Source organism: Yersinia rochesterensis (assembly GCF_003600645.1).
GTDB lineage: Bacteria > Pseudomonadota > Gammaproteobacteria > Enterobacterales > Enterobacteriaceae > Yersinia > Yersinia rochesterensis.
In genome coordinates, this window is sequence record NZ_CP032482.1 from 3,283,779 (window position 1) to 3,341,449 (window position 57,671).

Here is a 57,671-nt window from a genome sequence, read left to right on the forward strand (position 1 = left end):
GGTGCCAATGGCGTGATGGTTGATTCTCCGGCCAAATTTAAGAAGATAATCCACGACAATAAATAATTACACCCGCCATACTTCAAGCTGTATGTATGTTGGTTTACTGCAACTCAAATTATTTAAGATATATAAAACAAAAATCCCCGCTCAACTCCATATTGAACGGGGATTTTTATATACAGAAAGACAAATCATATGTCCGTTAGAGAATGCGATATTGCTCCAATGCTTTCTGGCGCGCAGCCTCTTTAGCTAACCGTTTTTTGCGTGAATCACAAGGCTCGGGGCAATCACACACTTTTTCCATTCCCAAAGCCCCAATACCTCCGCAACTGCCCTGCAAGGTTTTACGTTTTACGATATAACCCAGTGACAATCCCGCGATGGCTAAGAGAAAAAAAACAAAAGACGCGATAAAAACAGTCAACATAATCTTCTCCTATCAAAGCCGCTTTTGTAGATACGGTTTGAATGACTCAGAAGAGTGTTCCTCAAAGCCTTCATCAGTTTTGACTATCATAAACACCGGAATACCCAGCAAATTAGCCAATGCCATCCCGCGTTCTGGCCCAAGGACACCTAACCCCGTCGAGAGCCCGTCGGCCGTCATACAACTCGGATCTAAAACCGTAATTGAGACTAAACGATGGTTAATTGGCCGACCTGTTTTGGGATCAATGGTATGTGAGTAACGCACACCATTTTGCTCAAAATAATTACGATAATCACCAGAGGTGGCTACCGCCATGCGACCAGGTTCGATAACCTCTTGAGTACTTTGTGAGGAGCCGGCAACAGGTTTTTCAATTGCGATGCGCCAAGGTTTATTTTCCCCATTATTACCCCGGGTCCGGACTTCCCCGCCAATATCGACCATATAGTTATCGATATTCTTCGCTTCCAAATATTCAGCAACCACATCTACGCCATACCCTTTAGCTATAGCAGAAAGATCGACATACAGCTCGGGAATGCGTTTTACCAAGGCACCATTTTCTACTGCCAAATTATCAATGCCAACCCATTCCTGGCGTTTAGCAATTTCAGCATCTGTCGGCACCACATTTGGCCGCCCTTCAGGGCCAAAGCCCCATAGATTAACCAATGGCCCGACCGTCACATCCAGCGCCCCATCAGTCAAACGGTTAATACGGATAGCCTCCCGTACCACTTTGGCTGTCGCGGCTGAAACAGGAAATGCCGTATTCACTTTCTGACTTTTGTTGAAACGGCTCAATTCAGAGTTTGGCCGGTACGTCGACATTTGATCATTAACCTGTTCCAGCTTGCGGTCTATTTCCTGCTGTAGCTGCTCCGGGCTGAGAGTTTTTGAGTCACTCATATACTTAATTGAATATGAGGTGCCCATGGTTTTACCTTCGAGATTGATTTGCTCAGGGCCACAACCCGTTAGCAGCAAAACGCCCACCGCAGCCATCAACCAATGCATTATATGTCTTCGCGCTATATGTCTTCGCACAATATCCCCAATTGCAGTCAAAACCCGAGTGGCGGCAAATCAGCCACCGAAGTCGTCGAGCATAATGTTTTCATCTTCCACACCAAGGTCTTTTAACATCTTGATGACTGCCGCATTCATCATTGGCGGGCCACACATATAGAATTCACAATCTTCAGGTGCCGGATGATTTTTAAGATAATTTTCTAATAACACGTTATGAATGAAGCCGGTATAGCCCGTCCAATTGTCTTCTGGTTGCGGGTCAGACAAAGCAACATGCCAACGGAAATTATCATTTTCAGCCTGTAACTGATCAAAATCTTCTTCATAGAACATCTCGCGCCGTGAGCGCGCGCCATACCAGAAGCTAATCTTGCGCTTAGAATGCAGCCGTTTAAGCTGATCAAAGATATGCGAACGCATAGGCGCCATACCCGCACCACCGCCAATAAAGACCATTTCGGCATCAGTATCTTTGGCAAAAAACTCACCAAATGGCCCAGAAATAACGACTTTATCACCCGGTTTCAGTGACCAGATGTAGGAAGACATGATCCCCGGAGGAGCATCCGGAACTGACGGTGGCGGCGTGGCGATACGCACGTTCAGCATGATAATACCGCGTTCTTCTGGGTAGTTTGCCATGGAATAAGCCCGCACGGTCGGCTCGGTAACTACTGACTCAAACCGGAACAAATTGAATTTATCCCAGTCGCCGCGATATTCCGCTGGTACATCAAAATCAGCGTATTTTACTGTATGAGGCTCGGCCTCAATTTGAATAAAGCCCCCAGCACGGAATGGTACAACCTCACCATCAGGAATTTTAAGTTTCAACTCTTTGATAAATGTCGCTTTATTATCATTAGAGATAACTTCACATTCCCACTTTTTCACCCCAAAGATTTCTTCCGGCAATTCAATTTTCAGGTTTTGCTTCACACTAACCTGACATGCTAACCGGCAACCTTCTTTTGCTTCCCGCTTGGAGATATGAGAAAGCTCGGTCGGCAAAATATCCCCGCCGCCTTCTTTGATGGTTACCCGGCACTGCCCACAAGAACCGCCACCGCCACACGCAGAGGAAACGAAAATGCCATGGCTGGAAAGCATGTTGAGCAGCTTATCCCCTGCCGGAGCAGTAAAACTTTTATCCGCATCTTCATTAATATCAACTGTGATATCACCGGTATTCACCAACTTTGACTTGGCAAATAAAATCATCACCGTCAATGCTAGTACAATGAGGGTGAACATGACTACGCCCAGAATTATTTCCATGAATTATTCCTACCTTTATAGGTTTACGCCAGAGAAAGACATAAACCCTAAGGCCATCAATCCGGTGGTGATAAAGGTGATCCCTAAGCCCTGTAAACCTGCGGGCACATTGGCATATTTCATCTTTTCGCGAATACCCGCTAACGCGACAATCGCCAGCATCCAACCGATACCAGAGCCAAAGCCATACACAATGGATTCAGGGAAGTTGTAATCACGCTGGGCCATAAATGACACACCGCCGAAAATGGCGCAGTTCACCGTAATCAGTGGCAGGAAAATACCCAGAGCGTTGTACAGTGCGGGGAAATAGCGATCAAGAATCATCTCCAAAACCTGTACAATGGCAGCAATTACGCCAATAAAAGTGATGAAATTCAGGAAGCTGAGATCAACACCTTCAACCAATGCGCCATCTCGCAGAACCAGGTTATAAACCAGATTGTTAGCAGGTACGGAGATGCCCAACACCACTGTTACTGCAATGCCCAGGCCAAAAGCAGTCGAGACTTTCTTGGAAACCGCGAGGAAAGTACACATCCCCAAGAAGAACGCTAACGCCATATTCTCGACAAACACTGCGCGGACGAACAGACTGATGTAATGTTCCATCGTCAATTACTCCTTCTCAATCTGCGCAGGTTTCAGGGTTCGTAAGCCCCAAATCAGCAAACCAATGATAAAGAATGCGCTAGGTGCCAGCAGGAACAATCCATTAGGCTGATACCAACCACCATTCTGGACAGTTTCTAACACTGTTACGCCAAATAATTTACCCGAGCCAATCAACTCGCGGACAAAGCCTACCAGCACTAGCACTACGCCATAGCCCAAGCCATTGCCGATGCCATCCATAAAGCTTTCGATTGGCGGGGATTTCATTGCATAAGCTTCGGCACGCCCCATCACAATACAGTTAGTGATAATCAGGCCAACAAATACTGAGAGCTGTTTAGATATCTCATAGGCATAGGCCCGTAGGATCTGATCCACCACAATCACTAGCGAAGCAATAATCACCATTTGAACAATGATGCGCACACTGTTTGGAATATGGTTGCGAATCAGTGAGATGAAGAAGCTGGAGAACGCCGTAACCAAGGTGACCGCCAGTGTCATCACTAAAGCGGTTTCCAGTTTGGTGGTGACGGCCAGTGCTGAACACACGCCCAGAATTTGCAGCGCAATTGGGTTGTTATCAAATAACGGCCCCAATAAAACCCGTTTAATTTCTTTGCTATCAGCCATTTTTTAACGCCCCTTCGCGTACTTTTTTCAGGAACGGGCCAAAGCCGTTTTCACCGAGCCAAAAATCAAAGCTGTTTTGTACACCATTGGAGGTCAGCGTTGCGCCGGACAAACCATCTATGGCATGAGGATCGTTAGCAGGCGCTCGCCCTTTAACAATACGAATAGCCGGTTGCCCTTGATCATCAAATAACCGCTTACCAATCCATTGGTTACGCCAGATAGGGTTCTCAATTTCTCCCCCTAGCCCCGGTGTTTCGCCTTGATCGTAATAGGTAATACCGCGGACTGTTTTACCGTCAGTATCAATGGCAATAAAGGCATACATCATTGACCACAAACCAGAGCCGTAAATCGGTAACACGATTTTGTTTATCTGCCCGCTGTCATTGCGTACCAGATAAATTTCAACCACATTAGCCCGGCGGCGGATACCCGCAATATCCTGTGCTGGTGTCAGCGCAATGCTCATTTGGTTATCGCGTAGTGCCTGCGCGCGATCAAATGTCGCAGGATCTTGTTGAATAAACTCACCACTTTGCAAATCGAGCAGGCGCGGTTCAATCCGCTGTGCAAACTCACTCTGCACTTTTTCTGCTGGCATTCTCGGTTGCAGTAAACCGGCCACCGCCAGAATATTACGTTGCTTATCCAACAAGCGCTGTTCTTGTTGCTTGGCTTTCAAACCTACCGCCGCGCCAGCCACGATGACTGAACACACCAAACACAGCACAATCACCACCAGCAGTGTTTTGCCAATGCTGTCATTGTTTCTTGGTTTATCATTCGCCACGGGCTTTCCTCCGCTTGATATTGGCCTGAACAACCACATAATCGAACAGTGGTGCAAACAGGTTAGCGAACAGAATCGCCAACATCATTCCCTCCGGATACGCCGGATTAGCCACGCGGATCAAAACACACATCGCGCCAATCAAGCCGCCATACCACCACTTGCCTTTATTGGTAAAGGAAGCGGACACCGGATCGGTCGCCATAAAAATCATGCCGAAAGCAAAACCGCCGAGCACCAAATGCCAATACCACGGCATAGCGAATAATGGGTTGGTAGTTGAGCCGACCCAGTTAAACAGGTAGGCCGTCGCCACCATGCCAATCATCACCCCGGCCACAATTCGCCAAGATGCCACGCGCCCGAAGAGGATAATGGCACCGCCAATCAAGATCATTAACGTGGAGACTTCACCAATAGAACCAGGAATATTGCCGAGGAAAGCATCCATCCAAGTGATAGGTTGGCCGCTAATCGTATTGACCAAACTGTGGCTACCATTAACACTCCATTGCGATAAAGGCGTCGCACCAGAAAAACCATCGGCGGCAGTCCAGACCAAGTCACCGGATATTTGTGCTGGATAAGCAAAGAACAAGAAAGCGCGCCCCGCCAGCGCCGGGTTGAGGAAGTTGCGCCCTGTCCCGCCGAAGATCTCTTTACCAATTACAACCCCAAATGAGATCCCCAGCGCCGCCTGCCATAGTGGCAATGTCGGCGGAACTATCAGGGAAAACAGAATCGAGGTCACAAAGAAACCTTCATTGATTTCATGCTTGCGAATGATAGAGAACACCACTTCCCAGAAGCCGCCCACCACAAACACGACGGCATAAATAGGCAGGAAGTAGACCGCCCCCAGCACCATTTTACTTACCCAACCAGCATCTGATGCCAATGAAGCGCCCAGCATTTGTGCCAGCCGGTAATGCCAATCGCTGGCAATAATCTGTTGCAGCTCCGCGCCATGGTAGAGTTGGTTCAAGGCCGGAATCGCCTGCCCACCGACGTTATACATCCCCCAGAACATTGCTGGGAATACCGCCAGCCATACCAAAATCATCATTCGTTTCAGATCAATAGCATCGCGAACGTGAGAGGCACCCGGTGTCACTTTACCTTGCGTATAAAAAATAGTGGCAGCAGCTTCATACAGCGGGTAATACTTCTCGAGCTTCCCACCGACTTCAAAATGGTGCTCTATTTTTTCAAGAAAACTTTTCAGGCCCATCGGTTATCCTTCCTGCTCAATCTTGGTCAGTATGTCGCGCAATACCGGCCCATATTCATATTTACCGGGACAGACAAATGTACACAGAGCCAAATCTTCTTCATCCAATTCCAGACACCCCAGAGCTGCCGCGCTGTCGGTATCGCCAGATAACAGGTCACGTAGTAAATGAGTGGCCAGAATATCCAGTGGCATAACGCGCTCATAGTTACCAATCGGCACCATAGCGCGCTCCCCACCGTGCATATCAGTGGAGAAAGCAAACAATTTACGCTTGAAGAAATGGCCCAATGTGGTGCGAGTAATGGAATATTTATCACGCCCAGGCATCACCCAGCCGAATAGTTCTTTCTCTCGCCCTTCGCGGATGACGGACACTTGCTGATGGAAACGCCCCAGATAACCATGAGTGGCAGAGAAAGCGGTGCCGCTGAGCACCGAACCGGAGATAATGCGGTTATCCCCCTCTTTCAGCCGACTGGCGGTCAATTCAGATAAACTGGCCCCGAGACGAGTGCGCAGCAAAACTGGCTGATTTACTTGTGGGCCTGCGACAGCGACGATACGGTCAGTCCACAGCTCACCACGGGTAAATAGTTTGCCAATGGCAATGACATCCTGATAACCCACATGCCAGACAATCTTGTTCAGACTGACCGGTTCAAGGAAGTGGATGTGAGTCCCGACCAGACCGGCGGGATGCGGGCCGGAGAACTCATTGTAAGTCACCTGCGCATTGGGATGACTGGCCACTATTTGCCCCGGCGCATGACAAACATGCACTTTGCCCTCCGTCAGACGGGCTAATACTGTTAAGCCTTGATTGAAAGCATCAGACTCGGTGGCAATAATCACTTGCGGATCAGCAGCCAGCGGTTGGGTATCCATGGCGCTAACAAAAATAGCCCGTGGACGGCTATCAAGGGCCGGAGTTTTGCTGAAAGGCCGGGTCCGCAATGCTGTCCATAAGCCGGATACCTGCAAAAGCCGCTGCACTTGTTCTGCACTCAGTTGGCTGAGAGATAATTCATCATAATGCTCGAACGGGATTTGCTCATCGCCGTCAATGTCAATCACAACAGATTGTAAAACCCGGCGCTCACCGCGGTTGATGGCGCTCACTTTGCCACTAGCAGGGGCGGTGAATATCACGCCTGGATTTTTTTTATCTTCAAATAGCGCCTGGCCTTTCTTAACCCAATCACCTTCCTCGACCAACATTGAGGGGCGCATTCCCACGTATTCTTCACCGAGCAAGGCCACATGATGAATTGTTGGCCCCTCTTCTATGATCTGTGCGGGTGCTCCAGCGATGGGAAGATCTAGTCCTTTCTTTATTTTAATCATAGAGTTGAACTACTTTATTAGTTATATCAAATGCTGCACTTAGCCCAGAATGTACAGCCACACAAAGGGAAGATTCTTTCATAGTTCAGTTAAATGGCACTTTAATACTGAGTCAATTAGACAAACATGAATATCGACTGAAAGAGCCTCAGAAATTAATGCTGACACCCATACAAGGTGTTAATGAATAGAAAATAACCATTAATTGAACAGGTCATCAGCAGTGGGCAATTTTAGCATTTCCCTTTGGCACTGTCTGACAAATGCAGTGACCTGAGTCAAGCAAATACAAATAATTTACTGCAAATTTGTATATGTATTCGGTAAAATCGTATTGTCAATTCACCTTTACCGACTTTGTATTTATTTTATACAAAACATATATTGCTAAAAAATTTCTGACTGATAATCTGCGCCTATAAATCAAAGAATGCAGTGGCATAATTTACATAATATAAGTAGGAATAATAAATGGGCAAAATCGCGCCGTTATTTACGACGAGAATGTTTGCGATGAGACTCTTTGCAACCATAACGTTTGCAGCGATAATTTGTTTGCCTGCGGTATCTTTCACCAGCTCAGCCAGCGAGCCGGTGGCGGTATCCAAAGAGCTAAAACAGCAATTACTCGGATCCTCAGTCTATATTCAAATCTTCAAAGAAGAACGTACCCTGGAATTATATGCCCGGTTACAAGGTGAATATCGTTTGGTACAAAGCTACCGTATCTGTGAATTCTCAGGTGGACTTGGCCCAAAGCGCCGTGAAGGGGATTTTAAAAGCCCGGAAGGTTTTTACACTATTGATATGCGTCATTTGAAACCTGACAGTAAGTTTTATCGGGCAATCAATATTGGCTTCCCAAATGATTATGATAAGTCGCAAGGTTATTCAGGCAAATATCTGATGATTCATGGCGCTTGCAAATCAATCGGCTGTTATGCAATGACCGACGCCTATATGGACGAGATATTTAACTACGTGCAAACGGCATTTATCTTTGGTCAGGAAAAAGTAGATATCAATATCTACCCTTTCCGCATGACTGAGCAAAATATGCAACGTCACCGTAACTCTTCGGATTATAACTTCTGGCGTCAATTGCAGCCGGGTTACGAATATTTTGCCAAAAACCGCATGCCGCCGTCAGTTTCTGTGGTCAACGGGCAGTATGTGCTTAGCCGCCCGCCAACCTCCAGTGCGCCAGAGTCGCAATACGCCCTGATAAAATCAGATGCTCTGACCAAAACCAATGCGCTCACCAAAACAGAATAATGCAAACTCACCTGGTGCAATTTTGTGCCAGGTTTCATTACCGGTTAAGGGCTGCGTAGCAATCACCGTGACCACATCGTTGGGTGTGGTCTGGCGCTGAAAATCGATTTCAACATCTTGATCCAGTAAAGTCGCTTTACCGAAAGGGGCGCGGCGCGTTATCCAATATAAATTGGTCGAACAGAACGCCATGACAAAACGCCCATCCGAAAGCAACATATTAAACACCCCTTTAGCACGCAATTGCTCACACAAGGTGCCAATATAGCGAAATACCGCGGGCCAGTTACTCGGCGTGCGGGGGTAGCGTTTTGCCAGTTGATTCAGTAGCCAGCAGAAAGCATATTCACTGTCTGTTTGGCCAATAGGCCGGAAAGTTCCGGTATCCCATTGGCGATAGCCTCTAAGTTGGCCATTATGAGCATAAGTCCAGTTTCGCCCCCACATTTCGCGGGTAAAAGGATGAGTATTTTCTAATGCCACTTCACCCCGATTTGCCTGACGGATATGGGAAACCACCGCACAGGATTTGATGGGATAATCTTGCACCAACCGAGCAATGGGCGAATTAAAGCTGGGTTGGGGATCTTTAAACGTGCGGCAGCCATTACCTTCATAGAAAGTAATTCCCCAGCCATCTTTATGTGGGCCAGTTCCCCCACCCCGCTGCACCAGACCGGTAAAGCTAAAGCAAATATCCGTCGGAACATTTGCGCTCATTCCGAGCAATTCGCACATATATTCCTCCGCGCACCGAATAGGGCTTCAAGCGCCGTATTGTTCACTCAGCCACAAGGTGATCAACTGACCGTTGATCACCCCAGAAAATCAGGCTTTTACCATCTCTTTTTCAATCAACTGAATCAAGATGTGAATCACTTTAATATGAATTTCCTGAATACGATCTGCATAGCCAAAATGAGGAACACGAATTTCGATATCCGCAGAACCCGCCATTTTGCCGCCATCTTTACCTGTCAGGGTAATGACTTTCATGCCTTTAGCACGCGCAGCTTCAATTGCTTTAATGATATTACCGGAATTCCCTGAAGTGGAAATACCGAGCAGCACGTCGCCTTCACGGCCTACAGCTTCAACATAGCGAGAGAAAACATAGTCATAGCCAAAATCGTTACTGACACAAGAGATATGGCTGACATCTGAAATCGCAATCGCCGGATAACCAGGGCGGTTTTCTCGGTAACGGCCGGTCAGTTCTTCGGCAAAATGCATGGCGTCACAATGGGAGCCACCATTACCGCATGACAATACTTTACCGCCAGCTTTAAAAGAATCAGCCAATAATACGGCTGCGCGCTGGATGGCACCGATATTGGCATCATCTTTCAGAAAGTTTGCCAGTGTGTCTGCGGCTTCGTTCAGTTCACTGCGGATTAAATCCTGGTACATGGGAGCCTCTTTATCGTTCTATACCTAAATATTCGTCCGCCATCAGTGTACCGGATAGCATAAACTGCGAGAAGCACTGTAATGAACTTGCCAGTAGAGTTTTGAACTAACCCATATAGTTTTGAACTAACCCATGGAGTTTTGAATTAGCCAGTACAGTTTTAGCGGTTAGCGCTGCCAATTTGTGAGGTGAGTTGTAAATAATATGTAATGGTATTGATAAAAACAATGAGATGAACTACAACAAATGTATCACTCAACAGGTCAGACCTCCTACATCTCAGGAGCTTCATTATGATGGTTCTTAGCATTGTTGCCTTGCTGGTTCTTATTGGTGTGCTGTTTTATCACCGGGTGAACCTGTACCTCAGTAGTTTGGTTTTGGTGGTTTACACCGCCGCTATGGGTGCTGCGCAGTTATGGTCATACTGGGTATTATTGCCGCTGGTGATTGTTCTGCTACCTCTGACCCTCACGCCACTGCGCCAATCCCTATTTTCAGCACGTGCATTGCGCATGTTCCGTAAAGTCATGCCGGCCATGTCTCGCACTGAAAAAGAAGCGATTGATGCGGGTACCACTTGGTGGGAAGGGGATTTGTTCCAGGGCCAGCCGGACTGGAAGAAGCTGCACAATTATCCCAAACCGCAATTGACCGCAGAAGAACAAGCTTTTATCGATGGGCCGGTTGAAGAAGCCTGTCGGATGGCGAATGACTTCCAGATTACCCATGAATTAGCAGATTTACCGCCAGAACTGTGGGCTTATTTGAAGGAAAATCGCTTCTTTGCGATGATCATTAAGAAAGAGTACGGCGGCCTTGATTTCTCGGCCTATGCTCAAGCCCGGGTACTGCAAAAACTGTCTGGCGTGTCGGGTATTTTGGCCATCACCGTCGGCGTACCTAACTCCCTTGGCCCCGGTGAATTACTGCAACACTATGGGACTGAAGAGCAAAAAAATCATTATTTACCGGGTTTGGCCCGTGGCGACGAAATTCCTTGTTTCGCCCTGACCAGTCCGGAAGCAGGTTCAGATGCCGGTGCCATCCCAGATACCGGGATAGTTTGTATGGGGGAATGGCAAGGTAAACAGGTGCTGGGCATGCGCCTGACCTGGAACAAACGCTATATTACCCTCGCGCCTATCGCCACTGTACTTGGGCTGGCATTCAAATTATCTGACCCTGAGCATTTACTGGGTGAAACCGTTGATTTGGGGATTACCTGCGCGCTTATCCCGACCAATACTCCAGGGGTAGAAATTGGTCATCGCCACTTCCCGCTGAATGTGCCATTCCAAAATGGCCCAACTCGCGGTAATGATATCTTTGTGCCCATTGACTACATTATTGGCGGGCCTCAAATGGCCGGTCAGGGCTGGCGGATGCTAGTAGAATGTCTGTCAGTCGGGCGCGGAATTACATTGCCGTCCAACGCCACAGGTAGCTTGAAAAGTGTGGCGATGGGGATTGGCGCTTATTCCTATATCCGCCGTCAGTTCAAAGTCTCAATCGGTAAAATGGAAGGGATTGAAGAGCCATTGGCGCGCATTGCCGGTAACACTTATGTGATGGATGCTGCCGCCACCTTAATTACCAGCGGCATTATGTTGGGCGAAAAACCAGCGGTATTATCCGCCATCGTCAAATACCATTGTACTCATCGTGGCCAACGCGCGGTCATGGATGCGATGGATATTGCTGGCGGTAAAGGTATCTGTCTTGGCCCGGCCAACTTTATTGCCCGCGGTTATCAGGGCGCACCTATCGGTATCACCGTGGAGGGCGCTAACATACTGACTCGCAGCATGATTATCTTCGGTCAGGGCGCTATCCGTTGCCATCCATTCGTGCTTGATGAAATGGCAGCAGCACAATCTAACGATGTGGCCGCCTTTGATAAAGCGCTGTTTGGTCATCTGGGCCATGTGGGTAGCAGCAAAATCCGCAGCTTCTGGCTGGGGCTGACCAGTGGCCGCACCAGTGCCACGCCAACCAAAGACAGCACTCGCCGCTATTATCAACATCTCAACCGGCTGAGCGCCAATCTGGCATTGTTATCTGATGTCTCGATGGGGGTACTGGGTGGCAGTCTGAAGCGTCGCGAACGTATTTCTGCCCGCTTGGGGGATATTCTTAGTCAAATGTATCTGGCGTCGGCTACCTTGAAACGCTATGAAGACGAAGGTCGTCAGAAAGAAGATTTGCCGCTGGTACACTGGGGTGTGCAAGATGCCCTGAATCAGGCGGAACAAGCGTTGGATGATTTACTGCGTAACTTCCCGAATGGCTTTATTGCCGGGGTAATGCGGTTGGTTGTCTTCCCATTGGGTCGTGTACATAAAGCACCATCAGACCGTCTGGATCACCAGTTGGCGCAACTGCTGCAAGTGCCGTCGGCCACCCGCAGCCGCATTGGTCGTGGTCAATATCTGACACCGAGTGAGTTTAACCCGGTGGGTTTACTGGAGGCGGCATTGCTGGATGTCATTGCAGCAGAGCCGATTCATAAGCGTCTGAGTAAAGAAGCGGGTAAGAGCCTGCCATTTACCCAACTGGATAAACTGGCTAAACGCGCATTGGCTGAAGGGAAAATTAATGCTGAGGAAGCTGCAATACTGACCAAAGCAGAAGCTAGCCGCCTGCGCTCTATTAATGTCGATGAATTCGAGGCTGATGAGCTGGCCGCCAAGCCGTTGGTAAAGCAGCCCACGAAACAACGGCAGACTGAGGCCGCATAGTGGTATTAACCTTATTGATGTGAGTGTCTAACTCTTAACATAAAGCTCTGCATTATTATGCAGGGCTTTATTTTGTGACAATGATTATCTATCGCGCCGAGGTACGCAATTTCATTACCCATTTTGCCGAATGCGGGCAATAAACTCATCAATACTATCAATGTGCGATGCGGCCAATATCAAAGTACGCCCCAAACTCAAAACCTGGCGTTGGCATGCCCTGCGCATCTCATTATCAACAATGCTATCAAGATCAGCCACATGGGCCAGTCCAATGGTGCGGCGGATCAATTCACTGCCACAATATCCCACGGCATCTTGCCAAACCTGCTGCAAAAATAGCTGCGCATAACCAGCAGTTGCCAAAGCTGTATCCTGCGTTTTTTCCTCACTTAAGGCCAGAAAACGGCTGGCGAAGGTATTCCACAGAATATGAATATCTTTCAACCGCTGTTCACGACCGGCCGCCGCATCACGCGGGCCAGCTAATCCCGGTAAGCCACAGTAATTAAGCAATAAATTTCCCAGAGCTGTACCGACATCAAAACCTATTGGGCCATAGAAACCAAACTCGGCATCAATGGCTTTTAGCCGCCCCTCAGCAACAAAAATGGAGCCGCTGTGAATATCGCCATGCAGCAATGCCTCGGCCTTGCTCAGGAAACGGTGCTTTAGTGAAGCCACCGCTAGCTTGAGTGCATTATCCTGACGTAAAACCAACACATCGGCCAATAGCGCCGGATCGAAATTATTACGCTCATGGTCAATATAGGGGTCAGTAAAGAATAAATCTTCGGTGATTTGGCACAACTCCGGGTTGGTATAGCGGCTCACTGCGGCCTTTTTAGCTTGGGCCGACTGATAAAAATCGGAGGTATAAAATAGGGTTTGCGCTAAATACTCAGCCAATTGCCCCGCAGCCTGCGGATAGTATTTTCCCTTAACCAATTCATTGCGCCAAATTTGATGGTCAGATAAATCTTCCTGCACCATCACTGCCAGTTCTGCATCGTGGTGCAGGACATTAACCGTATGTTGTGGGCAGAATTGGCGGTGGGTTAGCAGAGTTTCGGCTTCAATTCTGGCGCGATCCAAGGTCAGCGGCCAGGATTCCCCCACACAACGCACGTAAGGCAGCGCCTGTTTCACAATCACCCGGCTGATTCCGGCAGCATCGCGAATTTTAAACACCAGATTGAGATTCCCATCCCCAATTTCATCCGCTGACACCAAAGCCTGTGGATCGGCCATCTGACCAAATTGACGAGCATATTCAACGGCATCCGTAGCAGTAAATGTGTGGTAGCGCGACATCTTCAACCTCATTATTCTTTATCTGATTCTGATTCTGATTCACTCACCGCCAACCATTTGCTTAGCCGTGAAATTATTCCCTGTTCGAGCAAAAAAATCCGTATTTAGGCGTAAAACCATATAGACGTCTACACATCCGTAATATATGTTGGCAGAATAAGAAACCAGATGCAATAACGCAACATGGATTTAACTGACAATGCAGACGCTTAACACGATCGATTTACAAACCACCAGCTTAAAAATTATCGATAATCAGCTTTGGATACTCGACCAACAGGCTTTGCCACAGCGCCAGGAATGGCTATCCGCCGATAGCGTGGAATTACTGATTGAGCATATTCAAGCGCTGCGGGTGCGTGGTGCGCCATTGATCGGTTTATCAGCCAGCTTACTGTTGGCTTTGTTGGCCGATCGCGGTTTACCGCAAGCTCAGCTTGAGCAAGCGCTGATTGCGCTGCGGGAATCACGCCCAACCGCAGTGAATTTAATGAATAATCTGGCGCGGATGCAGCAAGCGCTATTGCAAGCCAATTGGGTTGAAGCCATGGCTCAAGAGGCACGGCGTCTGGTCGAAGAAGACCGCGAGTTATGTGAACGCATTGCCCAGCACGGCGCACAATTAGTTAAACCCGGCAGCAACTTGCTCACTCACTGCAACACCGGCGGCCTCGCCACTGCGGGCATTGGTACGGCTATCGGCGTATTACTGCGCGCTCATCAGCAAGGCAAAATCCGCCAGGTGTGGGTCGATGAAACCCGACCTTTGCTGCAAGGTGGGCGCTTAACCGCCTGGGAACTGGGCGAGTTGGGTATTCCATATCAATTAATTTGTGATTCAATGGCGGCCAGCCTGATGGCTCAGGGCAAAGTAGATGCTATCTGGGTTGGCGCTGACCGCATTGCTGCCAACGGCGATGTCGCGAATAAAATTGGCACCTACAGTTTGGCGGTATTGGCGCATTATCACCGCATTCCATTCTATGTGGCGGCCCCACATACCACTCATGACCCCGCCTGCCCGAATGGTGCGGCAATCCCCATTGAGCAACGTGATGCCAGCGAAGTCAAAGGGGTTTCTGGGGGTTTTGGTCATTGCCAATGGGCACCTGAGAATGCACCGGTGTACAACCCAGCATTTGATGTCACCCCAGCCGCATTAATCAGCGGTTGGGTATTAGACAGCGGCGTTATCACGCCAGAGCAAGTCGCAGCGGGCTTCTTCCAGCCGAAGAATTAAGCAGTATTTGAAATTTTATCCCCAAAGTCATTGGAGTCGCAGGTAGGCGAGCGCAGCTAACGCCCCTGCGGCTTTAAGGACTAAGGGGATTAATTCAGACGTGGGTAGGCATCGGCAATCTTATCGCCGGTAAAACGCGCTATCCAACCCTCGGGATTATCAAATACTCGAATAGCCGTGAAATTCGGTGCTGACCCCATATCAAACCAATGGCGAGTATCTGCTGGCACTGATAGCAAGTCATTCTTTTCACACAAAATTTGATAAATCTTGCCATTCAGATGCAAGCAAAATAACCCGCTCCCCTCGACGAAGAAACGCACTTCATCTTCACCGTGGGTGTGTTCTGATAAAAATTTCTCGCGCAATACTTCGCGCTGCTCATTATCAGGGCGCATGCTGATCACATCCCAACTCTGATAGCCTTTTTCCGCCACCAGCCAGTCAATTTCATGCTGATAAGCTGCAATCACCGCTTCCGGTTGTGGGTTTTCGCCCAGTTCGCGATCCGCCTGCCAGCGCTCAAACCGCACACCAATAGCGGTCAATTGCTGTTGAATTTCCTCAGCATTGCGGCTTTGCCACAGCGGCTGTTCTGGCTGCTCATCACTAAAAATGGTTAATCCGCTCATGCTGTAAAACCCTCTATGTCTATCTCATCAAAACGGCTGACTTGGGGATGACGGCTTTCGCTGTCGGGAAGATCTCGAATTAACTGACAAGTTTGCCAACCGGCAAGCTGTGCGGCGTCCAGTTCCTGGCGAATATCAGATAAAAACAGTAATGCTTGCGGGGCAATGGCCAACTGATTGGCAATATTCTGGTAAGCGCTCACTTCGCGCTTCGCCCCAACATGGGTGTCAAAATAACCATTGAATAATGGCTGTAAATCCCCCGCATCACTGTAACCAAACAATAATTTCTGCGCAGCAACCGAACCGGATGAATAAACATACAGTTTCAGCCCTTGCTGCTGCCAGTCCGCCAGTTGCGGGGCAACATCTGAATACAAGTGACCGCGAAAATCCCCTTGCAGATAACCGCTGCGCCAAATAATGCCCTGAATGGCTTTTAGCGCGGTGGATTTGCGGTCTTCATCCATAAAACCATGCAACGTGGTGGTCAGCGTTGCAATATCGGCATCCGGCTGTTCAATCTCGTGCCGTAAACTGGCCAATGCGGCGGCAACCTCTGCATCCTGTTGATGTTGTTGCAAAAAAGACGTCAGCCGCTCGCGGGCATAAGGGAAAAGCACTTGGTGGACAAAACGGATGTCGGTGGTGGTGCCTTCAATATCGGTCACTATTGCCTGAATCATTTTGCCTCCGCTTTATAATTTGTGTCCAACAGGCGGCGTTGCAGTTCACACTGGAACAAAAACTCCAGCCCTTCCAAATGGCGGCGGGCTTCAGACACGCTATTGCCCCAGCAATACAAACCGTGCCCGCGCACCAAAAAGCCGTAACGCAATGGATTATTATCCGCCAGCGCAGCAACCCGCTGTGCCAATGCAGGAATATCCTGATCATTATCAAAAATGGGGATCACCACGCTGTCCAGGTGGCTGCGCTGCCCCGCGAGAGATTTCTGCATCTCATAGCCGTGCAATACCAACTCATGGCTGCGCTCGACCCGTGATAGCACCGTGGCATTCACCGAGTGAGTATGCAAGACCGCATTGATTTCTGGATACAGACGATAAAGCAAAGTATGCAGGCCAGTTTCCGCCGACGGGGTGCGCCCGCCAGGGACATGGTTAGTCGCCGTCTCCACCAGCAAAAAATCATCGGCGGTCAAACTCCCTTTATCTTTGCCCGACTCCGTCACCAAACATTGGGCTGAATCCAATCGCAGGGACATATTGCCGCCAGTCGCCGGGCACCAGCCCTTCTCACCAATCCAGTGGCAGGCGGCTAACAGCGCGCCAAGTTGTACATTTTCGGTCATTGCATATCCCTGTAGTGGTTTTGGCTGTAGTGATGTTGGCTGTAGTGGTGTTGGCTGTAGTGATATTGATATCAGAACATATTCCCATGGCAAGCGGCCTGACGATTACCCTTAGCACAAATTTATCTATACTTAGTCAATTAAGTCATTTAGCCGTTTAAACATCCAAACGTCTTGATTGCCAAATATTAACATCGTGATATATTTACGGCAACATACAGCGCCAGGAGTATTCACCTGCCATGAGCTCTTTATCTTTTATTCCAGACAGTAAATTACCCACACAGGGCACCACAATATTTACGCAAATGAGTGCCTTAGCACAAAAGCATCAAGCTATTAACCTGTCGCAGGGCTTCCCGGATTTCGATGGCCCAGATTATTTAAAGCAACGATTAGCCTACCATGTGAGTCAGGGGGCTAACCAATATGCTCCGATGACCGGCGTGGCTCCGCTGCGCACGGCTATCGCGGCGAAAACAGCTAAAATCTACGGCTGGCAGCCCGATGCCGACAGCGAAGTCACTGTCACCACCGGTGCCAGTGAGGCCTTATTTGCTGCCATTACCGCGCTGGTGCGCCCTGGCGACGAAGTGATTTGCTTTGATCCCAGCTATGACAGCTATGCTCCGGTGGTTAAATTGGCTGGCGGCATCCTCAAGCGCATTGCGCTCAAACCTCCGGCATTCGCCACCGACTGGGCGGAGTTTGCCGACCTGATTTCTGAGCGCACCCGGCTGGTGATTGTGAATACGCCGCATAATCCATCGGCGACGGTTTGGCGTGCAGAAGATTTTGAGCAACTGTGGCAAGTGATTGCTGAGCGCAATATTTATGTTCTCAGTGATGAAGTTTACGAACATATCTGTTTCAGCCCGGCGGGCCATGCCAGCGTATTGGCACACCCACAATTACGCCAGCGGGCCATTGCGGTTTCCTCTTTTGGCAAAACTTTTCATATGACCGGTTGGAAAGCGGGCTATTGCATCGCACCAGCCGCGATCAGTGCAGAAGTACGCAAAATTCATCAATATTTGACATTTTCAGTCTGTACTCCAGTACAGTTTTCACTGGCTGACATGCTTAATAGTGAGCCGGAACACTGGCAACAATTGCCGGAATTCTATCGCGCTCGTCGCGATCGTTTCGTCAATGCGCTCTCCACCAGCCGCTTCAAAATTCTACCCAGTGAAGGAACCTACTTCCTGCTGGCCGATTACAGTGCTATTTCAGATCTCGACGATGTTGAGTTCTGCAAATGGCTGACCGAGCATGTGGGTGTGGCCGCAATACCTTTATCCGTCTTCTGCGAAGGCCCCTTCCCCCATAAACTGATCCGGCTGTGCTTCGCCAAACAGAATGCCACGCTGGACGCCGCCGCGGAGCGATTGTGTCAACTTTAAAACTGACTTTGCTGCAACAACCGCTAGTGTGGCTGGATGCAGCGGCGAATCTGCGTCACTTTGAGATGCTGCTAGAATCCATACAGCAGCGTGATGTCATCGTGCTGCCAGAAATGTTTACCACAGGTTTTGCGATGAATGCGGCGGAAAATACCCTGCCAGAATCCGAGGTTATCGACTGGTTGCGCTATTGGTCGGCGCGCACCGATGCTCTGATTGGCGGCAGTGTGGCGCTAAAAACAGCCGACGGCGCAGTTAACCGTTTTCTGTTAGCGCAGCCGGATGGGAAAATCCATCACTATGACAAACGCCACTTATTCCGCATGGCCGGTGAGCACCATCACTATCTGGTCGGGGCCGAGCGCAAAATTGTCGAGTGGCGCGGCTGGCGAATTCTGCCGCAAGTCTGTTATGACCTGCGCTTTCCGCTGTGGTCACGCAATCAGCAAGATTATGATTTAGCTCTGTATGTGGCTAACTGGCCAGCCGCGCGCGCCAAACATTGGCAAACCTTGCTGGCGGCGCGGGCGATAGAAAATCAAGCTTATGTCGCGGGCTGCAATCGGGTAGGTGATGATGACAATGGCCATTATTATCAGGGTGATAGTGTCATTTTAGATGCTCAAGGTGAGATTCTGACCCAAGCAGAAGTGGGGCAAGCGGCGCAACTGGATGCGGAATTATCTTTGGAAGCGCTGCTGAGTTACCGAAAAGCATTCCCGGCATGGCGTGATAGCGATAAGTTTTTGTTGTTGTAAATAGTGAACTATCCATTGGTGTATCCCACTTATTTATCTAATACTGTTTCTCTTCTCAATTTCGAATAATTTCTCATGATACAAAAAACTGAAAAACTGGGGCTGAGTCCAGCCTTGATCGCGCTAATGTCGGTCGCCACCGGACTGGCCGTCGCCAGCAACTATTATGCACAGCCATTGCTGGAAACTATCGCGCAAGCCTTTAATCTTTCAGTCAATCAGGCCGGTTTTATCGTGACCGCCGCCCAGTTGGGCTATGCGGTGGGGCTAATGTTCCTGGTTCCTTTGGGGGATATGTTTGAACGGCGCGGGCTGATTGTCAGTATGACCCTGTTGGCTGCGGGTGGGATGTTGATTACCGCCATGTCGCAAAATCTCACCATGATGATTGTCGGCACCGCCCTCACCGGCTTGTTCTCTGTGGTAGCACAATTACTGGTGCCATTAGCCGCCACACTGGCCGCCCCCGAAAAACGCGGCAAAGTAGTCGGTATTATCATGAGCGGCCTGTTGCTGGGTATTTTACTGGCGCGAACCGTGGCGGGCGCATTGGCCTCGATTGGCGGCTGGCGCACCATTTATTGGGTTGCCAGTATCTTGATGATAATTATGGCGTTGATTTTATGGCGCTATCTGCCGCGCTATAAGTATCATAGCGGCCTGAATTATGGTCAGTTGCTCAGCTCAATATTTTCTTTATTTATCCGCACTCCGGTGCTGCGCACCCGCGCCTTGCTTGGTGCTCTGTCATTTGCCAACTTCAGTGTCTTGTGGACCTCTATGGCTTTCCTGCTGGCTTCGCCACCTTTTGGTTATTCAGAAGCCACTATCGGGTTGTTTGGTTTAGTCGGGGCGGCGGGGGCATTAATGGCCACTAAAGCAGGCCAATTGGCAGATAAAGGAAAAGCCCGCATCACCACCAGTGCCGGCTTGGTATTATTGCTATTGTCATGGATACCAATAGCTTTGGGGCAACATTCAATCATCGCACTGATTATCGGGATTATCGTGTTAGACCTGGCCGTTCAAGGGGTGCATGTCACCAACCAGAGCGTGATCTACCGCATGATGCCGGAAGCCAGAAATCGCTTAACTGCGGGCTATATGACCACTTATTTTATTGGTGGGGCTTTGGGTTCATTGATTTCTGCCGCCGCCTATCAACATGCGGGTTGGTATGGCGTCGCCAGCGCCGGGCTGGTGTTATGTATTTTGAACATTACCACCTGGCTACTCGGTAAACGATTTGATCCCCCGGCCAATCAACCTGTGGAGTGATCTTGATTAGTTAGCTAGCTAATAATCAATTGAGATATAAATTTGGGTTATAGGGTATTAAGACAATTACCACTCTGGTAATGTGACTTAACTTTATCCCGTAGCCCAAATAATCTATAGATGATTCTATGCCAAGCCAAATCACCGACGCCCCCTCGACGGATCAGTCGACAGCTACATTCACTGAAGGAATAACAGATAGCCTCCCCATTGTTATTGGTTATTTGCCCGTGGCTTTCGCCTTTGGTTTGAGTTCGGTAAAACTTGGCTTCACCCCCTGGGAAGGCATTTTCTTTTCTTGCATCATTTATGCCGGAGCCAGCCAATTCGTCATCACCGCCCTGCTCAGTGCCGGGATGTCCTTGTGGGTTTCCGCATTAACTGTCATGGCAATGGATGTTCGCCATATCTTGTACGGCCCCGCACTGAAACACCGCATTGTGGCAAAGTTATCCGGCAAAAAAACCGCCCTGTGGGCCTTTGGCCTGACGGATGAAGTGTTTGCCGCCGCCACCACCAAATTAATGAAAGACCAACGGCGCTGGAGTGAGAATTGGATGCTCGGCATCGCGTTCACCTCTTGGTTGTCTTGGGTGGCAGGCACCGCCATCGGCGCGATGTTTGGTAATGGCCCGCTGGAAAATTATCCGGCCATTGAAGCTTCTCTTTCTTTTATGTTGCCAGCGCTGTTTCTCAGTTTCCTATTGGCATCATTTAAACGCCAATACAGCCTCACGGTGATGGCCTCTTTGACCGGCGCATTGCTCGGTGTGTTGTTGTTCTCTATTCCAGTGGCTATTTTGGCCGGAATTGGCGGCGGATGTCTGGCGGCCTTACTCCAACCCGCGCCAGAAGCGGCCGTAGAATATGCTGAGAGTGATAAACAGGAGCAGAAACCATGAATTTGGATGTGCTGATTATTGGCCTGGTGGTGGGAACTGTAAATTACCTGTTTCGCTATTTGCCGTTGCGCCTTGGGCCAGCACGCAAACAAGCGGGTCTGCAACGCGGTAAAGTGTCACTGTTGCTTGACAGCATCGGGATCGCCTCGATTTGTGCTTTGTTGGTGGTATCCAGTACACCGGAAATTATGCATAACCCACAAAAATTAGTTCCTACACTTATTGGTTTTTTGGTTATCTGCGGATGCTTTTATAAAACTAACAGTATTATCTTTGCCACGTTACTGGGGGCAATCAGCTACGGCCTGACATTTAAGTTACTGATGATTTTAGCGTAACAATTTGCCTGATTTCTTAACTAAAACATAATATCCTTACAATCAATAAGACTAATGACTCACACACAGTGACTGAATAACACTAATTGCTAAATTTTTCTCTTATTAACCCGTTTACATTATTAGTCACTACCGTTACTGTACCACTTGAAATCAATGAGGCTCCTTATAATGGAAAGTTCCTTTAGTCCCATAGAACAGATGCTTAATTCTCGAGCCAAACGCCAGAAAGATTTCCCTTACCAGGAAATCCTACTGACGCGATTATGTATGCATATGCACAGTAAATTGTTGGAAAACCGCAACAAAATGCTGAAAGCGCAAGGAATTAACGAAACCCTGTTTATGGCGCTAATTACGCTGGAAGCACAAGCGAGCCACAGTATTCAGCCGTCAGAATTAAGTGCTGCATTGGGGTCTTCACGTACCAATGCCACCCGTATTGCTGACGAGTTGGAAAAGAAAGGCTGGATTGAACGTCGTGAAAGCCACAATGACCGCCGTTGTTTGCATTTGCATCTAACCGAAGCGGGCCTTGAGTTTTTAAATCAATTACTGCCCCCACAACATAAGTGTCTGCATTTTCTTTGGTCAACACTTGACGCCGACGAGCAGCAACAGCTTGAAACGCTGACGCGTAAGTTACTGACGCGTTTAGACCAAATGGACATATCGGAACAATAATTCCAATATATCTACACCCTAAATAATTCGAGTTGCAGGAAGGCGGCAAGCGATTGATAAATGGGTTGTAAACCATTTTGAACAGCGCTTGCGCTGGCCTGCCAGCAGAGCCTCTGATGAGGCTCATTAGTACTGGAAGATCCCCAACTTAATGCTTTGATGACCCCAAAGCTTGCAAACCTCACCTTCGCTAAAACAAGCGGCGGCGCGATGAACTGTTGATTAGCCAGTCACAATATCTACAACAGCAGCAATCCTAACTCAGTGCCAGCAACAATTTATTGCAGGCCAAGATTGGTTTGATCCGTTCACTCGGCGGTGGCTATCAAGCGCCCATCAGTGATGGTTCACAAAATAAAACAAAATAATATAGAGCGTGGAGAACACCATGAGTGCAAACGCGGAAGCTCAAGTGCCGCAACAACCGCAGAATAAAAAGAAGCAACGTAAACGCGTGCTGCTGTTACTGACGGGTATTTTTATTATTATCGGGGTGGCTTACTTTATTTATTGGTTCCTGGTGCTGCGTCATCACCAAGAGACTGATAACGCCTATGTTTCGGGCAATCAGGTACAGATAATGTCGCAGGTTCCCGGCAGTGTCGTCAGTGTTAATTTTGAAAATACTGACTTGGTCAAAAGTGGCGATATTCTTCTGATACTTGACCCAACTGATGCCGAACAAGCTTATGAGCAGGCAAAAACCGCACTGGCAAATAGTGTGCGCCAAACCCACCAGCTCATGATTAACAGCCAGCAATATCAAGCCAATATTGCGCTGAAAAAAACCGAGCTGAGCAAAGCACAAAATGACCTGAAACGCCGTGTGGTGCTGGGTTCTGTTGATGCCATTGGCCGCGAAGAACTGCAACACGCCCGTGATGCCGTGGATGCTGCACAAGCTTCATTGGACGTGGCGATTGCACAATATAACGCCAATCAGGCGCTGGTGCTGAACACTCCGTTGGAGAAACAACCGGCCGTCGAGCAAGCTGCTGCCAAGTTGCGCGATGCCTGGCTTGCCCTGCAACGCACCAAAGTGGTCAGCCCCATCACCGGTTTTGTGTCGCGCCGCAGTGTGCAAGTGGGCGCGGAAATTGCCAATGGTGCGCCACTGATGGCGGTTATTCCAGCTAACGAAATGTGGATTGACGCCAACTTCAAAGAAACACAGTTAGCCAATATGCGAATTGGCCAACCCGCCACGGTAGTGACTGATTTCTATGGCGATGATGTGGTTTTCCAAGGAAAAGTTGTTGGCCTAGATATGGGAACGGGCAGCGCTTTCTCACTGCTCCCCGCGCAAAATGCTACCGGTAACTGGATCAAAGTGGTTCAGCGCTTGCCGGTGCGTATTCAGCTTGATGCCAAACAGTTGGCTGAGCATCCGCTGCGCATTGGCTTATCGACCAGGGTGCGGGTAGATACCGCCGATGTCGAAGGCCAAGTGTTAGCACAAAACGTGCGCAAAGAACCGGCATTTGTCACCAACGCGCTGTCCTTGGATTTAGCGCCGGTTAATCAAATGATTAGCGATATTGTTCATGCAAATGCGGGTTAATATTGATGCAAATGCAAGTTAAGCGCACCGGGGGCCACTGTGGCACAAAAACCGCTTGAAGGTGCCCAACTTGCCTGGATGACCGTCGCGCTATCATTAGCGACTTTCATGCAGGTGCTGGACTCCACTATTGCTAACGTAGCTATTCCGACCATTGCCGGGGATCTTGGCTCGTCCAACTCCCAAGGTACATGGGTTATTACTTCATTCGGCGTAGCAAATGCGATTTCCATCCCTATCACCGGTTGGCTGGCAAAACGCATCGGTGAAGTCAGATTGTTCCTGTGGTCGACGGGGTTATTCGCACTGGCCTCATGGCTGTGCGGCGTGTCAAACAGCCTGGGGATGCTTATCTTCTTCCGGGTTATTCAAGGGTTGGTCGCAGGCCCATTGATCCCATTGTCACAAAGTTTGCTACTGAATAACTACCCGCCCGCGAAGCGAAGTATGGCCCTGGCATTGTGGTCGATGACGATTGTTGTCGCCCCAATCTTTGGGCCGATCCTCGGCGGTTATATCAGTGACAACTATCACTGGGGCTGGATCTTCTTTATCAACATCCCAATCGGGCTGGTGGTCATTTTAGTGGCGGGCAGCACCCTGAAAGGGCGCGAGACCAAAACTGAAATCAAACCTATTGATACCGTGGGGTTGGTATTATTGGTGGTGGGTATCGGTGCCCTACAAATCATGCTTGACCAAGGTAAGGAGCTGGACTGGTTTAACTCGACCGAGATAATCGTCCTGACGGTCATTGCCGTGATCGCCATTATCTTCCTGATAGTGTGGGAGCTAACCGACGACCATCCGGTGATCGATTTGTCATTATTCAAATCGAGAAACTTTACCATTGGTTGTTTGTGTATCAGCCTGGCCTATATGTTGTACTTCGGCGCGATAGTCTTGCTGCCACAGCTATTACAGGAGGTATATGGCTATACCGCCACCTGGGCCGGCTTGGCATCAGCGCCGGTGGGGATATTACCGGTGCTATTGTCACCCATAATTGGGCGCTTCTCACATCGAATTGATATGCGTCAATTAGTCACATTCAGCTTCATTATGTATGCGGTTTGTTTCTATTGGCGAGCATATACATTCGAACCGGGAATGGATTTTGGTGCCTCGGCGTGGCCGCAGTTTGTGCAAGGTTTTGCTATTGCCTGCTTCTTTATGCCACTGACGGCGATTACTTTGTCCGGTTTACCGCCAGAGCGTATGGCGGCGGCATCCAGTTTATCTAACTTCCTGCGAACACTGGCGGGGTCGATTGGTACTTCAATCACCACCACTTTGTGGACGCAAAGAGAATCGATGCACCATTCACAGTTGACGGAATTTGTTAACCCGTTTAACCCGAATGCCACGCAAATGTATCAGGATCTCGAGAAACTGGGGATGAATCAGCAGCAAGCATCGGCTTATCTGGCACGGGAAATTACCAATCAAGGGCTGATTATCTCGGCTAATGAGATTTTCTGGCTCTCGGCGGGCGTGTTCCTACTGCTACTGGCACTGGTGTGGTTTGCTAAACCGCCATTTACCTCCGGCGGCGGAGGCGGTGGCGCGCACTAGCAGCAAAAACTGACTAATAAAAAAAGGGCGCTGACTTATCATCAGCGCCCTTTAAGGTTATCAACCAAGCTATTTTATAGTTCGGAGATTAGCGGGGTGACTGCACCAATGGGCGCTCCGACGGCTTACGCCGTTACGACCCATTCGGCACATTTCCCCGCTTATCAACTTGTTACTTTATATTTTAGCTATTGCAACGACGAATGAATTAAGCCTGATTTTGACGCCACCACTCCGACAGCAAAATACCGGTCGCCACTGACACATTCAAACTTTCAACTTTGCCAGTACCGCCAATAGAGACACTCACATCGCCCTGCTGCCAAGCGCTGTCAGTCAGGCCATCACTCTCTTGCCCTAAGACCAACACCATTTTGGCTGGTAGCTCAGCTTTCGCCAGACTGACACCTTTATGGCTTGAGGTGGTCACTATGGTGTAGCCCGCTTTACGGAAAGTATCCAACACAGAAAGGAAGTCATCAGCATTGATTGCTTTGATATGCTCTGCACCGCCTTCTGCTGTACGAACAGCCGCACCAGACTCCAACACTGCGGGGTCTTGCAGCAACACGCCATTGATACCAAAATGCGCACAGGTCCGCATAATGCCGCCCAGATTATGTGGGTTACCCACATCTTCCAGTGCCAACACGCAATCTTTCGCCTGAGTCTGTTGTTGCAGATAAGTTTCTGCATCCAAACCCTGACGTTTTTTAATCAGGAAGCACACGCCACCGTGGTGTTCAGTGCCAGATGCTTTAGCCAGTTCATCTTCTTCAACCACATGGTAAGCCTTGCGGTTAGCCGCCATCCATTTCAATGCTTCACGGAAACGAGGGGTAACTGACTGCACAAACCAAGCGCGCACAATAGCATCAGGACGGCTTTCAAACAGCGCTTTACAGGCATTTTCGCCATAAACGCGTGTTTCTTCAGCCCGCTGACGGCGCAATTGCGCTGGGTCTACATGGCTTTTACCGCTGATACCGCCGTGATCAAACTCGGGTTCTTCAGTGGGGGCGCGAGACACCGTTTTCCACGGTGAATCGTAAGGGCCACTGCTGTCAGAACGCGCCGGACGGCTAGGACTCGTGCGTTCATTACGGCCTGAATCATTACGACGTGAGTCATTATTACGCGATGAGCTGCCGCGACCGGCATTATCACCCGGGCGGCCTTTGCCTGCCGGACGCGGGTTTTTACCACGGTTATTGTTACTACGGTCGTCGCTGCTGTTTTCGTCACTACGGACGTACATCACTTTAACTTTGCCGTTTTTGCCACTAAATGAATCGTTCATTGTCTTCTCCACCAACGCGCAGGGCGCGAAGATTACCTGATGTCTGCTCGGTTAGCCATAAGCAAGCGCTAAAAGCTAGCAACTATCGTATTCATCGAATAAACCATTTTGGCACTAACTTCATTTATATCCATAATAGATAACAACAACGAAACAATTCAGGTCACATTGACTGTATGGTTTCCCTCAATCTACTCAGATACTCAATAAAGGCTAATTTATGAATACGGTATGTACAGCTTGTATGGCGACCAATCGCCTACCGGAAGCACGTATTGATGACGGCGCTAAATGTGGGCGCTGCGGCCACTCTTTATTTGATGGCGAAGTCATTAACGCCACCGCCGAAACACTGGATAAACTGCTGCAAGATGACCTGCCGGTGGTCATAGACTTCTGGGCACCATGGTGTGGCCCTTGCCGCAGCTTCGCGCCCATCTTTGAAGATGTTGCCGCAGAGCGAGCCGGAAAAGTTCGCTTCGTTAAAATCAATACTGAAGCAGAACCCGCACTCAGCGCGCGTTTCCGTATCCGCAGCATTCCCACCATTATGCTGTATCGAAACGGCAAAATGGTCGACATGCTTAGCGGCGCATTGCCAAAGGCACCTTTTGATAATTGGTTAAATGAGCAATTATCAGTGGAACCTACCGCGCGCTAAGCTAGTTTAACTCATTTATCACCCTTCGGGGCCACTCAAGTGCCCGATAAAGTGTGGTTATAATCCAAAACAGCACCCTGACAGTTTTCTGTTGGAGTGTTGTTTTTTCTTTTATGGTATGACTGGGCACAAGGGTTGATTAGAATAGCGCTATTTCTTCAGGAGTCCGTCGTGACTGAATCATCCACCACCGACCCTATTTTACCGACGGTCATAAATGCTTTACCGACGGAAAATGCAGTATTGCGTTTGCGCCAGCAGCGGTTATCCGCATCCACCCGCCCTTATCGCGCCCGTGGTTGCCGTGCTATTCGCTGCCAAGGCTGTCTGTTAACTGAGCGATTTTGCTTGTGTGACACCATCAAACAACAGCCGGCCAACAGCCGTTTTTGCCTGATAATGTTTGATACTGAACCCCTCAAGCCCAGTAATACTGGCCGCTTAATTGCTGATATTCTGCCAAACACTCAAGCTTTTCTCTGGGCGCGAACAGAAGTTTCCCCTGAGCTGTTAGCCGCGATACGCGACCCTCAGCGCCAACCTTATGTGGTTTTCCCAGAAAAATATGCCGACCCCGAGCGGCAAGTCTTCAATCAATTACCTGTCAGCGATAAACCACCGTTATTTATTCTGCTGGACGGTACCTGGACTGAAGCTAAAAAAATGTTTCGTAGAAGCCCGTATCTTAGCGGACTACCGATATTGTCGCTGAATGTCAGCAATACCTCGGATTATATGCTGCGAGAAGCAGCACGCCCGGAACAACATTGCACCGTCGAAGTTGCTGCAGCCCTACTCCAGCAAGCTGGTGATATTCATGCCGCCGATGGATTAACTGCCCATTTTCATTATTTCCGCCAGCAATATTTAGCAGGAAAACCTCACCATCCAGTGGGCCGAGTCACAGCAAATACCGAAAAAATCGCATAAAATCAATAAAGCTGTCTTTGACTGACCCCCAATAGATTTGAGGGGACAGGAAGACGGCAAGTAAGTGCATCCCGATAAGTCTATTTATTTTAAGGTCACTGACCAGTCAGTGATTCGGGAACAAATTTGAACGCTGTTTGCGGCAACCTCGTAGAGGCGATGGCCATGAATGGGCTGAGTAACCGGACGCAATCAACACTCCTGCAACTTGAAAGATGACGGGGATAATATGAGCCAACGTGGATTAGAAGCCCTACTACGCCCCAAGTCTATTGCGGTCATTGGCGCATCTGAAAAACCGGAGCGCGCGGGTTTTCTAATGATGCGTAATTTGCTCGATGGCGGCTTTAATGGCCCGATTCTACCTGTTACTCCTACTCATAAAGCCGTTTGTGGTGTGCTGGCTTACGCAAATATCGCCAGCCTACCCATTACCCCCGACCTGGCCATTTTGTGCACCCATGACCGCCGTAACCTATCACTGCTGGAAGACTTAGGGACTCGGGGTTGTAAAGCGGTGATTATCCTGTCGGCGGCAACTGAACAATTCCCTGAACTGAAAGCCTGCGCGCAACGCCACCATATGCGCTTACTTGGCCCAAACAGTCTGGGTTTACTGGCTCCGTGGCAAGGGTTAAATGCCAGCTTCTCGCCAGTGCCTATCAAAAAAGGGCGGCTGGCGTTTATCTCCCAATCAGCGGCAGTTGCCAACACCATTTTGGACTGGGCGCAGCAACGCGAAGTGGGATTCTCTTACTTCATTGCTCTCGGTGATAGCCTGGACATTGATGTCGATGACTTGCTCGACTTCCTCGCCAGAGATGGGAAAACCAGCGCTATCATGTTGTATCTTGAGCATATCAGTGATGCGCGCCGCTTCTTATCCGCCTCCCGCAGTGCCTCGCGCAATAAACCCATTCTGGTGGTCAAAAGCGGCCGCAGCCAACGTGCCCAACAATTACTCAATGGCCAACAAGGGTTGGATGCTGCCTATGACGCAGCCATTCAGCGCGCGGGTCTGTTGCGGGTTCAAGATACTCACGAGCTATTTTCGGCAGTCGAAACACTAAGCCATATGCACCCATTGCGCGGGGAGCGGTTACTGATTGTCAGCAATGGCGCAGCCCCGGCGGCAATGGCCTTGGATGAGTTGATTAGCCGTAATGGCAAGCTGGCAACACTGTCTGATACCACGCAATCCGCCCTGAGCGCGGCACTACCGCCTTTTGTTTCCTTACGAAATCCGATTGACCTGCGGGATGATGCCAGCGCTGAGCGCTATTTAGCGGCGCTTAAACCCTTATTGGACAGCACCGATTACGACGCGCTGTTGCTTATCCACTCACCGAGCGCAGCGGCACCGGGCGGTAAAACCGCTGAGTTATTGATATCGGCCATCCGCCAGCACCCGCGCGGTAAGCGCATTACCTTGCTAACTAATTGGTGCGGTGAATATTCATCACAAGATGCCCGTCGTTTATTCACGGAGGCCGGTATTCCGACCTATCGCACGCCAGAAGGCGCGATAACCGCCTTTATGCACATGGTTGAATATCGCCGTAACCAAAAGCAGTTAAAAGAAACTCCAGCCTTGCCTATCGGCCTCACGGCCAATACCGCCCATGTGCACCAGTTAATTCGCCAGGCCCTGGCAGAAGGTACGACCCAACTTGATACCCATGAAGTGCAGCCGATCCTTGAAGCCTATGGCCTCAGCATGTTGCCAACCTGGATTGCCAGTGACAGTGTCGAAGCAGTACATATTGCTGAGCGGTTGGGCTATCCGGTTGCCATCAAATTACGCTCGCCAGATATTGCGCATAAATCCGAAGTTCAGGGAGTCATGTTATACCTGCGTACCGCAATCGAAGTGCAACGGGCAGCGGACGATATTCTTGATCGCGTGAAACGCACTTATCCCCAAGCCCGTATCGACGGTTTATTGGTGCAAAGTATGGCAAACCGCGCTGGGGCGCAGGAGCTACGGATTGCTGTGGAACAAGATGCCATTTTTGGCCCACTCATTATGCTGGGGGAAGGCGGCATTGAATGGCACCATGAAACGCAGGCCGCAGTTGCATTACCGCCCCTCAATATGGCATTAGCCCGCTATCTGATAATCCAGGCGGTCAAAGGTGGAAAAATCCGCAGCCGCGGCTCACTGCAACCTCTCGACATTCCTGGCCTGAGCCGTTTGCTAGTACAAGTTTCCAACTTGATTCTCGACTGCCCTGAAATCTCGCGTTTAGATATTCACCCCGTGCTTGCTTCTGGCAGTGAGTTCACGCTGCTGGATGTATCAATGCAGTTAGCTCCCGTCACTGGCGACCCACAAGCGCGACTGGCTATCCGCCCCTACCCGCACGAGTTGGAACAAACCGTGATACTAAAAGACGGCTCTCATTGCTTATTCCGCCCTATCTTGCCGGAGGATGAGCCGCTGCTAAAACTGTTTATTGATCAAGTCACTAAAGAAGATCTCTACTATCGCTACTTCAGTGAAATCAACGAATTCAGCCACGATGATTTGGCGAACATGACACAGATTGACTATGATCGGGAAATGGCCTTTGTTGCGGTGCGTCAAAATGCAACTGGCCCGGAAATTATTGGTGTCACGCGCGCGCTATCTGACCCTGACAATATTGATGCGGAGTTCGCTGTCTTGGTGCGCTCAGATTTAAAAGGACTGGGGCTGGGGCGGGAGTTGCTCGAGAAAATGATCCAGTACACCCGCAGCCATGGGTTAACTCGGCTAACAGCAGTCACCATGCCCAATAATCGGGGTATGATTGGGTTGGCGAAGAAACTGGGTTTTAGTATTGATGTGCAAATGGAAGATGGCATTGTTAACCTAGAGCTGACACTTTGATTTCAATCACCTGAATCGCTGTGATATAGCCCACATAGATAAGTGATTCGGTCTACGGTTGGCAAAACTTGCGCACAATCCGGAAAAGTAGTGGTATTATCGCCCGACTCTATGGATTAGTGTTTTTTTGGATATGGCGGTTCTGCCATCAAATAACAAGAGAAGAAGCGCACTGTGATGTTGTCAAAATTCAAACGTAGCAAACATCAACAACACCTTGCACAACTGCCCAAACTCCCCCAGTCAGTTGATGATGTCCAAACGCTTTATTGCCCCAAGGTTTTCCGCTCTACTCTGCTGGAATTAATAGGCCAGGCGACCAAACGTATCTATCTGGTGGCGCTTTACCTTGAGCAGGATGATGCAGGCCGTGATGTGATGAGCGCTCTCTATCAGGCCAAACAGCGGCATCCTGAGCTGGAAATTTGTGTATTAGTGGATTGGCATCGCGCCCAACGAGGCCGCATCGGGGCCGCCGCTGTTAATACTAATGCAGATTGGTATTGTGAGATGGCAAACAAGCACCCAGATATCTGTGTTCCGGTTTACGGTGTCCCGGTGAATACCCGCGAAGCCCTTGGTGTGTTGCATCTGAAAGGTTTTATCATTGATGATACCGTAATTTACAGTGGTGCCAGCATCAATGATGTCTATCTCTATCAAAACGATAAATATCGTTATGACCGTTATCAATTAATTACGAATCAATCATTAGCCGATATTATGGTTGATTATGTGAAGCAACGAGTTCTGAGTGCAGGTGCCGTTCAGCGTCTCGATCGCATTGATCGCCCCACTAATCCTGAGATCAAAAACGAAACTCGGCAGTTTCGATCATCACTGCGAGATATCGGTTATCAATTTCCAGCACAAGCTGGCAATGATGAATTAGCAGTCACTCCGCTGGTTGGGCTAGGTAAAAAAAGCCAACTCAACAAAACTATTCATCATTTAATGGCTTCCGCTGATGAACGCCTCACTATTTGTACGCCCTATTTCAACCTGCCCGCATTGTTAGTTCGTAATATCATTTATCTACTGCGCGAAGGTAAACAGGTTGAGATTATTGTTGGTGACAAAACAGCGAACGACTTTTATATTCCCGAAGATCAGCCGTTTAAAATCATTGGTGCTTTACCATACCTATATGAAATCAACTTGCGCCGCTTCCTTAGCCGCTTACAGCGCTTTATAGATAATGGTCAACTGATTGTTCGTTTATGGAAAGATGGCGACAATACTTATCATCTGAAAGGGATGTGGGTAGATAATAACTGGCAGTTGATCACGGGGAACAATCTGAATCCACGTGCATGGCGTCTGGATCTGGAAAATGCCATTTTGATCCACGATCCTAAGCATGAGATGCATGAGCAGCGTGCAAAAGAGCTGGAATGTATTCGAACTCATACTAAAGTTGTTTCACACTACCTTGAACTTGAGAATATTCAGCAGTATCCGGTCAAGGTGCGTAAACTGATCCGCCGCTTACGCAGAATTCGTATCGACCGACTCATTAGTCGTATTCTGTAAAATTCAAACAAAAAACCCGGCTCTATTACCGGGTTTTCTGTCTCCAGCCAGGGGAGGAACGGCATGTGGTGCCCACCTTATCTTCGCCCTTTAATTATTGCCCCGCTACTTTTCACCAGCTCTGCATGTACCCATATGGCCAACGATAGCTGGACGGGAAAAGATAAAGCCCAACATTTTTTTGCCTCTGCAGCACTAGCCGCTGCGGGTACAGCTTATGGTGAACATCAGAATTGGTCAGATGCCAAAAGCCGCAATTTCGGTTTACTATTTTCGATAAGTATCGGCGCAGCTAAAGAGCTATATGATAGCCGCCAAGCTGGCACGGGCTGGAGTTGGAAAGATTTTGCCTGGGATGTCGCTGGCGCAGTCACTGGCTATAGTCTTTATCAGGCAGTTAACTAAGATTACCTATAGAACTACTGGCGCTAGTCTAACCGATCAATATACTCATATTGTATTTTGTTTTAAGTGGATACATAAAAAAAGCCCTCTGCGCAGCAGAAGGCTTTTCTCTTTTTCTTTTCCACATAGCAAAAACCCCACGCTTTTGGCATGGGGTCTCGGCTTTATTTGATGCCTGGCAGTGTCCTACTCTCGCATGGGGAGACCCCACACTACCATCGGCGCTACGGCGTTTCACTTCTGAGTTCGGCATGGAGTCAGGTGGTTCCACCGCGCTATGGCCGCCAGGCAAATTCTGTTTCAATTAACCCGCTATGCAATATCACACAGCCAGCCAATCCAATCTCGGAACTTCGCTGAAAATCTTAATTTCTCTCAAATCACCAAAACACCTTCGGTGTTGTAAGGTTAAGCCTCACGGATCATTAGTACTGGTTAGCTCAATGCATCGCTGCACTTACACACCCAGCCTATCAACGTCATAGTCTTTAACGTTCCTTCAGGGGGCTTAAAGCCCCAGGGAAGACTCATCTCGAGGCAAGTTTCCCGCTTAGATGCTTTCAGCGGTTATCTCTTCCGAATTTAGCTACCGGGCAATGCCATTGGCATGACAACCCGAACACCAGTGATTCGTCCACTCCGGTCCTCTCGTACTAGGAGCAGCCCCTCTCAATCTTCCAACGCCCACGGCAGATAGGGACCGAACTGTCTCACGACGTTCTAAACCCAGCTCGCGTACCACTTTAAATGGCGAACAGCCATACCCTTGGGACCTACTTCAGCCCCAGGATGTGATGAGCCGACATCGAGGTGCCAAACACCGCCGTCGATATGAACTCTTGGGCGGTATCAGCCTGTTATCCCCGGAGTACCTTTTATCCGTTGAGCGATGGCCCTTCCATTCAGAACCACCGGATCACTAAGACCTACTTTCGTACCTGCTCGAGCCGTCACTCTCGCAGTCAAGCTAGCTTATGCCTTTGCACTAACCTCACGATGTCCGACCGTGATTAGCTAACCTTCGTGCTCCTCCGTTACTCTTTGGGAGGAGACCGCCCCAGTCAAACTACCCACCAGACACTGTCCTCACCCCGGATTACGGGGCCGAGTTAGAACATCAAACATTAAAGGGTGGTATTTCAAGGTTGGCTCCATGCAGACTGGCGTCCACACTTCAATGCCTCCCACCTATCCTACACATCAAGGCTCAATGTTCAGTGTCAAGCTATAGTAAAGGTTCACGGGGTCTTTCCGTCTTGCCGCGGGTACACTGCATCTTCACAGCGAGTTCAATTTCACTGAGTCTCGGGTGGAGACAGCCTGGCCATCATTACGCCATTCGTGCAGGTCGGAACTTACCCGACAAGGAATTTCGCTACCTTAGGACCGTTATAGTTACGGCCGCCGTTTACTGGGGCTTCGATCAAGAGCTTCGCCTTGCGGCTGACCCCATCAATTAACCTTCCAGCACCGGGCAGGCGTCACACCGTATACGTCCACTTTCGTGTTTGCACAGTGCTGTGTTTTTATTAAACAGTTGCAGCCAGCTGGTATCTGCGACTGGCTTCGGCGCCGGGAGCAAGTCCCATTACCTAATGCCAGCGTGCCTTCTCCCGAAGTTACGGCACCATTTTGCCTAGTTCCTTCACCCGAGTTCTCTCAAGCGCCTGAGTATTCTCTACCTGACCACCTGTGTCGGTTTGGGGTACGATTTAATGTTACCTGATGCTTAGAGGCTTTTCCTGGAAGCTTGGCATCAACTACTTCATCACCGTAGTGACTCGTCATCACACCTCAGCGTTGATAAGCAACCGGATTTACCAAGTCGCTCCGCCTACATGCTTAAACCGGGACAACCGTCGCCCGGCTAGCCTAGCCTTCTCCGTCCCCCCTTCGCAGTAACACCAAGTACAGGAATATTAACCTGTTTCCCATCGACTACGCTTTTCAGCCTCGCCTTAGGGGTCGACTCACCCTGCCCCGATTAACGTTGGACAGGAACCCTTGGTCTTCCGGCGTGCGGGTTTTTCACCCGCATTATCGTTACTTATGTCAGCATTCGCACTTCTGATACCTCCAGCAACCCTCACAGGTCACCTTCAACGGCTTACAGAACGCTCCCCTACCCAACAACACCTAAGTGTCGCTGCCGCAGCTTCGGTGCATGGTTTAGCCCCGTTACATCTTCCGCGCAGGCCGACTCGACCAGTGAGCTATTACGCTTTCTTTAAATGATGGCTGCTTCTAAGCCAACATCCTGGCTGTCTATGCCTTCCCACATCGTTTCCCACTTAACCATGACTTTGGGACCTTAGCTGGCGGTCTGGGTTGTTTCCCTCTTCACGACGGACGTTAGCACCCGCCGTGTGTCTCCCGTGATAACATTCTTCGGTATTCGGAGTTTGCATCGGTTTGGTAAGCCGGGATGGCCCCCTAGCCGAAACAGTGCTCTACCCCCGAAGATGAGTTCACGAGGCGCTACCTAAATAGCTTTCGGGGAGAACCAGCTATCTCCCGGTTTGATTGGCCTTTCACCCCCAGCCACAAGTCATCCGCTAATTTTTCAACATTAGTCGGTTCGGTCCTCCAGTTAGTGTTACCCAACCTTCAACCTGCCCATGGCTAGATCACCGGGTTTCGGGTCTATACCTTGCAACTAGACGCCCAGTTAAGACTCGGTTTCCCTACGGCTCCCCTATTCGGTTAACCTTGCTACAAAATATAAGTCGCTGACCCATTATACAAAAGGTACGCAGTCACACCACGAAGGTGCTCCCACTGCTTGTACGTACACGGTTTCAGGTTCTATTTCACTCCCCTCGCCGGGGTTCTTTTCGCCTTTCCCTCACGGTACTGGTTCACTATCGGTCAGTCAGGAGTATTTAGCCTTGGAGGATGGTCCCCCCATATTCAGACAGGATGTCACGTGTCCCGCCCTACTCATCGAGTTCACAGCAAGTGTGTTTTTGTGTACGGGAGTATCACCCTGTACCCTGCGACTTTCCAGACGCTTCCACTAACACACAAACTGATTCAGACTCTGGGCTCCTCCCCGTTCGCTCGCCGCTACTAGGGGAATCTCGGTTGATTTCTTTTCCTCGGGGTACTTAGATGTTTCAGTTCCCCCGGTTCGCCTTGCATGGCTATGTATTCACCATGCAATAGTGCAACGAATTGCACTGGGTTTCCCCATTCGGGTATCGTCGGTTATAACGGTTCATATCACCTTACCGACGCTTTTCGCAGATTAGCACGCCCTTCATCGCCTCTGACTGCCTAGGCATCCACCGTGTACGCTTAGTCGCTTAACCTCACAACCCGAAGGTGTCTTTGCAGACAACTTGCGTTGCGATTATTTGAGAGACTCTAATACAGGTTAATCCTTATCTCAGTACATCTACGGAGAGATAAGTTTCAGCTGTATTGTTTCAATTTTCAGCTTGTTCCAGATTGTTAAAGAGCAATATTTCACAACACACTGAGTCTTGCGACCGCAGTACGTTTTGAAATAGTTTTATATGGTGGAGCTAAGCGGGATCGAACCGCTGACCTCCTGCGTGCAAGGCAGGCGCTCTCCCAGCTGAGCTATAGCCCCATATAAAAAGCAAAATACCTTATCGGCATAACTCATTCTCAGACAAGGCGCAGTCACGCGACGTTTATTGTTATAAACGAGTGTGTCTGTAACGCAGTATGAGGATGAGTTGGTGGGTCTGAGTGGACTTGAACCACCGACCTCACCCTTATCAGGGGTGCGCTCTAACCACCTGAGCTACAGACCCAACAAGGTACTAAAGCCCGACTAATTTCTCAGCCCGGCCTTATTTGCTCGTTACTTTCTATCAGACAATCTGTGTGGACACTACGCAATGCGTATCGTTAGGTAAGGAGGTGATCCAACCGCAGGTTCCCCTACGGTTACCTTGTTACGACTTCACCCCAGTCATGAATCACAAAGTGGTAAGCGCCCTCCCGAAGGTTAAGCTACCTACTTCTTTTGCAACCCACTCCCATGGTGTGACGGGCGGTGTGTACAAGGCCCGGGAACGTATTCACCGTAGCATTCTGATCTACGATTACTAGCGATTCCGACTTCATGGAGTCGAGTTGCAGACTCCAATCCGGACTACGACAGACTTTATGTGGTCCGCTTGCTCTCGCGAGTTCGCTTCACTTTGTATCTGCCATTGTAGCACGTGTGTAGCCCTACTCGTAAGGGCCATGATGACTTGACGTCATCCCCACCTTCCTCCGGTTTGTCACCGGCAGTCTCCCTTGAGTTCCCACCATTACGTGCTGGCAACAAAGGATAAGGGTTGCGCTCGTTGCGGGACTTAACCCAACATTTCACAACACGAGCTGACGACAGCCATGCAGCACCTGTCTCACAGTTCCCGAAGGCACCGAAGCATCTCTGCTAAGTTCTGTGGATGTCAAGAGTAGGTAAGGTTCTTCGCGTTGCATCGAATTAAACCACATGCTCCACCGCTTGTGCGGGCCCCCGTCAATTCATTTGAGTTTTAACCTTGCGGCCGTACTCCCCAGGCGGTCGACTTAACGCGTTAGCTCCGGAAGCCACGCCTCAAGGGCACAACCTCCAAGTCGACATCGTTTACAGCGTGGACTACCAGGGTATCTAATCCTGTTTGCTCCCCACGCTTTCGCACCTGAGCGTCAGTCTTTGTCCAGGGGGCCGCCTTCGCCACCGGTATTCCTCCAGATCTCTACGCATTTCACCGCTACACCTGGAATTCTACCCCCCTCTACAAGACTCTAGCTTGCCAGTTTCAAATGCAGTTCCCACGTTAAGCGCGGGGATTTCACATCTGACTTAACAAACCGCCTGCGTGCGCTTTACGCCCAGTAATTCCGATTAACGCTTGCACCCTCCGTATTACCGCGGCTGCTGGCACGGAGTTAGCCGGTGCTTCTTCTGCGAGTAACGTCAATCAATCGTGCTATTAACACGACTGCCTTCCTCCTCGCTGAAAGTGCTTTACAACCCGAAGGCCTTCTTCACACACGCGGCATGGCTGCATCAGGCTTGCGCCCATTGTGCAATATTCCCCACTGCTGCCTCCCGTAGGAGTCTGGACCGTGTCTCAGTTCCAGTGTGGCTGGTCATCCTCTCAGACCAGCTAGGGATCGTCGCCTAGGTGAGCCATTACCCCACCTACTAGCTAATCCCATCTGGGCACATCCGATGGCGTGAGGCCCGAAGGTCCCCCACTTTGCTCTTGCGAGGTCATGCGGTATTAGCTACCGTTTCCAGTAGTTATCCCCCTCCATCAGGCAGTTTCCCAGACATTACTCACCCGTCCGCCGCTCGCCGGCAAAGTAGTAAACTACTTCCCGCTGCCGCTCGACTTGCATGTGTTAGGCCTGCCGCCAGCGTTCAATCTGAGCCATGATCAAACTCTTCAATTTAAGATTTGTTTGATTTGCTATGAGTTAACATAGCGATGCTCAAAGATTACTTTCTGCAAATATGCATTCGAACCGAAGTTCAAATGTGTACTGCTTTGGTCACTCTTCAAGACTTTGATATTTCTTCTGCCTGTCGAAACAGGCTTCGATATCGTCTTGCGAGTGCCCACACAGATTGTCTGATAAATTGTTAAAGAGCGTTCGTTACCCGTTTGCCTTTCGGCGAATCTTACGGTAACGCGGGAGGCAGATAATACGCTTTCCCGCTACAGAGTCAACCACTTAATCAGTTAATTTCCTCTGTTCTCCCCAGCCACTCTGTGAAGTTGCTCACAGCGCCGTGTCGATGGATGCGCATTATAGGGAGCTGCTTCAGAATGGCAAGGGTTTATATTAAAGTTTTTTCCGTTTGCTGACTATTTAAACGAAACGACTATTTGTGACGCATTTTTATCGCTTTTGGCAGGTCAGCCAGGCTATTTAGCACCCAATCTGCCGCTGCTTCACCTTCTGCAGTCACAGGCTTACCGGTGCGGACTAACACTTTAGTACCGATATTTGCCGCTAGTGCTGCCTGCATATCTTCAATTTTGTCGCCAACCATATAAGAAGAAGCCATATCGATGTTCAATTCACTTTGTGCTTGCAGTAACATGCCTGGCAATGGCTTACGGCATTCACATGTTTCGCGAAACTCCGCTACACTGCCATCGGGATGATGTGGGCAGAAATAGATACCATCTAAATCAACACCACGATCAGCAAGAGACCAATCCATCCACTCGGTGAGGCTCAAAAATTGCTCTTCGGTAAAAATACCGCGCGCAATCCCTGATTGGTTGGTAACCAAAACCAGAGCAAAACCCATTTCTTTCAATTCACGGCAAGCATCAATAACACCATCGATAAACTGAAAATTATCAATTTCGTGGACATAACCATGATCAACATTAATTGTTCCATCACGATCTAAAAATATTGCGGGGACGGGCTGAGTCACTTATCTGCTCCTGAGGGCTGTAAACTTGGTTAGTATCGCATGTTTTCTTACCGATTGAGAATGGCAGAGAATCAGTGTTGCCAGTTGACTTAGCCGTCTAGACGCCTTAACATCCAATCTATACTTTGGGTTCTGCCAAAGTTTACTTTTTATCTAGCCACGGAAATGACGATAAAATAAGAATAATATGATTAAACTTTCTCATATCAGCAAAGTATTCCAGCAGGGTTCGCGCACCATTACCGCGCTTTCAGACGTGAGTTTGCACGTCCCAGCTGGGCAAATTTATGGCGTTATTGGTGCCTCAGGTGCCGGTAAAAGTACCTTGATCCGATGCGCCAATATGTTAGAACGCCCCACCAGCGGACAAGTACTGGTTGATGGGCAAGATCTGACAACGTTATCTGAAGGCCAACTGACTCGCGCTCGTCGTCAGATTGGCATGATTTTCCAGCATTTCAATTTGCTCTCCTCGCGCACAGTGTATGGCAATATCGCGTTGCCACTTGAACTGGACAACACATCACGTGCAGATATAAAGAAGAGAGTCACTGAGCTGCTGGATTTAGTCGGGCTTGCCGATAAACAAGATGCTTACCCTGCAAATCTGTCCGGTGGGCAAAAACAACGCGTTGCTATCGCCCGCGCTTTGGCCAGTAATCCTAAGGTTCTGCTGTGTGACGAAGCCACCAGTGCGCTGGATCCTGCAACCACCCGTTCAATTCTGGAATTGCTAAAAGATATTAATCGCCGTTTGGGTCTGACCATCTTGCTTATTACCCATGAAATGGATGTGGTGAAACGCATTTGTGATCAAGTTGCGGTTATCAGTGATGGCAAATTGATTGAGAAAGACAGTGTCAGTGAAGTGTTTTCTCATCCAAAAACACCACTGGCGCAACAATTTATTCAATCAACCCTACATTTGGATATTCCAGAAGATTACGCACTGCGTATGACCCAAGAGCCAACCACAGACCGAGTCCCGCTGCTTAAACTGGAGTTCACCGGTAAGTCTGTTGATGCGCCGTTGATTTCACAGGCTGTTCGTCGCTTTAATATTGATATTGGTATCCTTAGCTCGCAAATGGACTATGCCGGCGGTGTTAAATTTGGTGTCATGCTGGCTGAGCTGCATGGCGACAATCATGATGGCCTCGCAGCTATCAAATTCTTGCAAGATCATCATGTAAAAGTAGAGGTTCTGGGTTATGTCTGAGGCAATGATGTGGTTAATGGGCCGAGGCGTCTGGGAAACTCTAATGATGACGTTTGTCTCTGGCTTCTTTGGTTTTGTGTTGGGGCTGCCTGTCGGGGTTCTATTGTATGTCACTCGCCCAGGGCAAATTATTGCGAACAATAAGATTTATCGCACCTTGTCTGGGGTAGTGAATATCTTCCGCTCCATACCTTTTATTATCTTATTGGTATGGATGATTCCATTCACTCGGATGATCGTCGGCACCTCTATTGGTTTACAGGCGGCAATAGTCCCGTTAACGGTAGGTGCCGCTCCGTTTATTGCTCGCATGGTGGAAAATGCTCTTTTGGAAATTCCATCAGGATTGGTTGAAGCAGCCCGTGCTATGGGTGCTACACCCATGCAAATCATCAAAAAAGTGTTGTTACCCGAAGCGCTACCAGGTTTGGTAAATGCAGCCACAATTACTTTAATTACCTTAGTGGGTTATTCCGCTATGGGGGGCGCAGTCGGTGCCGGTGGTTTAGGTCAAATCGGCTATCAGTATGGTTACATTGGTTATAATGCCACGGTAATGAATACAGTGTTGGTGCTATTAGTTATTTTGGTTTATCTGATTCAGTTAAGTGGCGATCGGATCGTAAAAGCCGTTACCCACAAGTAGTTATTGATACATATATTACCCAAAGGACTTGGATCTACAGGTAGGCAGCAAGCGAATGAATCCTGATGAGCTTATCAAGTAAGTGATTCAGGTGAGTGAACGTAGCGAACAACCCTGTAGCCCAAAGTACGAAGGGTATAGCGACGGCCTCACACAGCGGCGCATCTTAACAAGTGTTTATAGAGGAAAGGATATGTCTTTAAAATTCAAATCTATTGCGGCAGTTAGTGCATTAATCGGTACTCTGGCACTGGTGGGTTGCGGCCCAGCGGAAAAAGATCCAAACCATATTAAAGTCGGTGTAATTGTGGGTGCTGAACAGCAAGTTGCTGAAGTTGCACAAAAAGTAGCAAAAGACAAATATGGCCTGGATGTTGAATTGGTCACCTTCAATGATTATGTATTACCGAATGAAGCACTGAGCAAAGGCGATATTGACCTGAATGCTTTCCAGCATAAACCTTATCTGGATCAGCAAATCAAAGATCGTGGCTACAAACTGGTTTCTGTTGGTAACTCATTCGTTTACCCGATTGCTGGTTACTCTAAAAAAATCAAATCATTGGAAGAACTACAACCTGGCTCTCAGGTAGCATTGCCAAATGACCCGACTAACCTGGGCCGCTCACTGTTGCTGCTGCAAAAAGTCGGTCTGATTAAACTGAAAGACGGCGTTGGTCTGCTGCCAACAGTGCTGGATGTGGTTGAGAACCCTAAAAACCTGAAATTGATTGAACTGGAAGCGCCTCAGTTGCCACGTTCTTTGGATGACCAACAGATCGCATTGGCAATCATCAACACCACTTATGCTAGCCAAATTGGCCTGACACCGGCTAAAGATGGCCTGTTTGTCGAAGATAAAGACTCACCTTACGTTAACCTGATCGTGGCCCGTGAAGACAACAAAGATGCGGAAAACGTGAAGAAATTCGTTCAAGCTTATCAATCTGACGAAGTTTACGACGCAGCAAACAAAGCATTCAATGGTGGTGCAGTTAAAGGCTGGTAATAGTCAGTTAGCTATTTTGCTGAATACTGAATTTGCTGAATATAGGTTTCCTAAATTCACTGTTTGCTAAATATATTGCAAGACGGGCTATAGCCCGTCTTGTTATTTGCATAATAGATTGCTTCAATAGCGCCTCTTAAATAAAAAGGCTGAGGAATTTCTATGCGTGCGTTACCTCTGTGTCTGTTAGCTCTCTCGCTAACTGGGTGTTCCGTGCTTCAATCAAAGCCATCCACCACAGAAAATCCGGTTAAGCAACCGTCTCCGGTTATCAAATCCAGCCCTACCGTTGCCCCTCGTCCGGCTCCGGTAAAACTGTATAAAAGTGCAGAAGAGCTTGTTGGTAAGCCTTTTCGCGATTTAGGCGAAGTGTCCGGTGAATCTTGCCAATCCACCGTTCAGGACTCCCCACCGAGTATTGCAACCGCTCGTAAGAGAATGCAGACTCGAGCATCCTATATGAAAGCCAATGCAGTCTTACTGCATCAATGTGAAATACAAAGTGGTGTCCCCGGCTGTTATCAACAAGCCGTGTGTCAAGGCTCTGCACTGAATGTTTCATCAAAATGAGTGTTTTCTCCTTTAATCAGATTGGCGTCATCCGCTCACCCTATAAAGAAAAGTTTGCCGTGCCGCGCCAACCGGGTCTGATTGAAGATGGTGGTGGCGAATTGCACCTATTAGCTCCCTATAACCAAGCGGAAGCTGTGCGAGGTTTGGCTGATTTTAGCCATTTATGGGTGATGTTCGTTTTCCATCAAACCATGGATGGTGGTTGGCGGCCTACGGTTCGCCCTCCGCGCCTAGGTGGTAATACTCGAATGGGGGTATTTGCCACCCGCTCCACCTTTCGGCCTAACCCGATTGGCATGTCCCTCATAGAGTTGAAAGGGGTGCATTGCCAAGGAGGACAAGTCATTTTGACGCTAGGCAGTCTGGATCTCGTTGATGGCACGCCAGTGATTGATATCAAACCTTATTTGCCTTTTGCGGAGAGCCAACCCCAGGCGCGCGCGGGTTTTGCTCAAACAGCACCCGATGCAGACATGCCGGTGAGTTTTTCTCCTACCGCCGAACAACAGTTAATACAGCAACAACAACGTTATCCACATTTGCGGCGTTTTATCACTCAGGTTTTAGCGCAAGACCCGCGCCCAGCCTACCGAAAAAGTGATAATGAAAGCCGAGAATATGCGGTTCTACTACTAGAATTTAACGTGCGCTGGCGGGTTATTGCCGGCCAAACGGAAGTGTTATCACTCGACCCATACTAAATTTCACCCAGCTCTCTTTTGACAACCCGCACTCGCTGGTAAACTAAATTACTTTTTACTTTTTTGGCTGCCTCTATTTGTTGCAGTGCCAATGGAACCAAAACATCATGCGTACTAGCCAATATTTGCTCTCCACTCTGAAGGAGACACCTGCTGATGCTGAAGTGATCAGCCACCAGTTGATGCTCCGCGCCGGGATGATCCGTAAACTGGCCTCAGGTCTTTATACCTGGTTGCCGACCGGAGTCCGGGTGTTGAAGAAAGTCGAAAACATCGTGCGTGAAGAAATGAATAACGCCGGTGCAATCGAAGTTTCAATGCCTGTCGTGCAACCGGCTGATTTATGGCAAGAGAGTGGCCGTTGGGAACAATATGGCCCTGAACTGTTACGTTTTGTTGACCGCGGCGAGCGCCCTTTTGTACTCGGCCCAACTCATGAAGAAGTCATTACTGACTTGATTCGTGGCGAGATCAACTCTTACAAGCAGTTGCCACTGAATTTCTTCCAAATTCAAACCAAGTTCCGTGATGAAGTTCGCCCACGTTTTGGCGTGATGCGCGCCCGTGAGTTCCTGATGAAAGACGCTTACTCTTTCCATACCACTCAGGAATCATTGCAGGAAACTTATGACGCAATGTATGCCGCATACAGTAAAATTTTCAGCCGTATGGATCTGAATTTCCGTGCGGTACTGGCAGATACTGGCTCCATCGGTGGCAGTGCATCCCACGAGTTCCAAGTGCTGGCAGACAGTGGTGAAGACGATATCGTGTTCTCAACCGGTTCTGATTATGCTGCTAACATTGAATTCGCTGAAGCGCTGGCACCGGCTCAACCACGAGCAGCTGCGGCAGAAGAACTGCGTATCATTGATACTCCGAATGCAAAAACCATCGCTGAATTAGTCGAGCAGTTCACACTGCCGATTGAAAAAACCGTGAAAACCTTAATAGTTCATGCTCATGAAGAGAGTGGCCATAAGCTGGTTGCCCTGCTGGTTCGTGGTGATCACGAACTAAATGAGATTAAAGCTGAAAAATTGCCGCAAGTTGCCAAGCCATTAACTTTCGCGACAGAAGAAGAAATTCGTGCAGTTATTGGTGCTGGCCCAGGTTCATTAGGCCCGGTTAATCTACCAATGCCTGTTGTCGCTGATCGCAGTGTCGCGGTGATGAGTGATTTTGGCGCAGGCGCGAATATCGATGGCAAACATTACTTTGGCATTAACTGGGAGCGTGATTTGCCGCTGCCACACATTGCAGGCTTGCGCAATGTGGTTGAAGGCGATATTAGCCCAGATGGTCAAGGCACTTTGCTTATCAAACGCGGCATTGAAGTGGGTCATATCTTCCAGTTAGGGACGAAATACTCAGAAGCCATGAAAGCCACAGTTCAAGGTGAAGATGGCCGCAACCAAGTGATGACCATGGGCTGTTACGGTATTGGGGTTTCCCGTGTGGTTGCTGCTGCCATTGAACAGAATCATGATGACCGCGGTATTATTTGGCCGGATGCTATTGCACCATTCCAGGTGGCTATTTTGCCAATGAATATGCATAAATCTTTCCGCGTCAAAGAACTGGCAGAAGAGTTATATACGACCCTGCGCTCTCATGGCATTGACGTTATTCTCGACGATCGTAAAGAGCGCCCTGGCGTGATGTTTGCTGATATGGAATTAATTGGCGTGCCACACAATATCGTTATTGGTGACCGCAATCTCGACAGCGAAGAAGTGGAATATAAAAATCGCCGTGCTGGTGAAAAGCAAATGATTAAAACCAGTGAAATCATTGATTTCTTGCTGAGCCAAATCAAACGCTAATTAGCTCTAAATAGAAAGCCGCCAGAATGTGAATAACAGCTGGCGGTTTTTTTATTGCAGCAAAAGTCAGATTCTACTGACTGTCGCAGCTCTTATTGGCATTGAACTGAATATCGCCTGCCGGGATCAGTGTTTTATCTGATTGCCCTTCCTCCATTGACGGCCGAATATCAAAATGGCCATTAAGGGTCAGGAATACTGGTTCCCCCACATTTTTACGCGCTTTTAAATATCCCTTTTCCAAGGCGATATTATTTTCCACTGGGAAAGTTTTGCCCGTTGCGCAATCGGTAAATACTGCCGCATCAGCAAAGTATTTATACATGCCGCTAAGCGGCATCGGCGTTTTAGGTAAAGGCTGAGCGCTGGGTACTAACTGATAATTCAATTTAGATTCAATCGGCAGGCCTTGTTGATCAAGCATTACAAGGTTTTTACCAACAGGTCGGAAATAACGTTTTTCCCCCTGCCCGGTGGTTAACACTAATTTATCCGCCGTACGCGCCCAGTGACCATATTCTGCAAATGCTTGGTCACCATCTTTGCTACCAAGATAAACTTCTTTCAAAATAAAAGTTCCATCACTATCGAGGAACAAAGAAGTATCCAGGCCGCTGCAATCTGCACAAGGTAAAACACCCTGATAACTTTGCTGCATGGGTTGTAAAACCTGCTCAACCGGCTGATGCCGATTATTACAACCTAATAATGACAGTGCACCTACTGCCAAAAATAGCGTTATTGTTAATTTACTCACAGTCATTCTCCCATACTGTGTCCGATATAAAAGGATGAAGCCGCATCAGTCACTATTGGGGCTGATATCAGCATCAATCCTGATGTATTTTACCGCGCAGCGCTTTTGTCGCTCCTTTGCGGACTTTACTTTCAACTCGCCTGATTTTTGAACCTTTGGTCGGTTTCGTCGCCCTGCGAGTTTTTTCTACCACCATCGCCTGACGGATTAATGCTACCAACCGCGCTAATGCAGCCTCGCGATTCATATCCTGGCTACGGTATTCTTGCGCTTTAATAATGATGACCCCCTCAGCGGTCATCAAATGGCTATTGAGCAATAATAGCCTTTCTTTATAATACTCTGGCAGGCTTGAGGCCTTAATGTCAAAGCGCAAATGGATGGCTGTTGAGGTTTTATTCACATGCTGCCCACCCGCACCTTGGGCCCGAATAGCCGTCAGTTCAATCTCGCTGTCGGGTAAGCTGACATTATTGGATATAATCAACACGCTTATTGCCCATCGCCTTGCCATTCATCAAAACTAATTTCCAGATTATTCTTATCATCTGATAACCAAATAGTTCCCTCTTGCAGCGTGGCTTGCAATGACATATTGCGCTGAGACAGCGCGGCCAACTTTGCCATTTTTTCATCATCCAGGAAACGCACCCGAAGATTACGATGCCCCGATAACTTTTCCTGCACCTGTGGCCACCACACTTTAGCGGCCCTTTCGCTGTAAGCATAGAGCACAACTTGCTGTGACTGGTTACAAGCTTTACGCAACCGCTTTTCCTCTGGCAGCCCCAATTCAACCCATAGTTCAATGCCATTGTGATCATTGTGACGCCAAATTTCAGGTTCGTCATCAGCACTCAAGCCTTTGGTAAACAACAAACGCTCATCAGCATGACAAATCCATGCCAATAAACGCAACATCATGCGCTGGTCAGTTTCAGATGGGTGTTGCGCGATGGTCAGGTTAATATCCTGAAAAAAATTACGGTCCATATCAGCGATGTTAACGGCAGCTTTATGGATGGTTGCTTTTAGTGCCATGGGTGACCTCTTAATTATCTGGCTTATAGTGTACTTGATTAAGTCTGCTAGCAGCCAGCCCGGTATAAAGTGAGTTATTAATTGTATCAATACTAAAAAGAAAGCTTTGTTCTGGCGCTGATATCTCCAACACTCCTGTGCTATAGTCCTTATAAGTTCAGAGTTTATCTTCGTAGGTTAACAGCGTGGTATTTGTGCTGAGAATCTACCGGGTTAAACTTTTCCGGGAGGATTACTGTGCAGCAATACTGTGAATTAGTACGCCGTTTTTATGCCGAAATTGGAAGTGGTGACCTTGGCTACGTGCCAGACGCCCTGCGCTGTGTATTGAAAGCATTGGACGAAGTTGCGGCTAACGACGCACTCCCGTCCTCCGTTAGGGAACAGGCGGCCTATGCCGCCGCTAACTTATTGGTGAGCGATTATGTCGATGAGTGAAGAGTATCAACCCATCAATTGTGATGACTACGATAATCTGGAACTCGCCTGCCAACATCACCTGATACTGACGTTGAAGTTGAGAGGCGGTGAGCTTGTAGAAGGTAAAGCTAGTGACCTGCTGCTGAGAAAAAAGGTCGAATACCTGATTGTCGAGCAAGAGGGGACAATGCGTGAGTTACGTCTTGACCACATAGCCAGCTTCAGTCACCCCGAGATAGGGACTGTAGTAGTAAGTGCATCATAATTCTGCACCTTTAACGACGGGCCACTGAAAAGTGGCCCGTTTTGCATTCAGGACAGGCTAATTAAGGTTTCAAACTCGCATAATAAGCCGCCAAATCTGAAAAATCCTCATCAGACAAATTAACAACATAGGCGCGCATCACTTCCGCCTGTCCACCGGTACGCGTCCCTTTCTTATAAGCTGCCAGTGATTGTTCTAAATACATAGCATTTTGCCCTGCAAGATTAGGATACATAGGCACTGAAACTTTGCCCTGTGCACCATGGCAGGCCACACAGCTGGCTGACTTCACACGACCGGCTTCTATATCATTTTTTGCCAATGCCGAAAAACTACATAAACTAAGTGCCACTATACTAACGACTAATTTCATCATTGCTCCTCAAGAATCAACAATATTATTTCTTCTTATTATTTAATGCCGGTTTGGCCCAATGTAGATGCCAGCACGGGTCGCCTTCATTAACTTGCCCCGCTTGAGTGACAAATACACCGGCAGCGGCAATTAATTGTTCGCCAAAATACAGCAGAGGAATACGTTCCCGTTGCCACGGCGGGATACCTAACTCCTGCCATATTTTCTTGCCTTGACGAGAGTGGTGCCGCCCGACAATTTTTATATCCCCTTGTAAACCAAAGCGAATGCTTATTTCTTCGCCAAGAGCGGGAGGCTTAATAGCTTGCCCGCCCTCGCGCGTAAAACTCAGCACCCCAAGATTGGCGGGCAAAATCAAAGGCGCGGGTACAGCCACCGCCTCGTCAGGTGCGACCTGAACTTTAGCCCAAGACAGATGCGGTGTTCGTATCTCTGCCAGTGGTGATAGCAGGTACAAATATTGCCTAAAACGGCGAACCTGATATATGCCAAGAGTCAATTGAGGCTCGGCATCCTGTCTGGCCATCGCCACTTCCAACCACAAACGTTGCAGTTGGCTTTGTGATGGCATTGAAGCACCACGTCCAGCCAACCAACGGCGCAATATCGCGGCGCGTTTAGCCTCGGAGGCAAGTAATAACCCCTCGACAGACAGCGCTCCCTCTTCATTTTGCAGTTGTTGCAGATTATCAGCCAGCAACTCATCCAATAGTTGCTCTTGTTCAGCACATAAACTGGCACTGCGCGCCGTCGCTTGAGCAAAATGTGGCCAGCGCTGAGTCAACAAAGGTAAGATTCTTAATCGCAGGAAATTGCGATCAAAACGATCGTCCTGATTACTGTCATCTTCAATCCATTGTAAGTGCTGTGTTCGAGCATAGTTTTCTAACATTTCACGAGAAAATGCCAATAATGGCCGCCATAGTTGGCTGTGAGCAAAAGGCATTTTAGCCGCCATGGCAGATAAACCCGCCGGGCCACTGCCGCGTTTGAGTGCCAGTAAGAAGGTTTCACACTGGTCATCTAAATGCTGGGCGGTAAGCAGTACTTCATTGGCGGCTAAATGTGAGGTAAAAGCCTCATAACGAGCGGTTCGCGCCGCCGCCTCAATACCCGCATGACGCGTATCAATATTAACGCGCACCACTTTCAGTGGAATTTTCCATTGCCGACACTGTTGTTGGCAATGCGTTACCCAACTATCTGCCCGTGGGTTTAAACCATGATGAATATGAATAGCGCGAATGATCAAATCAGGAATAAGCTGATCGCGCAGGCAAACCAATAGATGCAGCAGCACGCTAGAATCCAAGCCACCACTAAACCCAACCAGAACATGGCGTTGTTCACCCAATTGAGCGAACAGTGGGTTGAGTAAAACATTGGGTGTCGCAGGAGTGGCGTTCATCTTATTCCGCTATCAATTCATAGAGCTCCAGAGGTAAACCATCTGGGTCATTAAAGAAAGTAAAACGTGATTGTGTATAGGGATCAATGCGAACTGCTTCGCAAATCACACCAGCAGCGTCAAGTTCCTGCATCGCCAGTTCAATATCATCGACCTGAAAAGCCAAATGCCGTAAACCGCATGCTTCCGGGCGGCTAGGCCGTGGTGCCGGAGAGGGGAAAGAGAATAGCTCAATCGTATACTGGCCGTTTAGCGCCAGATCAGCTTTCCACGAGTCCCGCGCTTCACGATAAACTTCACTCAGGAGGCTAAAACCCAGTATTTCACAGTAGAATTTTTTGCTTGCCTGATAATCTGATCCAATGATTGCAATATGGTGAACCTGACGTATTGCTAACATATATCTCCTATATTATCCCATTAGTGCCATCGGTTAGTCCATTTTATTCTTGTACAAGAATAATACTAAAAACAAAATATTCATAATTATTCATTCACTAAAATATAAAAAAATACAACTCGACATAAAAACACATTTGATGACATGTGAATAATTGTTTTTATATAAACCCCATATCAGTAACACGTGCTACTTTCTAACTTTGAAAACAATATAATTAAAATGAAACTAAAAAATAAAAAACCGAGGTTAACATGTTAAATACAAATAGAATGAGTATAGATTTCATCAGAAAACTATCTTTAATTACCCTTGTTTTCACCAGTTTATCGGCCTCTGCTAGTAATCCAGTGAATATTGTTTATCGAGTAGATAGCCGCCCCCAGAAGAAATCACCTTGGCGGGGGGAATGATCCCCTATTTTCATTTACTTCATAGCAATGATTTATTAGAGCATTTCACAGGAGAGGCACCTATGGGTTATACCAGTGGATTTGTTTCAACCACCTCTTTATTAGAGCACGCAATCGATCATTCTATTTTTGAATTCGATATTGACGATGAAGGTTTATATATAGATAATTTTGAGACTTATCTATATGCTATTCGCCCGGCTGATAACTTCTATAATGTCGACGAGTCCATTAGCCATGCCAGAGATGCCTCACCTCAAAACGCCTATCAGTACACGATGTTGCGTGATGCTCTGGAAGAGTGGGGTGGCATGGAAGAATGGGTGGCATATGGTGGTTTTGCTCACACCCGGATTATAGCGTATGCCCCCATTAATGCTGCTTTACTGAATCAGTATTACCAATCTGGCGCTATGAATTCAGACGTTTTTTGGGCTACACGTTGGCATTCTAACCCATCATACTCGCCTCAATTTGATCATGATCAGAGTTCCTCCATACCTTACCCAACCGTTGGTACGCCGAATGGGTTCATTATTATGGCCCAGAATGAGGCCGGGCAACAATTACCACTGCCAGTGGTGACAGGAACTGCATGTAATGATAGCCAAAATATAAATCACTTAATAATGAAAAGAGAAAGTTTTGCTAAAAGAACATGTCTTAATGAAAAATTTCCCACTATTAAATATTTTTACAATAAGAAAGCACTGGCTTCTATATTACTATTACTAACCTTAAATTAATGATTTGAAAATAATAACCATTTCGTCACTTAAACTGATAAGGATACTTTATGATTAAATTAATCGCCGCCACCGTAATGATATTATTATGCCACCATTCTTTTTCAGAATATATATTATCGGGGAAAGTTAATGGCCTTCGTAATTCAGAATGATAACTGTCACATTTCAATTAAAACCAACACTATATCTGGCTACAGTAATATTTGGCACTACATAGAGAAAGAGAAAATCTGTAAATTAGCACAGTTAGCTTATGTGTTAGGGAAAAATATCACTATTAATGCTCAGGAAAACTCTAACCCAGACTATGCCAGTACAATAGTTGATATAGCGGTGACTGATACAACCATTCAATGGCCGCCCTATAATAAATCTAATCATAATTAAATATAAAAAATCCGGCGCTAACTCAGCACCGGATTTTCAAATATCATTTTTATGCCATTGACTCAGCAATAACCGTAATTCATCAGACGTTGATAACGACGATTTAATAACTCTTCGTCATTCAGAACATCCAGATCACTAAGATCAGCCAGAAGCTGTGCTTTCAGTGAAGCGGCAATCGCCAGGTAATCACGATGCGCTCCTCCTAAAGGCTCAGGAATGACGGAGTCGATCATCTTCAGTTCTTTCAAACGGTGAGCGGTAATGCCCATGGCTTCTGCGGCTAATGGTGCTTTATCAGCACTTTTCCACAAAATAGACGCACAGCCTTCTGGGGAGATAACAGAATAAGTGCTGTATTGCAGCATATTCACTTTATCACCCACACCGATTGCCAGCGCACCGCCAGAACCACCTTCACCAATGACAGTACAAACGATAGGCACATTCAGGCGTGACATTTCGCGTAAATTACGTGCAATGGCTTCAGATTGACCGCGTTCTTCTGCGCCGACACCAGGGTATGCCCCTGGTGTATCAATGAAAGTAATGATTGGCAGTTTAAAACGCTCAGCCATTTCCATCAGACGCAATGCTTTACGATAACCTTCTGGTGCTGGCATCCCAAAGTTACGACGAATCTTCTCTTTGGTTTCACGGCCTTTTTGGTGACCAATGATCATCACCGGGCGACCGTCCAGACGTGCAATCCCACCAACGATAGCTTTATCGTCAGCATAGGCGCGATCACCGGCCAGCTCTTCGAAATCGGTAAAGATATTAGCGATATAATCCAGGGTATAAGGACGACGAGGATGGCGTGCCAATTGGGCAATTTGCCATGCACCGAGATCCGAGAATATCTTCCGCGTCAGCTCGACACTTTTCTCACGTAGACGCTGAACCTCTTCGTCCAGATTAATATCTAATTTTTCGTCTTGACGGCTGACTGCGGTCAGCGAGTCAATTTTCGCTTCCAGCTCTGCAATCGGCTGTTCAAAATCAAGAAAATTCAGACTCATAGCATTCCTATTTTAGTCAAATTCCAGTTCCACCTGCTCATTACCTACCAACGTTCGCAAATCTATCAATAAGCGATCGGTGGGCGTCACGCGCCATGTGGCTCCAAACCGCAGCCGGGCGCGAGCATCTTCCCGTTGGTAATAAAGATGCACTGGGATCGTCCCCGCTCGATGGGGTTCCAACGACTGACGGAGACGGTTCAAAAGCTGGTCATCAATTTGCCTGTCGGTCAGCGATATAGCAAGCCCACGGGCATATTTTTCACGAGCTTCACTGATGTCCATTAACTCACGGGCGGTCATTTTAAGTCCACCACTAAAGTCATCAAAGCTGACCTGTCCGGTGGCTATCAGGATACGGTCTTTTTCCAACAAATGCTGATATTTTTCCAACGCATCGGTGAATAGCATGACTTCAAGACGCCCAGAACGGTCGTCCAATGTACAAATGCCAATACGATTTCCGCGTTTTGTCACCATAACCCTAGAAGCGATAACCAACCCCGCAGCCATAGTCATTTTGCCCCGATCCGTCGGGTGCATATCTTTCAAACGCAGCCCGCCGGCATAACGCTCTATTTCCTTAAGATATTGGGTGATTGGGTGGCCGGTCAGGTACAGCCCCAACGTTTCCCGCTCACCGTCTAAAACAATCTGTTCCTGCCACGGCGGCACATTAGCATAAGATTGCTCAACCTGCTCAGGAGCATCTGCTAATACACCAAACATATCAACCTGACCAATGGCTTCTGCCTTAGCATGTTGGTCTGCGGCTTTTAATGCTTCACCCAGCGAACTCATTAATGCAGCGCGGTGCGGCCCCAAACGGTCAAAGGCACCGGACATAATAAGTTTTTCTAAAATCCGGCGATTAAGTTTTTTAGTATCAACTCTGGCACATAAATCAAACAGCTCTTTGAAGTAGCCGCCTTCTTTGCGGGCCTCCAGCATCGCCTCAATCGGCCCCTCGCCGACACCTTTAATTGCGCCGATACCATAAACAATTTCATTTTCATCATTGACATGGAAATGATACAGGCCGCTATTGATATCAGGTGGCAGAATTTTCAGCCCCATGCGCCAGCACTCATCGACCAGGCCCACCACCTTATCGGTGTTGTCCATATCGGCGGTCATTACCGCCGCCATAAACTCCGCAGGATAATGGGCTTTCAACCACAAAGTTTGGTAAGAAACCAAAGCATAGGCGGCGGAGTGTGACTTGTTAAAACCGTAACCAGCAAATTTCTCTACCAGGTCAAAAATCTTAATCGCCAGTTCACCCTCGACCCCCTGGCTTTTCGCACCATCTTCAAATATAGAGCGCTGTTTCGCCATCTCCTCTGGGTTCTTCTTACCCATCGCACGCCGCAACATATCCGCGCCGCCGAGTGAATAACCAGACAGAACCTGAGCAATCTGCATAACCTGTTCTTGATATAAAATGATGCCATAGGTTGGCTCAAGAACTGGTTTTAGTGATTCATGCTGCCATTCAATATCAGGATAGGATATTGCTTCACGGCCGTGTTTACGGTCAATGAAGTTATCAACCATCCCTGATTGCAATGGGCCGGGGCGGAATAATGCCACCAACGCGATCATATCTTCGAAGCAGTCAGGTTTTAGGCGCTTGATAAGATCTTTCATGCCTCTGGATTCAAGCTGGAATACCGCCGTCGTTTCAGAACGTTGCAGCATATCGAAGCTTTTTTTATCATCCAGTGGAATAGAGGCAATATCAATCGGCTCTAACCCGGTTTTCGCACGCCGGGCATTGATCATCTCCAATGCCCAGTTAATGATAGTAAGTGTTCGCAAACCTAGGAAGTCGAACTTTACCAACCCGGCATATTCCACATCATTCTTATCGAATTGCGTAACCGGGTTATTGCCTTCTGCATCGCAGTATAGCGGGGCAAAATCGGTAATTTTTGTTGGTGCAATAACTACCCCACCGGCATGTTTACCGGCGTTACGCGTTACCCCTTCCAACTTGCGCGCCATATCAATTAGCGCTCTAACCTCTTCATCTGCCTCATAGATTTCAGGCAGTTGCGGTTCCGCAGCGAATGCTTTCTCTAGCGTCATGCCCGGATCAGGCGGGACTAACTTTGAGATTCGGTCAACGAAGCCATAAGGATGGCCCAAGACTCGGCCCACATCGCGAATGACCGCTTTGGCTGCCATGGTACCAAAGGTAATTATCTGAGAAACAGCATCACGGCCATACATTTCAGCCACATGCTCAATGACCAGATCGCGTTTTTCCATGCAGAAGTCAACGTCGAAGTCGGGCATTGATACACGTTCGGGGTTTAGAAAACGTTCGAACAGCAGGTCAAATTCCAGCGGATCAAGGTCAGTAATCTTCAGCGCATAAGCCACCAAAGAACCCGCACCAGAACCACGCCCCGGCCCTACCGGCACGCCGTTATCTTTTGACCACTGGATAAACTCCATTACAATCAAGAAGTAACCAGGAAAACCCATCTGGTTAATGACTTTTAGTTCAATTTCCAGACGTTCATCATATTCAGGGCGTTTTTGTACCCTAACTTCAGGATCTGGGAATAGGAATTCCAGCCGCTCCTCTAAACCCTGTTTAGACTTTTCAACCAGAAAGTCTTCTGTGCTCATATCGCCGGTGGGGAATTGCGGTAGGAAATACTCACCAAGCCGGATAGTCACATTACAACGTTTGGCTATTTCAACACTGTTAATCAGCGCCTCAGGAATATCCGCGAAAAGCTCACACATTTGCTCTTCATCGCGCATAAATTGCTGAGGGCTATAATTCTTAGGCCGCTTAGGGTCAACCAATGTAAAGCCGTCATGGATAGCCACGCGGATCTCATGGGCGTCAAAGTCAGATTCATTGATAAAACGCACATCATTAGTCGCGACTACCGGCAAGCCACGCTCGGTTGCTAATGCTACAGCGGCATGCAGATAGTTTTCTTCATCCGGGCGGCCAGTCCGAATTAACTCCAGATAGTAGCTGTCAGGGAAATGCTCTTGATAAAATTCAAGGCACAAATCAACCTGAGCCTGATTACCCCGCAGAATGAACTTGCCAACATCCCCCATCCGGCCACCAGACAGCAGAATCAGGCCTTCTTTGTGCTTAATCAGCCAATCACGGTCAATGATAGGGCCAGCGGCACCATATCCGCGTTGATAAGCTTCAGAGATAAGCAAGGTAAGGTTTTGATAACCTTCATTATTACGTGCCAGAACAGTGAGGTGAGCTAATTCATCACCTAGAATTTCACTTTGCACGTAGAAGTCTGCGCCGATGATGGGTTTAACCCCAGCACCATGAGCGCTACCGTAGAATTTTACCAAGCCACATAGGTTGGTAAAGTCGGTAATGGCCAGAGCGGGCATGCCTAGGGCAGCAGCTCTCTTCACCAAGGGTCCAATCTTGGCTAATCCATCGATCATGGAGTAATCGCTGTGAACACGCAGGTGGACAAAACGAGGTTCGGCCATATCCAGATACCAGAAATTAGTGGATTGAATCATATCCCAAGCAATTCATTGCCAAGGAATCATACCCATACATTATGGATGTTGCTTTATTTTATAGATGCAAGTCGCGGTTTACACTAAACCCAGCACACGCTTAACCGGGCCAAAACTGCGCCGATGATGTTCAGTTGCACCCAAAGCTGCCAATTTTTCCAAATGGACAGCGGTTGGATAACCTTTATGTTGCGCGAAACCATATCCGGGAAATTGAAGGTCCAGCTCAGTCATTTCGCGATCACGGGTTACTTTGGCCAGAATTGAAGCGGCGCTTATCTCAGCGACCCGACTGTCACCTTTCACTACAGCCAATGACGGCATAGCCAGCTTCGGACACCGATTACCGTCAATCAAGACATAATCGGGGGCTATGTGCAGCCCTGCTACCGCCCTTTGCATTGCCAGCATAGTCGCGTGCAATATATTGAGATGATCAATTTCTTCTGGCTCAGCACGACCAAGGCTCCATGATAAGGCCTTGTCTGTAATTTCGTCATAAAGTGATAAACGGCGCTTTTCACTCAGTTTTTTCGAGTCGGCTAAACCCACAATTGGCCGTTTCGGATCGAGAATAACTGCAGCAGTAACAACGGCACCCACTAACGGGCCACGGCCCACTTCATCCACACCCGCAATCAGGTTTGCTTGTGGATAAATAAAGATATCAGTCATCGTCCTGCTAACTCCAATACAGCCTGTGCCGCCTGCTCATCCGCACCACAGCGGATGCTCTGATGTAAGATCAGGAAGCGTTCTTTTAAGGCCTCAACCGCCTCTCCACCTTGCAATAAAGGCAGCAGCGCATCAGCTAGTTTCTGCGGTTGACACTCTTGTTGCAGCAACTCTGTCACTAGCTCTTCACCAGCCAACAAATTGGGCAATGAGACATAAGGAGTTTTAACCAACCGCTCGGCTAACCAGAATGTGAAAGGTTTCATACGATAACCAACGACCATTGGGCACTTGGCCAACATGCATTCTAATGCAGCAGTCCCGGAAGCCAATAAC

The 57,671-nt window shown here is 48.4% G+C and carries 52 protein-coding genes, 2 tRNA genes, 3 rRNA genes and 1 pseudogene (2 of these 58 cut by a window edge); 27 read left to right on the forward strand and 31 right to left on the reverse strand.

Going from position 1 to position 57,671, the window contains the following annotated elements:
• A protein-coding gene (locus DXZ79_RS15260; protein WP_038631364.1) for a glycerophosphodiester phosphodiesterase family protein crosses the window boundary here: on the forward strand, positions 1-66 show its 3' end. It extends 885 nt beyond the left edge of the window; 66 of the gene's 951 nt are visible here — the last part of the coding sequence; the start codon falls outside the window, past its left edge; the stop codon is at positions 64-66.
• 139 nt (positions 67-205) lie between these two features.
• On the opposite strand, the gene nqrM is transcribed toward DXZ79_RS15260, so the two are convergent.
• The 8 genes from nqrM to DXZ79_RS15300 all read right to left on the reverse strand — a co-directional run bounded on the left by nqrM (position 206) and on the right by DXZ79_RS15300 (position 7,365).
• Complete coding sequence (gene nqrM, locus DXZ79_RS15265) at positions 206-433, reverse strand: (Na+)-NQR maturation NqrM (RefSeq protein ID WP_038631362.1); 228 nt, start codon at positions 431-433, stop codon at positions 206-208.
• A 12-nt stretch (positions 434-445) separates the two neighbouring features.
• Positions 446-1,453: an FAD:protein FMN transferase gene (locus DXZ79_RS15270; protein ID WP_038631360.1), complete on the reverse strand. Its 1,008-nt coding sequence runs from the start codon at positions 1,451-1,453 to the stop codon at positions 446-448.
• Between the two features lie 69 nt (positions 1,454-1,522).
• Entirely contained in the window at positions 1,523-2,746 is a 1,224-nt protein-coding gene (gene nqrF / locus DXZ79_RS15275; protein ID WP_038631358.1) for an NADH:ubiquinone reductase (Na(+)-transporting) subunit F, read from the reverse strand.
• Positions 2,747-2,761: 15 nt separating this feature from the next.
• Entirely contained in the window at positions 2,762-3,358 is a 597-nt protein-coding gene (nqrE, locus tag DXZ79_RS15280; RefSeq protein ID WP_004392325.1) for an NADH:ubiquinone reductase (Na(+)-transporting) subunit E, read from the reverse strand.
• Between the two features lie 6 nt (positions 3,359-3,364).
• The gene (locus DXZ79_RS15285) at positions 3,365-3,994 is read right to left on the reverse strand and encodes an NADH:ubiquinone reductase (Na(+)-transporting) subunit D (protein WP_005160493.1); all 630 of its coding nucleotides are present in this window, start codon (positions 3,992-3,994) and stop codon (positions 3,365-3,367) included.
• Entirely contained in the window at positions 3,987-4,787 is an 801-nt protein-coding gene (locus DXZ79_RS15290; protein WP_050291401.1) for a Na(+)-translocating NADH-quinone reductase subunit C, read from the reverse strand. The genes DXZ79_RS15285 and DXZ79_RS15290 overlap by 8 nt, the downstream gene beginning before the upstream one ends.
• Complete coding sequence (locus DXZ79_RS15295; protein ID WP_038631352.1) at positions 4,777-6,018, reverse strand: NADH:ubiquinone reductase (Na(+)-transporting) subunit B; 1,242 nt, start codon at positions 6,016-6,018, stop codon at positions 4,777-4,779. The genes DXZ79_RS15290 and DXZ79_RS15295 overlap by 11 nt, the downstream gene beginning before the upstream one ends.
• A gap of 3 nt (positions 6,019-6,021) precedes the next feature.
• Positions 6,022-7,365: a Na(+)-translocating NADH-quinone reductase subunit A gene (locus tag DXZ79_RS15300; protein WP_038631350.1), complete on the reverse strand. Its 1,344-nt coding sequence runs from the start codon at positions 7,363-7,365 to the stop codon at positions 6,022-6,024.
• Between the two features lie 471 nt (positions 7,366-7,836).
• On the opposite strand from DXZ79_RS15300, the gene dpaA reads away from it, so the two are divergent.
• Positions 7,837-8,640: a peptidoglycan meso-diaminopimelic acid protein amidase gene (gene dpaA, locus DXZ79_RS15310; protein ID WP_050291402.1), complete on the forward strand. Its 804-nt coding sequence runs from the start codon at positions 7,837-7,839 to the stop codon at positions 8,638-8,640.
• On the opposite strand, the gene DXZ79_RS15315 is transcribed toward dpaA, so the two are convergent.
• On the reverse strand, positions 8,596-9,378 hold the full coding sequence (locus DXZ79_RS15315) for a class II glutamine amidotransferase (RefSeq protein ID WP_038631348.1): 783 nt from the start codon (positions 9,376-9,378) through the stop codon (positions 8,596-8,598). The two genes, dpaA and DXZ79_RS15315, sit on opposite strands and share 45 nt — an antisense overlap.
• 90 nt (positions 9,379-9,468) lie before the next feature.
• Positions 9,469-10,050 (reverse strand): D-sedoheptulose 7-phosphate isomerase, encoded by a 582-nt coding sequence (lpcA, locus tag DXZ79_RS15320; protein ID WP_038631346.1) that lies wholly within the window; start codon positions 10,048-10,050, stop codon positions 9,469-9,471.
• Positions 10,051-10,344: 294 nt separating this feature from the next.
• Between lpcA and fadE the strand changes: the two genes are divergently transcribed.
• Positions 10,345-12,792 carry an acyl-CoA dehydrogenase FadE gene (gene fadE, locus DXZ79_RS15325; RefSeq protein ID WP_038631344.1) on the forward strand — a complete coding sequence of 816 codons (2,448 nt, stop codon included), beginning with the start codon at positions 10,345-10,347 and terminating at the stop codon, positions 12,790-12,792.
• A gap of 114 nt (positions 12,793-12,906) precedes the next feature.
• On the opposite strand, the gene mtnK is transcribed toward fadE, so the two are convergent.
• Positions 12,907-14,106: an S-methyl-5-thioribose kinase gene (gene mtnK, locus DXZ79_RS15330; RefSeq protein WP_120011420.1), complete on the reverse strand. Its 1,200-nt coding sequence runs from the start codon at positions 14,104-14,106 to the stop codon at positions 12,907-12,909.
• Positions 14,107-14,305: 199 nt separating this feature from the next.
• Here mtnK and mtnA point away from each other — a divergent pair, with 199 nt between their 5' ends.
• A complete protein-coding gene (gene mtnA / locus DXZ79_RS15335) occupies positions 14,306-15,346 on the forward strand; it encodes an S-methyl-5-thioribose-1-phosphate isomerase (protein ID WP_050291403.1) in 1,041 nt (346 codons plus the stop codon).
• Positions 15,347-15,435: 89 nt separating this feature from the next.
• On the opposite strand, the gene DXZ79_RS15340 is transcribed toward mtnA, so the two are convergent.
• From DXZ79_RS15340 to DXZ79_RS15350, 3 genes are read right to left on the reverse strand one after another with little or no spacing between them, the layout of a single operon-like run.
• Entirely contained in the window at positions 15,436-15,978 is a 543-nt protein-coding gene (locus tag DXZ79_RS15340; RefSeq protein ID WP_120011421.1) for a 1,2-dihydroxy-3-keto-5-methylthiopentene dioxygenase, read from the reverse strand.
• Positions 15,975-16,664: an acireductone synthase gene (gene mtnC / locus DXZ79_RS15345; protein ID WP_038631336.1), complete on the reverse strand. Its 690-nt coding sequence runs from the start codon at positions 16,662-16,664 to the stop codon at positions 15,975-15,977. The genes DXZ79_RS15340 and mtnC overlap by 4 nt, the downstream gene beginning before the upstream one ends.
• A complete protein-coding gene (locus DXZ79_RS15350) occupies positions 16,661-17,293 on the reverse strand; it encodes a methylthioribulose 1-phosphate dehydratase (RefSeq protein WP_038631334.1) in 633 nt (210 codons plus the stop codon). The genes mtnC and DXZ79_RS15350 overlap by 4 nt, the downstream gene beginning before the upstream one ends.
• Before the next feature lie 242 nt (positions 17,294-17,535).
• On the opposite strand from DXZ79_RS15350, the gene DXZ79_RS15355 reads away from it, so the two are divergent.
• From DXZ79_RS15355 to emrB, 9 genes and pseudogenes are all read left to right on the forward strand, one after another.
• The gene (locus DXZ79_RS15355; protein ID WP_038631332.1) at positions 17,536-18,696 is read left to right on the forward strand and encodes a pyridoxal phosphate-dependent aminotransferase; all 1,161 of its coding nucleotides are present in this window, start codon (positions 17,536-17,538) and stop codon (positions 18,694-18,696) included.
• Positions 18,684-19,454, forward strand: a complete 771-nt coding sequence (locus DXZ79_RS15360) for an amidohydrolase (RefSeq protein WP_120011422.1) — start codon at positions 18,684-18,686, stop codon at positions 19,452-19,454. Before DXZ79_RS15355 ends, DXZ79_RS15360 begins: the two co-directional genes overlap by 13 nt.
• 78 nt (positions 19,455-19,532) lie before the next feature.
• Positions 19,533-20,732, forward strand: a complete 1,200-nt coding sequence (locus tag DXZ79_RS15365) for an MFS transporter (protein ID WP_172667602.1) — start codon at positions 19,533-19,535, stop codon at positions 20,730-20,732.
• Positions 20,733-20,860: 128 nt separating this feature from the next.
• On the forward strand, positions 20,861-21,634 hold the full coding sequence (locus tag DXZ79_RS15370) for an AzlC family ABC transporter permease (protein WP_038631325.1): 774 nt from the start codon (positions 20,861-20,863) through the stop codon (positions 21,632-21,634).
• A complete protein-coding gene (gene ygaH / locus DXZ79_RS15375; protein WP_038631323.1) occupies positions 21,631-21,972 on the forward strand; it encodes an L-valine transporter subunit YgaH in 342 nt (113 codons plus the stop codon). The genes DXZ79_RS15370 and ygaH overlap by 4 nt, the downstream gene beginning before the upstream one ends.
• Before the next feature lie 171 nt (positions 21,973-22,143).
• Positions 22,144-22,656: a transcriptional repressor MprA gene (gene mprA / locus DXZ79_RS15380; protein WP_038631321.1), complete on the forward strand. Its 513-nt coding sequence runs from the start codon at positions 22,144-22,146 to the stop codon at positions 22,654-22,656.
• A 206-nt stretch (positions 22,657-22,862) separates the two neighbouring features.
• Positions 22,863-23,024, forward strand: a pseudogene (locus DXZ79_RS15385) (efflux transporter outer membrane subunit); the annotation flags it as partial.
• Between the two features lie 20 nt (positions 23,025-23,044).
• Complete coding sequence (gene emrA / locus DXZ79_RS15390) at positions 23,045-24,217, forward strand: multidrug efflux MFS transporter periplasmic adaptor subunit EmrA (RefSeq protein WP_038631319.1); 1,173 nt, start codon at positions 23,045-23,047, stop codon at positions 24,215-24,217.
• 39 nt (positions 24,218-24,256) lie between these two features.
• A complete protein-coding gene (gene emrB / locus DXZ79_RS15395; RefSeq protein ID WP_038631317.1) occupies positions 24,257-25,792 on the forward strand; it encodes a multidrug efflux MFS transporter permease subunit EmrB in 1,536 nt (511 codons plus the stop codon).
• A gap of 208 nt (positions 25,793-26,000) precedes the next feature.
• Here the strand turns inward: emrB and DXZ79_RS15400 are convergent, their stop codons facing one another.
• A complete protein-coding gene (locus tag DXZ79_RS15400; RefSeq protein ID WP_038631314.1) occupies positions 26,001-27,092 on the reverse strand; it encodes a tRNA/rRNA methyltransferase in 1,092 nt (363 codons plus the stop codon).
• A 220-nt stretch (positions 27,093-27,312) separates the two neighbouring features.
• Between DXZ79_RS15400 and trxC the strand changes: the two genes are divergently transcribed.
• From trxC to DXZ79_RS15425, 5 genes are all read left to right on the forward strand, one after another.
• Positions 27,313-27,753 (forward strand): thioredoxin TrxC, encoded by a 441-nt coding sequence (gene trxC, locus DXZ79_RS15405; RefSeq protein ID WP_038631312.1) that lies wholly within the window; start codon positions 27,313-27,315, stop codon positions 27,751-27,753.
• Between the two features lie 171 nt (positions 27,754-27,924).
• Positions 27,925-28,683 carry a tRNA-uridine aminocarboxypropyltransferase gene (locus DXZ79_RS15410; RefSeq protein WP_038631310.1) on the forward strand — a complete coding sequence of 253 codons (759 nt, stop codon included), beginning with the start codon at positions 27,925-27,927 and terminating at the stop codon, positions 28,681-28,683.
• Positions 28,684-28,912: 229 nt separating this feature from the next.
• Positions 28,913-31,555, forward strand: coding sequence for a bifunctional acetate--CoA ligase family protein/GNAT family N-acetyltransferase (locus DXZ79_RS15415; RefSeq protein WP_038631308.1), 2,643 nt, complete (start codon positions 28,913-28,915; stop codon positions 31,553-31,555).
• A 180-nt stretch (positions 31,556-31,735) separates the two neighbouring features.
• Positions 31,736-33,088 carry a CDP-diacylglycerol--serine O-phosphatidyltransferase gene (gene pssA / locus DXZ79_RS15420; protein WP_390613834.1) on the forward strand — a complete coding sequence of 451 codons (1,353 nt, stop codon included), beginning with the start codon at positions 31,736-31,738 and terminating at the stop codon, positions 33,086-33,088.
• 63 nt (positions 33,089-33,151) lie between these two features.
• Positions 33,152-33,493, forward strand: coding sequence for a YfiM family lipoprotein (locus DXZ79_RS15425; RefSeq protein WP_038631304.1), 342 nt, complete (start codon positions 33,152-33,154; stop codon positions 33,491-33,493).
• A gap of 173 nt (positions 33,494-33,666) precedes the next feature.
• Here DXZ79_RS15425 and rrf read toward each other — a convergent pair.
• The 6 genes from rrf to gmhB all read right to left on the reverse strand — a co-directional run bounded on the left by rrf (position 33,667) and on the right by gmhB (position 39,920).
• Positions 33,667-33,782 (reverse strand): 5S ribosomal RNA (gene rrf / locus DXZ79_RS15430).
• 115 nt (positions 33,783-33,897) lie between these two features.
• Positions 33,898-36,804: ribosomal RNA gene (locus tag DXZ79_RS15435) — 23S ribosomal RNA — on the reverse strand.
• A gap of 208 nt (positions 36,805-37,012) precedes the next feature.
• Positions 37,013-37,088 (reverse strand) — tRNA-Ala (locus DXZ79_RS15440).
• Between the two features lie 110 nt (positions 37,089-37,198).
• Positions 37,199-37,275 (reverse strand) — tRNA-Ile (locus DXZ79_RS15445).
• 102 nt (positions 37,276-37,377) lie between these two features.
• A 16S ribosomal RNA gene (locus DXZ79_RS15450) occupies positions 37,378-38,920 on the reverse strand.
• The 16S, 23S and 5S rRNA genes sit together here with 2 tRNA genes alongside, the layout of an rRNA operon.
• Positions 38,921-39,353: 433 nt before the next feature.
• Positions 39,354-39,920, reverse strand: a complete 567-nt coding sequence (gene gmhB, locus DXZ79_RS15460) for a D-glycero-beta-D-manno-heptose 1,7-bisphosphate 7-phosphatase (protein ID WP_038631301.1) — start codon at positions 39,918-39,920, stop codon at positions 39,354-39,356.
• Positions 39,921-40,107: 187 nt separating this feature from the next.
• Between gmhB and metN the strand changes: the two genes are divergently transcribed.
• The 6 genes from metN to proS all read left to right on the forward strand — a co-directional run bounded on the left by metN (position 40,108) and on the right by proS (position 45,894).
• Complete coding sequence (metN, locus tag DXZ79_RS15465; RefSeq protein WP_050292055.1) at positions 40,108-41,139, forward strand: methionine ABC transporter ATP-binding protein MetN; 1,032 nt, start codon at positions 40,108-40,110, stop codon at positions 41,137-41,139.
• On the forward strand, positions 41,132-41,785 hold the full coding sequence (locus tag DXZ79_RS15470) for a methionine ABC transporter permease MetI (protein WP_032813821.1): 654 nt from the start codon (positions 41,132-41,134) through the stop codon (positions 41,783-41,785). The genes metN and DXZ79_RS15470 overlap by 8 nt, the downstream gene beginning before the upstream one ends.
• A gap of 193 nt (positions 41,786-41,978) precedes the next feature.
• On the forward strand, positions 41,979-42,794 hold the full coding sequence (locus DXZ79_RS15475; RefSeq protein WP_004391674.1) for a MetQ/NlpA family lipoprotein: 816 nt from the start codon (positions 41,979-41,981) through the stop codon (positions 42,792-42,794).
• A gap of 162 nt (positions 42,795-42,956) precedes the next feature.
• Positions 42,957-43,364: an Rcs stress response system protein RcsF gene (rcsF, locus tag DXZ79_RS15480; protein WP_120011423.1), complete on the forward strand. Its 408-nt coding sequence runs from the start codon at positions 42,957-42,959 to the stop codon at positions 43,362-43,364.
• Positions 43,361-44,068 (forward strand): tRNA (N6-threonylcarbamoyladenosine(37)-N6)-methyltransferase TrmO, encoded by a 708-nt coding sequence (tsaA, locus tag DXZ79_RS15485; protein ID WP_050292056.1) that lies wholly within the window; start codon positions 43,361-43,363, stop codon positions 44,066-44,068. The genes rcsF and tsaA overlap by 4 nt, the downstream gene beginning before the upstream one ends.
• 107 nt (positions 44,069-44,175) lie before the next feature.
• On the forward strand, positions 44,176-45,894 hold the full coding sequence (gene proS / locus DXZ79_RS15490) for a proline--tRNA ligase (RefSeq protein WP_120011424.1): 1,719 nt from the start codon (positions 44,176-44,178) through the stop codon (positions 45,892-45,894).
• 73 nt (positions 45,895-45,967) lie between these two features.
• Here the strand turns inward: proS and nlpE are convergent, their stop codons facing one another.
• From nlpE to DXZ79_RS15505, 3 genes are all read right to left on the reverse strand, one after another.
• Positions 45,968-46,651, reverse strand: a complete 684-nt coding sequence (gene nlpE / locus DXZ79_RS15495) for an envelope stress response activation lipoprotein NlpE (RefSeq protein WP_038639358.1) — start codon at positions 46,649-46,651, stop codon at positions 45,968-45,970.
• Positions 46,652-46,724: 73 nt separating this feature from the next.
• The gene (gene arfB, locus DXZ79_RS15500; RefSeq protein ID WP_038631286.1) at positions 46,725-47,141 is read right to left on the reverse strand and encodes an alternative ribosome rescue aminoacyl-tRNA hydrolase ArfB; all 417 of its coding nucleotides are present in this window, start codon (positions 47,139-47,141) and stop codon (positions 46,725-46,727) included.
• 2 nt (positions 47,142-47,143) lie between these two features.
• Positions 47,144-47,692, reverse strand: a complete 549-nt coding sequence (locus DXZ79_RS15505; RefSeq protein ID WP_038631283.1) for a YaeQ family protein — start codon at positions 47,690-47,692, stop codon at positions 47,144-47,146.
• Between the two features lie 237 nt (positions 47,693-47,929).
• Here DXZ79_RS15505 and DXZ79_RS15510 point away from each other — a divergent pair, with 237 nt between their 5' ends.
• Both DXZ79_RS15510 and rof read left to right on the forward strand, forming a co-directional pair.
• Positions 47,930-48,130 carry a YaeP family protein gene (locus DXZ79_RS15510; protein WP_002212152.1) on the forward strand — a complete coding sequence of 67 codons (201 nt, stop codon included), beginning with the start codon at positions 47,930-47,932 and terminating at the stop codon, positions 48,128-48,130.
• Positions 48,117-48,377: a Rho-binding antiterminator gene (rof, locus tag DXZ79_RS15515; protein WP_038631280.1), complete on the forward strand. Its 261-nt coding sequence runs from the start codon at positions 48,117-48,119 to the stop codon at positions 48,375-48,377. Before DXZ79_RS15510 ends, rof begins: the two co-directional genes overlap by 14 nt.
• Before the next feature lie 61 nt (positions 48,378-48,438).
• On the opposite strand, the gene DXZ79_RS15520 is transcribed toward rof, so the two are convergent.
• The 3 genes from DXZ79_RS15520 to DXZ79_RS15530 are packed head-to-tail and all read right to left on the reverse strand — an operon-like array spanning position 48,439 to position 50,561.
• Positions 48,439-48,753 (reverse strand): c-type cytochrome, encoded by a 315-nt coding sequence (locus DXZ79_RS15520; protein WP_038631278.1) that lies wholly within the window; start codon positions 48,751-48,753, stop codon positions 48,439-48,441.
• Between the two features lie 22 nt (positions 48,754-48,775).
• A complete protein-coding gene (gene tilS / locus DXZ79_RS15525) occupies positions 48,776-50,161 on the reverse strand; it encodes a tRNA lysidine(34) synthetase TilS (protein WP_038631276.1) in 1,386 nt (461 codons plus the stop codon).
• A 1-nt stretch (position 50,162) separates the two neighbouring features.
• Complete coding sequence (locus DXZ79_RS15530) at positions 50,163-50,561, reverse strand: VOC family protein (protein ID WP_038631274.1); 399 nt, start codon at positions 50,559-50,561, stop codon at positions 50,163-50,165.
• A 409-nt stretch (positions 50,562-50,970) separates the two neighbouring features.
• Between DXZ79_RS15530 and DXZ79_RS15535 the strand changes: the two genes are divergently transcribed.
• Entirely contained in the window at positions 50,971-51,720 is a 750-nt protein-coding gene (locus tag DXZ79_RS15535) for a hypothetical protein (RefSeq protein ID WP_144242876.1), read from the forward strand.
• A gap of 452 nt (positions 51,721-52,172) precedes the next feature.
• Here the strand turns inward: DXZ79_RS15535 and accA are convergent, their stop codons facing one another.
• The 4 genes from accA to lpxB all read right to left on the reverse strand — a co-directional run.
• Positions 52,173-53,132, reverse strand: coding sequence for an acetyl-CoA carboxylase carboxyl transferase subunit alpha (gene accA / locus DXZ79_RS15545; protein WP_004391685.1), 960 nt, complete (start codon positions 53,130-53,132; stop codon positions 52,173-52,175).
• A 12-nt stretch (positions 53,133-53,144) separates the two neighbouring features.
• On the reverse strand, positions 53,145-56,627 hold the full coding sequence (gene dnaE, locus DXZ79_RS15550; protein WP_038639355.1) for a DNA polymerase III subunit alpha: 3,483 nt from the start codon (positions 56,625-56,627) through the stop codon (positions 53,145-53,147).
• Between the two features lie 111 nt (positions 56,628-56,738).
• A complete protein-coding gene (rnhB, locus tag DXZ79_RS15555; protein ID WP_038631268.1) occupies positions 56,739-57,335 on the reverse strand; it encodes a ribonuclease HII in 597 nt (198 codons plus the stop codon).
• On the reverse strand, positions 57,332-57,671 hold the 3' end of the coding sequence (gene lpxB / locus DXZ79_RS15560) for a lipid-A-disaccharide synthase (protein ID WP_038631266.1). It continues 845 nt past the right edge of the window; only the last 340 of its 1,185 coding nucleotides appear in the window; its start codon lies off the right edge, out of view — the gene reads right to left on this strand; the stop codon is at positions 57,332-57,334. Before lpxB ends, rnhB begins: the two co-directional genes overlap by 4 nt.

Coding starts and splice junctions, on each gene's coding strand:
- nqrM (WP_038631362.1), bottom strand. CDS start 433: ATGTTGACTGTTTTTATCGCGTCTTTTGTTTTTTTTCTCTTAGCCATC.
- DXZ79_RS15270 (WP_038631360.1), bottom strand. CDS start 1,453: ATGCATTGGTTGATGGCTGCGGTGGGCGTTTTGCTGCTAACGGGTTGT.
- nqrF (WP_038631358.1), bottom strand. CDS start 2,746: ATGGAAATAATTCTGGGCGTAGTCATGTTCACCCTCATTGTACTAGCA.
- nqrE (WP_004392325.1), bottom strand. CDS start 3,358: ATGGAACATTACATCAGTCTGTTCGTCCGCGCAGTGTTTGTCGAGAAT.
- DXZ79_RS15285 (WP_005160493.1), bottom strand. CDS start 3,994: ATGGCTGATAGCAAAGAAATTAAACGGGTTTTATTGGGGCCGTTATTT.
- DXZ79_RS15295 (WP_038631352.1), bottom strand. CDS start 6,018: ATGGGCCTGAAAAGTTTTCTTGAAAAAATAGAGCACCATTTTGAAGTC.
- DXZ79_RS15300 (WP_038631350.1), bottom strand. CDS start 7,365: ATGATTAAAATAAAGAAAGGACTAGATCTTCCCATCGCTGGAGCACCC.
- dpaA (WP_050291402.1), top strand. CDS start 7,837: ATGGGCAAAATCGCGCCGTTATTTACGACGAGAATGTTTGCGATGAGA.
- DXZ79_RS15315 (WP_038631348.1), bottom strand. CDS start 9,378: ATGTGCGAATTGCTCGGAATGAGCGCAAATGTTCCGACGGATATTTGC.
- lpcA (WP_038631346.1), bottom strand. CDS start 10,050: ATGTACCAGGATTTAATCCGCAGTGAACTGAACGAAGCCGCAGACACA.
- fadE (WP_038631344.1), top strand. CDS start 10,345: ATGATGGTTCTTAGCATTGTTGCCTTGCTGGTTCTTATTGGTGTGCTG.
- mtnK (WP_120011420.1), bottom strand. CDS start 14,106: ATGTCGCGCTACCACACATTTACTGCTACGGATGCCGTTGAATATGCT.
- mtnA (WP_050291403.1), top strand. CDS start 14,306: ATGCAGACGCTTAACACGATCGATTTACAAACCACCAGCTTAAAAATT.
- DXZ79_RS15340 (WP_120011421.1), bottom strand. CDS start 15,978: ATGAGCGGATTAACCATTTTTAGTGATGAGCAGCCAGAACAGCCGCTG.
- mtnC (WP_038631336.1), bottom strand. CDS start 16,664: ATGATTCAGGCAATAGTGACCGATATTGAAGGCACCACCACCGACATC.
- DXZ79_RS15350 (WP_038631334.1), bottom strand. CDS start 17,293: ATGACCGAAAATGTACAACTTGGCGCGCTGTTAGCCGCCTGCCACTGG.
- DXZ79_RS15355 (WP_038631332.1), top strand. CDS start 17,536: ATGAGCTCTTTATCTTTTATTCCAGACAGTAAATTACCCACACAGGGC.
- DXZ79_RS15370 (WP_038631325.1), top strand. CDS start 20,861: ATGCCAAGCCAAATCACCGACGCCCCCTCGACGGATCAGTCGACAGCT.
- ygaH (WP_038631323.1), top strand. CDS start 21,631: ATGAATTTGGATGTGCTGATTATTGGCCTGGTGGTGGGAACTGTAAAT.
- mprA (WP_038631321.1), top strand. CDS start 22,144: ATGGAAAGTTCCTTTAGTCCCATAGAACAGATGCTTAATTCTCGAGCC.
- emrA (WP_038631319.1), top strand. CDS start 23,045: ATGAGTGCAAACGCGGAAGCTCAAGTGCCGCAACAACCGCAGAATAAA.
- DXZ79_RS15400 (WP_038631314.1), bottom strand. CDS start 27,092: ATGAACGATTCATTTAGTGGCAAAAACGGCAAAGTTAAAGTGATGTAC.
- trxC (WP_038631312.1), top strand. CDS start 27,313: ATGAATACGGTATGTACAGCTTGTATGGCGACCAATCGCCTACCGGAA.
- DXZ79_RS15415 (WP_038631308.1), top strand. CDS start 28,913: ATGAGCCAACGTGGATTAGAAGCCCTACTACGCCCCAAGTCTATTGCG.
- DXZ79_RS15425 (WP_038631304.1), top strand. CDS start 33,152: ATGTGGTGCCCACCTTATCTTCGCCCTTTAATTATTGCCCCGCTACTT.
- metN (WP_050292055.1), top strand. CDS start 40,108: ATGATTAAACTTTCTCATATCAGCAAAGTATTCCAGCAGGGTTCGCGC.
- DXZ79_RS15470 (WP_032813821.1), top strand. CDS start 41,132: ATGTCTGAGGCAATGATGTGGTTAATGGGCCGAGGCGTCTGGGAAACT.
- DXZ79_RS15475 (WP_004391674.1), top strand. CDS start 41,979: ATGTCTTTAAAATTCAAATCTATTGCGGCAGTTAGTGCATTAATCGGT.
- rcsF (WP_120011423.1), top strand. CDS start 42,957: ATGCGTGCGTTACCTCTGTGTCTGTTAGCTCTCTCGCTAACTGGGTGT.
- tsaA (WP_050292056.1), top strand. CDS start 43,361: ATGAGTGTTTTCTCCTTTAATCAGATTGGCGTCATCCGCTCACCCTAT.
- proS (WP_120011424.1), top strand. CDS start 44,176: ATGCGTACTAGCCAATATTTGCTCTCCACTCTGAAGGAGACACCTGCT.
- DXZ79_RS15505 (WP_038631283.1), bottom strand. CDS start 47,692: ATGGCACTAAAAGCAACCATCCATAAAGCTGCCGTTAACATCGCTGAT.
- rof (WP_038631280.1), top strand. CDS start 48,117: ATGTCGATGAGTGAAGAGTATCAACCCATCAATTGTGATGACTACGAT.
- DXZ79_RS15520 (WP_038631278.1), bottom strand. CDS start 48,753: ATGATGAAATTAGTCGTTAGTATAGTGGCACTTAGTTTATGTAGTTTT.
- tilS (WP_038631276.1), bottom strand. CDS start 50,161: ATGAACGCCACTCCTGCGACACCCAATGTTTTACTCAACCCACTGTTC.
- DXZ79_RS15530 (WP_038631274.1), bottom strand. CDS start 50,561: ATGTTAGCAATACGTCAGGTTCACCATATTGCAATCATTGGATCAGAT.
- DXZ79_RS15535 (WP_144242876.1), top strand. CDS start 50,971: ATGATCCCCTATTTTCATTTACTTCATAGCAATGATTTATTAGAGCAT.
- accA (WP_004391685.1), bottom strand. CDS start 53,132: ATGAGTCTGAATTTTCTTGATTTTGAACAGCCGATTGCAGAGCTGGAA.
- dnaE (WP_038639355.1), bottom strand. CDS start 56,627: ATGGCCGAACCTCGTTTTGTCCACCTGCGTGTTCACAGCGATTACTCC.
- rnhB (WP_038631268.1), bottom strand. CDS start 57,335: ATGACTGATATCTTTATTTATCCACAAGCAAACCTGATTGCGGGTGTG.